The following is a 53,660-nucleotide window of genomic DNA, read 5'->3' on the forward strand; positions in this document are numbered from 1 at the left end:
CCGTGGATGTTCGACGTGACCAAGTGCGCCGTGCAGGAAGCTATCATCGACCTTGGCGCAGGCTTCCGGTCGTTCTTCGAGCAGCGGGGCCGCTATCCCCGGTTCAAGAAGAAGGGTGTCCGGGACAGCTTCTGCGCCGCCAACGAGGCCGGAACCTTCCGGGTGGATAGCCAGCGGATCAAGCTGCCGGTCGTGGGCTGGGTACGGATGCGCGAGGCCGTGCGCTTCACCGGCAAGCTCAAGCGTGTCACCGTCAGTCGGGAGGCTGACCGCTGGTTCGCCAGCATCATGGTCGAGACCAACGACATCAAGCCGGTCGAGCAACCGCATGACGCCGTTGGCGTCGATCTGGGCGTGACGACGCTGGCGACGTTGAGCCAGGGCGATCCGATCCCCGGTCCGAAGGCCCACACGGCATTGCTGGGGCGGTTGCGCCGGACAAGCCGGGCACTGTCCCGCAAGCGGAAAGGCTCTGCCAACCGGCGCAAGGCAAAGGCGAAGCTGGCGCGGCTGCACAGCCGCATCGCCGCCATCCGCCGTGACGCCACCCACAAGGCGACGACCCTGTTGGCGAAGACCTATCGCCTCATCGGCATCGAGGACCTGAACGTACGCGGAATGGCGCGCAATCGCCACCTCGCCCGGTCGATCATGGACGGCGGATTCTTCGAGTTCCGCCGCCAACTCGACTACAAGGCCCGGTTCTATGGCGCGACCGTCGTGGTCGCGGATCGCTGGTTTCCATCGAGCAAGACCTGTTCTTGCTGCGGTTCGGTCAAGGCCGAACTGGCGCTGTCGCAGCGGACCTATCATTGCGACACCTGTGGGCATGAGGTCGATCGCGACCGCAACGCTGCCCGTAATCTCGAACATCTGGCCGCAAGCTCTGCGGTGTCAGCCTGTGGAGAGGAACGCTCTGGCGTGGTGCGCAAGCCCCGCGTGAAACGGGCCTCGGCGAAGCAGGAACCGAACAGCAACCTCGCCGCATCGCTTTAATCAGCTACGGTTAGGTATGTGTAGGTTTCGGAGAGCGGCTCAAAGGCGCGTGACGCAGTGCCTCGCTTGACTTGGGGCTTGTTTCTCTCCAACAAACCACAACATGTTCGCACGGCGTCAACCGCCCGTCCCCGAGATCCGGAAAGCAAACTTGACCTCACCTCATTACGAAAGCCTGCTCTCGTCCATCTCCGCCTCGAGCGCCAGGGTCGGCGTCATCGGTCTTGGCTATGTCGGCCTGCCGCTTGCCATTGCCGCTGCTCGCGCGGGCTTTGCCGTTACCGGCTTCGATATCGACCCCACCAAGATCGTCGCGCTCGACGCGGGCAAGTCCTACATCGCCGCCGTATCGGACGCCGCGCTCGCGAAAGAGAGCGGTGCCGGCCGCTTCCGCTCGACGACGGACTTTCAAGAGCTGGCGGACTGCGACGTCATCATCATCTGCGTGCCGACGCCGCTTACCAAACACCGCGATCCGGATCTTTCTTTCGTCGAAAAGACGTCACGCGCGATCGCGGCGACCCTCAGGCCTGCACAACTTGTCGTCCTGGAATCGACCACCTATCCCGGGACGACCGACGGCGTCGTGCGCACCATCCTCGAGGAAACCGGGCTCAAGTCCGGCCGCGACTTCTTCGTCGGCTTTTCGCCGGAACGTGAGGATCCCGGCAATCCGACCTACGAAACGGTCAGCATTCCGAAGGTCGTTGCCGGCGATGGACCGCAGGCTTCGGCCTTGATGGAACGGTTCTATGCAGCCGTGGTGAAAACCGTCGTGCCGGTCTCCTCCAACGCCACAGCGGAGGCCGTGAAGCTCACCGAAAACATCTTCCGCTCCGTCAACATCGCCCTCGTCAACGAATTGAAGATCGTCTACGAGGCCATGGGCATCGACGTGTGGGAAGTGATCGAAGCGGCGAAGACCAAGCCGTTCGGCTACATGCCGTTCTACCCCGGACCGGGCCTCGGCGGCCACTGCATCCCGATCGACCCCTTCTACCTCACCTGGAAGTCGCGGGAATACGAGCTGCCGACGCGCTTCATCGAGCTTGCCGGCGAGATCAACTCGGCCATGCCGCGCCATGTGGTCAGCCGCCTGGCCGAGGCACTCGACCGCAAGGCTGGCAAGGCGCTCAGCCGTTCCAACGTCCTCGTCGTCGGCCTCGCCTACAAGAAGAATGTTCCGGATATTCGCGAGAGCCCGTCGCTGCGCCTGATCGAGTTGATCGAAGAGCGCGGCGGACGCACTTCCTATCACGACCCCTACGTCGCCGAGATCCCACCGACACGCGAATATGGTGCTTTGAAGGGCCGGCGTTCGGTCTCTCTCGACGCGCAAACAGTCGCGGCGTTCGATGCCGTGCTGATTGCCACCGATCACGACCAGGTGGATTACGCGGCCCTCGCCGCTTCCGCCTCGCTCGTCGTCGATACGCGCAATGTGTTCTACCGCAACGGGCTGACCGGCGAGCACATCGTCAAGGCCTAGCCCACCCGAACCCGCCAAGGGCTGCAAACCGGCGGCACTCGCGGCGTCTTGCTAGGCGGTGCTTACGCGCGCCAGCGCGGCCTTGAGCTTACTTGCCGCCACCGCGTAGCCGCCCGACGCGCCGTCGACGAAATGCATGTGGTCCCGTGTCATCGGCGTCGGCACGATGCAGGTCATCAGCGCCGAATCCTGTTGATGCAAGCCATAGTACCCGACACCCGCCGCCTCTGCCTGCCTTAACCTCGTCTCGATCCGTGCGAGCCGTTCGGCACTGATGTCGATCGTCATTTTCAGCCCGTCGTCGAACTTGCGGAAATCCGTGTTGTCGGCGAGGTCGCGGCGGTAGCGGTTCGTGTCGAACGACCCAAGATTCCAGCCCATCCTGAGGCAGACAAACAGAACCAGCGTCTGCACGGTGATGAAGCAACGGGGAAGAAAGCGCCGTCCTTTCGGTGCCACGGCCCGCGCCTCGGCTTCGATGCCCTTGAACGAGAAACGTGGCCTCGGCCCAAGTTCGGGAACAGGATGGCCGTTGCGTTCTTCCTCCTCCGCCAATGCGACAATGTCGGCGATCAACGCCCGAAACTCCGGTCCATTGCCCTTCGGCCCCGGCACGGCGATGATCGAGGCAATAGCGCCGTGCCGGGACTCGATCGGGTTCCAGCGACAGGAAAGCCCGGTGAGGTCAGGCCGGCTGCCAGCCGCCGCGGCACCGACGGGATAGCGTCCCGCCTTCATCGCCGCTTCGGCCCAACTGGCGCCGCCGCCCGCAAACATCGCGTAGGAAACCTCTTCGCTCGCCTTGAAGCGGGCGACGCGCATATCGAGGCCGTTGGCGCGGATATCGCTGACCGGCACCAGGGCGGCGCGCAATTCGAGCCCGAGTTCCTCAGCGACCCAGGTCTTCACGGCGGCGAGTGCGTCGCGTGCGCGGTCCGCCATCGGCGCCGACAGCACGGCGAGCGCGCCGTCCCCCCCGAAAACAAAGGGCATTGACTTTTCTTCGAGCGCGTTCATCAACGCCGAAATGACGCTGGCGCCCGCCATGTTCACGGTTTTGTAGCGGCCTTCAGCGATCGCACCGGTGGAGTTGACGATGTCGGCAACGGCGAGAAGCCAGCCGTCCGGCAGCGGGCGATAATTCGCCTCGTCCGCGACCCCTTCGAACGCATCGAAAAGAGGTACACTATCGTAGAACCGCCCGTCCGTTGCCTCAGCCATGGGTAACCTGTTCCCTACGTTACTGCGTTCGATAAATAATCCACGTAACAGCGCAAGGAAAAGTTTCATATGCTGCTGCTAAGGCCTCGCCATCGATCCGGCGCCCCCCGCTGAAATGCGGTTCCGTCGGACGATTTCCAACCGGGCGCTCTTGGCGACGCTAAGGTTACTTTCCAAATAATAGCCCATGGCATTGCAGGGGTGTGGCCATTGTGCTTGTTTAACAGTCACACAAGGATCAAAATGGTCCGAGCGTGCGTAGTGAAGCCGAAACTGAATGCGTGACGACAACTTTCGAGTGCGGTTCTGGGGCGTAAGAGGAAGTTTGCCGGTATCCGGCCAACAATACGTCGCCTATGGGGGAAATACATCCTGCATCGAGATTCGATGCGGCAAGGATGTATTGCTCTTCGATGCGGGGTCGGGGCTGCGCGAGGCCGGTTACTCGCTGATCGCCGAGGGCGTCGACCAATTCGACCTTTTCTTCACCCACAGCCACTATGACCACATCATCGGCCTTCCCTATTTCAAGCCGATCTACAAGTGTCAGAACTCGGTACGCTTCTGGTCCGGCCATCTGCACGGCACGATGACCACGAAGGAAATGATCCGCGACTTTATGCGCCCGCCGTGGTTCCCGGTGGACCCGGATATCTGTCAGGCAAGCCTCGACGGCCTGGATTTCAAACCCGGTGACGTGCTGACGCCACGGGCGGGGATCACGGTCCGCACGACAAGCCTCAGGCATCCGGGCGGCTGTGTCGGGTACCGCGTCGAATGGAACGGGCGTGCCGTCGCGCTCGTCTACGACACCGAGCACGAGCCCGGCATTCTCGATCCCGCGGTTCTCGATCTGATCGCCGGCTGTGATCTGATGGTCTACGACTGCACCTATCTCGAAAGCGAGATGGATCATTTTCAGGGCTTCGGGCACTCGACCGGCATGCATGGCGCGCGGCTGGCGATGGCCGCCGGTGTCAAGCATCTGGCCATGTTCCATCACGATCCGTCCCGCACCGACGAGGCGCTGGCAGCAATGGAACGCGACGTTCAGGCGACGTTCGCCGGCGCCTTTGCCGCCCGCGACGGACAGATCATCGAGCTGTAATCTCGCGGCCGGCAAGCCAACAGCAGGCCGGATGTCTGCTGGTCGCCGCAAAGAGCTTTTCGAGGAATGTCCAGACGCCCTCGTCGTGAACGAGGTGATGCGTCAGCACGCCGATCGTGCGGCCCTTCTGCTCCGCTCTCTCCTCGACGTCGCCGGTCACCTGCCGAAGCCTCGCAATGATGTCTGAGACGATCAGTGCATGGTCGCGGCAACCGCGCGTCCCGCGCCAATCCATGACATCGACATGCGTGTTGACGAGCTTGAACGTCGATGGTTTCTCCGGCCCGAAGACCGAGAGCACCTTGAAACCGATGTCGGGCAAGCCGTCGAGAAGCGTGTTGTCGATCCGGTTCCACGGGGGAACGAGCATCGGCACGAAGCCGCTCGGGAAGAGCGTCCGCAAGCGGTCATAGCCGAGCTCGAGTTCGTGGAGCACTGTGGCGCGCGGCCGGTGCGCGCCAAGCTCCTGCTTCTTTTCCGCAGGCGGCGCATGATTGCGATGCGCCCACCCGTGCACGGCAATGCTGACATCTGCGAGCCCGGCAAGGCGGCGTGCGAGCGCCTCGCCGGTCTGGGCTGGCGGAACGGCCAGAACGACCGGAAGAGCGTGTCGGTCGACCAGCGACAGCAACCGATCGAGCGCCCGCGTCGGCTCGGCTGCGTCGTCGTCACGCAGCCAGAAATCCACCGGCCGTCCCGACGCTTCAAGGCGATCGAGCTCCGCAGCAAGGCGCTGCCAATGGATTTCCTCGGTCATTTCTACGTCTCCAGAAATTCATCGAAAATCGAGCGAAGCCGTCGGGCGGCTGCCGGAAACGAGCGCTCCTCATGAACGAACCGTCGGGCGGCTGCGCCCAATCGCTTGCGGCCGGCCGGATCCTCGATCAGGTCGCGCATCGCCGCCGCATAGGCGCCGATATCCCCGCCCCGCGTCAGCAGCCCGGTCTCACCGTCTCTCACAACTTCCGGCACGCCGGCCGTTCGTTGCGCAACGACCGGCAGGCCTGCGGCCTGCGCTTCGAGATAGGCAAGCCCGTAAGCCTCGCCGCAGCCGGGCCACACGTAGAGATCAGTGCTGGCAAGAATATCCGGCAGGTCGGCTGCATCCTTTTCGCCAAGCCACATCAATCGCTCGGGAGGCAAAGTCGCAAAGGCCCCCATGACCTCGTCGCGGCAAGGTCCGTCGCCGACGATCGTCAAGGTCCAGGCGGCGTCGGCAACACGCGTCAGCGCCTGCGCCAGCATGCGGTAGCTATTCATCTTGTCGCCGCTGCGCATCATCGCGACCACGACCAGCCGGCAGGGGGCATCGGCTGATGGCTTGCTCTCAATGAACGGCGCAGCGTCGATGAACGGCGCAAGCATCGCGTGGCGGCATGAGGGAGCGGCTTCAAGAAGGCCGTCGCGGTCGCGGCGCGTCAGGCAGATGTTGACGGCAGCTTGCGAAATCCCCGCAAAAACATGGCGCTGGGCAACCGCGCCGACACCCTCATTCCGCCGCATCGAGTATGACGCTTCCGCCGTCGCATAGGGAATGGAAAATTCGTCCGAAAGCCTGGGCCCGAGAAGGTCGGGCGCCTTGTAATAGGGATGGTAGCAGAACCAGAGATCGGGAACGCCCTCGCTCTGCCAGAGTGCCCGAAGGCGCGCGGTCTCGGCTTCCGCCGCAAGCTCAAGTTCCCGGAAACCCTGATCCGACGGCTTAACCATGAAACTGCGCAGGTCCGATGCAATCGTAACCTCGTGCCCACCGATCCGCAGTGCCGCGATCAGCATGCGGGCCATCAGCCGGTCGCCTGACGGCACCGGGTGATCGGGGGATTTCAGCGGTGCATAAAAGGCGATCTTCATCCGCAGCGAGCTATCGTGCCTTCGCGCGAGACTGTCAACCAACGGGTTTCCGTGCGCACAACCGGTTCGTCAATCGATCGGCAAATCATAGTAGTCGCGTCGGATAAGCCTGAGCGTGCGATCCGGTTCAATGACATAGGTCTCCTGAACGAAACTGTTACCGCTCGTGAAGCGGTGCGGGACGATGCTGCCCACCGGCGCCTTCGTCAGCTTCGTGCGGGGCTGTCCACCATAGGTGATGCTGCCCGGGATCGGCTCGATATCCGGCGTGGTACAGCCGGCGAGCGTCAGAGCGAAAAGGCAAAGCAGGGCTGCCGACCGCCTCACAGGCGAGTTTCTTTTCATCGCGACCATTTCGAGACCTCCACATCTCGCGAGAACACGTGCGCCGCACGCCTATGGCGCGGTGGCCGCCGACCTGTTTTCGACTTTCGCCGCGGCCGCGTCAGCGTCATGGGCGTCCAGCAGGCTATAGGCCACATAGTACTTATAGATGTTGCTGACATATTGAACCGTCTCGCGCCCGACGATCGCGGCGGCGGCATTTTCGACATTGCCGAACCAGAGGTTCGGATCGAGCCCCATATCCTTGGCCTTTGCCCGGAACTTGCGCAGGTTCCCGGGCCCGGCATTGTAGGCCGCGAAGGCAAACAGCAACTGATCTCGCGGGGTCACGGCCGAGTCGTTGATGTAGGTATCGACGAGGAAGAGCAGATACTTCGACCCAGCTTCGACATTCAGATTCTCGTCCTTGTCGATGCCGTGGATGTTGACCGCCTTGTCCGCTGCGGTCGACGGCAGGAGCTGCATGATGCCGACAGCACCGCGATGGCTGCGCCTGGACTGATCGAGCTGTGATTCCTGGTATCCTTGCGCCATCAGCATCAGGCGATCGAAGGAATAGGTCTTTGCGTGCTTGCGGAAGATCTCGACCAGCACTTTGAAGCGTTCGACATCCGCCGGATCATAGGCACGCTTCAGCATCTTGTCGCCCTTGTAGTAGGTGTTCTTCAAAATGTTGCCGAAGGTGGTGCCGACCTTGTGGGTCTTGACGAAGTCGTCGAGCACGGCCTTGAGCTTCGGGCTGTCCTTGCGGATCGCCCAGGCGATTTCGCCGTGATCGGACACAGCAATATCCTCCCGCACCTTGAGGTCGGTGAAGACCTTCGACCAGATGTTCGCCTTGTACATGTCGACGACCGTCCACGGCAACAGGCCGGCATTGATCATCTCCAGGACGTCTTCGTCCTCCAGGTTCTCATCCATCTCCTTCAAGGCAATAGGCGGCCGGCCTGACTTTTCGAAACCGGCACTCAGGGCCGCCAGGTGCTCGTGGTAGCTGCTCGAGCGTCGCACATGGATTTCCTGTCCGCTCAGGTCATCAAGACTGGCGATTGCAGGCGCGGATGGGCCAGTGACGAGAACCTCCTTGGCTTCGTTGTAGAGCGGCGCCGTGAAATCCACCTCGGCAAGTCGTGTTTCCGAAATCGTCAGGTTTGCCATGACGATATCGCCAAGACCTTCTTCCAGCGCGGACAGAAGTCTCGCCCGCGGCATCGGTACGAAACCGACGCGGATCTTGTCGATCTGCTTCTTTCTGTCCTCGTTGAGCTCGTTTTCGAGCGCCGTCCCGAATTCGACGGCCGTACCCAACTGCTGGCCACGGTCGATGAAGTAGATCGTCTTGCTGAACGGCACGATGATGCGGATCACGCGTCGCTTTTCCATCCCCTCGAAGTCGTCCGTGTGCGGAACGAATTGCTCGTTCGATTGCGCCCAGCCGTTATCCCCCCCGAAAAATACGAGGAGCATTGCCACCAAAAGCAGGCGTTTCATGACCGGCCTCCCATGCCCCCGAGAAACCTAGATGATAAAGGCTATTCTTGTGGCGCACCGCCTTCGGCAAGGGCGGCCGCAGCTTTCTTCTTTTCGATGGCGTCGCGGGTTACCGCGGCCGCGGCGGCCGATTGCTGCGGCTCGTCGCCCGCCACCTGCACCGTCGGAGAGGCGAAGTTGATGCCGTTTTCCTTGAAGGCTTCCTTGATCATGACCTGAGCCCGACGCCTCACCTGGGTCTGGCTTCCCGGCTTCGTCTTCATGGCGAAACTCAAGGTCATACCGTAGTCGCCAAAATTCTCGACCCCCTTCATCTTCACCGTTTCCAAGATCAGAGGTCCGATATCCGGATCCTCGAGAAGCTTGGCTCCGATGCCCTTCACCACCTTCTTCACCTTGGCGACGTCGGCATCGAAGGAAACGTTGATCAGGAACTTGTCGATCACCCAGTCACGGCTCATGTTCTGGACTGCGCCGAGCGACCCGAAAGGCACGGTAAAGACCGGGCCACGGTGATGCCGGAGCTTGACGGAGCGAATGCTGAAGGATTCGACCGTGCCCTTGTAGCTGCCGCTCTGGATGTATTCGCCGATGCGGAAAGCGTCATCCATCATATAGAAGATACCGCTGATGACATCCTTGACGAGCGTTTGCGATCCGAAGCCGATCGCGACGCCAAAAACGCCGGCGCCGGCAATCAGCGGACCGATTTCCACTCCCAGGCCCGAGAGCACCATCAGCACCGCCACGATGGCGATGAACGCCGCGAGAAAATTGCGCAGGATCGGCAGCAATGTCATCAGACGGGTGTTGCGGGCGCGCTCGGCCGGGTCCTCGGTCGCATGATTGGCCTGCTTGACACGCAGATTGATGAAACCTTTCACCAGCTGCCAGATCAGATCGGCCGCCAGCAGGATGACGATGCCGGCCAATGCCCCTCGAACAACCCGATTGAAGGCGTCGTCGTGCATCATGGCAGTGGCGCTGACCTTGAAGACGAGTGCCAGCCAGCCGGCGGCCAGAGCGATGACCAGCAGCCTCGCGCCGCGCTCGATGAAGATGTTGCGCATGACACGCGTATCGTCTTCGGCGGAGGCATCCAGCAAGGTCTTGGTGAAGGCGCTGGTGAAGCGCAGCAGCGGCGGTATGCCGATCACGTAGAGGCCGATCCAGAACAGGACGTCCATGCCGGCGACCCAAAGCATCCACAGCACGATCAGGAAGGCGATCAACAGCACGTTACCGACGATGCGGCGCGAGCCGATGACCGCGCCGACTGGCCGGCGCACCACCGTCACGATCCCGAGCACCAGGACCACCAGGCCGAGAGCCGCGGCGATAAGATCGTGCACATCGGGGGGAATGGAAAGAGCGTGCATCGCATCGCCGACACCCCACACCAGGGCAGCAGCGCCGATCAGCCACAAGCAGTGCCGGTGCCAGAAGCGGGCCTCATCCGCCGTCAGCGACATATAGCCGGCCCGCCCATCTGCACTCCCCTCGCTTGCCGGTCCACCGGTCAGCACAGCCGAGGCGATGATCATCAGCAGGCGGGCGCCGATCCAGGCCCCGAGCAACGGCGCAATCGTGGTCTCCAGCCGCCTCGGCCAATCGGCAATGGCGAGCACCGACATACTGGCGGCCGCAAAAACGATGAGCGGCAGAACCCGTGTCAGGATTGTTCGGGCCGGCCCCGTCAGGACCGCACCCTTCAGGCTGCGCCCCAGCACCCAACGCAGCAGATACTCGGCACCGTAGCCGATCAGCAGGATGAAGAAGAACCCTTTGAGGATCGGAACGGCACCGTGGTTTTCCATGTCGCCGGCGAGGCGATCCCGCGCGGCTTGCATTTCGGGCATAACGCGCGGCACCGCATTGGTGATGCCTGTCAGATGGCGCCTGATCTGGGCCGTCGACCGGGCGACAATCCCCGTCGCAGGCGCCTCGGTCGCCGCCGCGGCAGGCGCCTGTTTTGTCGAAAGCCACTGCTTCACATCCGGATCGTCGAGGAGCTGGATCAGTTGCTGGACCTTGGCGGGCGGCGCGGCGGGCGCCGCCTCCTGCGCACCCCCCTTGGAAACAGGACCGAAGATAATTGAAAGAAACGCGAGAAGACCGAAGACCGGCCCCAGAAAACGACGCGACGACCCGACACAGCCCATTGTGACCACCCCCAGGGATCATGCCGGCCCCGACCGGCATGATTCTCAACTTTTACAAATGCTAACATACCTGTAGGCGGTTCTACCAACGCCCTTTCGCCGCGCCGCGGATCAACGACGACGGAAGCCGCCGCCGCCATGGAAACCGCCGCCTTGGAAGCCACCGCCACCGTGGAAGCCGCCACCACCGTGGAAACCGCCTCCCTCGAAGCCGCCGCCACCAAAGCCGCCCGGGCGATCAAAACCACCGCCTCCACTGCTCGGGAAGTTCAGCGGCCGCTGATCGAAGGACTGACGCTCGAAGGAACGCTGGTTGCCGAGCTGTCGGCCGATATTGTCGATGGCCAGATGATCGGGCGCGCGGTCCAGCGTTCGCGCTCCCTGGCCGGATTCGATCCGCTGGTTCAGGTTTTGGACAGCGTCCGGATGCTTGGCGGAAAACTGTTCGCCCGCCTTGGCCCTGTCCTGGATGGAAGGCTTGTCGACCGGCTGCCAGCCGTCAGGCGTGTGCGTCTGCCATTGCCCGTCGTCGCGGCGATAGACGTTTCCGTCGCGCCCGGCGTAGACGTCGTCACCCTTGCCACCGGCGACGAAACCATGGTTGCCGTCTGTCGTGCGCCAATGGGCCCCCGCTCCGGCCGCAGTCGAACCGCCGGAAATGCGCGCAAAGTCGGAACCGTGCTTGACGGATGCCGTTCCCCAGCTCCCGTAGACATTGTGTCCGCCACGTGCGATCGCCGCATTGCCGGTGCGCGGATTGTAGGCGGCGACAAAGCCCCGGTCGCCGTTCGGCCCGTAGCCAACAGCGCCTCGCATATAGGTACCGGTGCGCGGATTGTAGGCCGCACCGGCGGCGATGCCGCGATAGGGCCCATAGGCATAGCCGTAGCGGCCGAACGTTCCGACAGCCGGGTTGTAGAAGGCACCGACGCCATAGCTCACGGGACGCGGATAATAGGGCCAGTAGCCGCCGCCAGCCCAGCCATAGTCCCAATAATCGTCATAGTACCAGCCGGTGCCGTAGACGAAGGTATCCCAGGCGAGATAGGCACCGAGATAGCCCATCGTGTAGCCGAACCAGACCGCGTCGGGCTCGGTCTCGTAGATCCTTACATAGGTGGCGTTGTAGACGGGCGAGGATGGCGGGATCTTGTAGATCTCGTCGGGCACCGCATTGGCGACGCTGAAGGGTCCGGTCGGCGTATCGCCGACGAACCAGATGCCGCCGTTCACGGCAAAATACTTGTCACCGACCTTGATGACGGTCTCGTTGGTGTTGACGGCGTAGGTCAGCGAGGTGCCGTCGATCTTCTCGAATTTCGGATCGCCGCTATAGGTCACGTCCACCTTCACCGACCCGTCGAGCGCCACACGCGCCTTTTCGGGGATGCTTGCCTTGAGCCGCGCTTCGGCGTTTTCGGACGTGCCTGGAACGGACGAGCGCACCGTGTAATAGGCGGCGTCCTGCGGGATATTCTGGAAATCTTCGGGAAGCTTGGGCGTGGCGAAAGCCCACGGACCGTCGAGGGAAGAGCTCGCAAACCAGCGACCGGAGACGAGGATATACCAGTTGGAATCCACATCGCGGTAGAAGACGTCGCTCTCGCTGTTGGTCGCTACCTTGAGCCCGGTGCCCGGCACCTGCTCCAGCTTCGGCTCGCCGTCGAAGACGAGCAACTCGGAGGGCTTGTCCGAATAGATGACGTCAAGCACCACGGCCTTGTCCGCTTGCGGCGGGATAGCCGCCTTGGCATCCTTCCAGTTGTCGTCGTCCGGAAGCTTGCCGAGAATGTCCGGCAGCGACGCTGCAGCCTGCCACCCCGAGGCCAGATCCTTGGATTGCAGCCACGCTTTGTCGTTGCGCAGATAATAGGTGCTGTCCGCATCGACCTTGAACAGGTCCCAATTGGTGTTGACCGCGAAGGATAGGCCTTCGACACCCTTGACCGGCGCGAACACGGCCTTGCCGTCGGTCTGCAGCAGCACCGCCGGCGCCTTGCTGACGAAGATCGGCGGCGCGTCTGCCTTCAGTCCCTCGACATTGCCGAGCCGCTCGTAGTCCCCCAGGCTCGCCGTCAATTTGTCTTCCGAAACCGTGATGGTTCCGACCGGCATCAACTTCCCGACCTCGAGGGCGAGATCCGCCAGTTCCTTTCGGTCGAGGACGGAAAAATTGATCTCCGTCATCTTGATATCCGAAACGACGACCTGGCCGGATGCGCTGTCGGCGTCGGTCTTGCCGGTCACCCCGATGACACCATAGATCGGCTTGGCATCGTCGGACTGCTTGTATTCGGCGGCGATCAACGCATCGAGATCGGTGAAGTCCGTCCAAGCGTTGATCTGAGGCTGGTAGAGCGTAATGGTCGCGCCGCTGTCGGTCTTGAAGGCGCGCGGCCAGCCGAGCCCCTTGGGATCGGCATCATTCAGATACTTGCCGCTGACGAAGCCGTTCTGGCCATTGAAGCTCACCGCGCACCATGTGCCGCCATCGTCGCATTCCTTGACGTCGACTTCCGCGCCTTCCGCAATCGTGCCGAGGCTGTCGAAGCCGGTGCCCGGCCCTTCCCGGAAATTGACGGACGCGTTTGTCCTAGCCGGACCGGCCTCGGCCGGAACGGAGGCAATCGCGAAAAGGGTCAAGGCCAGGGTCAATCTGCGCATCACGGTTCTCCGGCGTCTAGCAGCAATCCGAACCGGCGGACATCGGACCGGTATGATCGCAGCATCTTCGGCATCGGGGGCAGCACAAGTACGTAACAGTAACGGCGACCGTAACAGGCCGTTGAAAAGGGATGATGAGGCCCGGCCATGAGCCTCCCTTCGGGCCGCCAAACGCAGATTGACGCAGGATCGATTCGCGCGGGCCGCCTTGCATTTTGGCGCGATCGAGACAACGTGACGCACGCGACCCGTCACAATTCGCGCGCTTGCGCCCCGATCACGGCAGCATCGCCCGGCCCATCCCCTGGAAAACCGGGACGGCGCCGCAAATCTCCGCGTTTTAGCCCGTGGTGATTGCATCAGGGGATTTATTCAAGCAAACTCATATGTATGATTTGACCATTCATACGTGCGGAGGAAATGCAAGTGAACACAAAAGCCCCCAGCCAGATTGATGTCTTTGTCGGTTCCCGCGTCAGGATGCGTCGGTTGATGGCCGGGTTGAGCCAGGAAAAGCTGGCCGACGGTCTCGGGATCACATTCCAGCAGGTTCAAAAGTACGAAAAAGGCACCAATCGCATCGGCGCCAGCCGCCTCCAGGCGATCGCCAATATCCTCGGCGTGCATCCAAGCTTCTTCTTCCAGGAAGGCGACGACGCCGCTGCCCGCAACGGCGACACGACGCGCGAGCCGAGCGAAATCTCCTCTTTCGTATCGTCGAAGGAAGGCATCGCTCTCAACCGCGCCTTCCTGAAGATCACCGATCCGGTGCTGCGCAAGAAGATCATCTCGCTCGTCGCCGCCGTCGCCCAGACGCCCGAGACGGAGAGCACCCGTACAGGGATGAGCCACGCCCAGGATCTGCACGGATAAGCGCCTGCACCCGACAGGAATGACCGGATGACATTCAGACTGCAGACCCTCGGGCGCTTGCGTCTCGTCGATAATGACGGGCGCGAAGTGACGTTCCCGGAGAAGGGTCTGCTTATCCTTTGCTATTTGATCGTCGGCGGATATCGCGAACAATCGAGAAACGACATCGCCAAGCTGTTGTGGGACGAAGTCGTTCCCAGTCAGGCCTTCGTCAATCTGCGCAAGACGATCTCCCGGATTGGTGCACGGCAGGACGAACTCGGCTGTCATTTCCTGCGCTTCTCTCCATCGTCGGTCGGACTCGACGTCGATCGACTGCAGAGCGACCTGGACGAAATCTGTCGTGATCCGGGCGATGCGCTCAACCGCTTCCAACTGGCAGCAACGACATTCCAGGAGGACTTCCTCAAGGACCTGAAATCCCAGGGGCAAGCGCTGCACGGCTGGATCGAACGGCAGCGCGGCGAACACATGACGCTTTTGCGCGAAAGGCTGATCGCAGCCGCGCCGGAAGCGGCGAAGAGTCATCGCAAGCTGGTCAAGGCCGCTGCAGCGCGGCTCCTCGAGCGCAATCCGCTCGACGAGGAGGTGCGCAAGATCCTGACCCAGGTGTTTCAGCTGGAAGGCAATCACCTGGAAGCGAGAGCACTTGCGCACAGCAATGCGCCGGCCGTTCCGGCGATCGCGGAATGGCGGCCAGCCTCGACGATCTTTGCGCCGGCCTCCGAGGCGGCCGCGGACTTGCGTCCGCCGCGCGTCGTGCTGCTACCCCCGAGCAACGGAGCGATCGACAGTCCCGCCACCCAGTTTGCTGGCGCCTTGATCGAGGACGTCACCATCGGGCTTTGCGCGCTTCGTTCGGTTTCGGTCATCGCCCCCTACACGGCCGCGCAGATCAGCCTCCAGGCCGACAAGGCAAACACCTACCAGAAGCACGCCATCAGCTACATCCTCGACACTCGCCTGACGGACGAGGGCAGCCGGCTGACTCTATTCACGCAGTTGATCTTCTTTGCCAATGACGAAGTGATCTGGGCTGACCGCTTCAATCTCGACGGCGACGGGCTGATGACCTCCAGGCGGGAGATCGCACGCCAGATCGCCTATGCCATCGCCAGCCAGGTGGAACGCAACGAGGCGCATCGCAAGACCTACGAAACCAATGTCGGCTCCTATCGCAGCTTCCTGCTTGGGCAGCGCTATCTCAAGCAGCTGAACCTTCCGGAAGTGCGGCGCGCTCGCAAGAGTTTCCGTGAATCGCTGTACGAGAATTCCGACTTTGCGCCGGCGATGAGCGGGCTGGCGCGCAGCTACTTCTTCGAGTGGCTGTTGACGGCGCGTGGTGACAGCGAGTTGCTGGCGCTTGCGGAAAGGCATGCGCGCGACGCGGTGGGGGCCGATGACACGCTGGCAACGGGCTATCGCGAGCTCGGTGTCGTCAAGCTCTATCTGAGACAATTCGATGAGAGCATGGAGTACCATGACAAGGCGGAGGCGCTCAGCCCACAGCATGCCAACGTGATCGCGAGCTATGCCGACACGCTGGTGCAGGCCTCGCGTCCGGAAGGTGGTCTACGCAAGATCCAGGCGGCACTCGACCTCAACCCGATCGCGCCGGACGAATATTTCTGGACTGCAGCCGGCGCCAGCTATTCGCTTGGCCAGTACGAGCAGGCGATCGCCTATATCGAGCGTATGGGCGATCCGACGCCTGCAGACCGGTTGTCGGCGGCGAGTTGGGGCATGCTTGGCAACAAGAAAAAGGCCCGCCAATTCGTCCGCAAGACATTCGACGTACATCCGGATTTTGATCTCGACAAATGGATGGCCATCGTTCCCTTCAGGGAAGAGTGGCAGCGAGTCCACTATTGCGAGGGCCTGCGCAAGGCAGGTTTCTGACGCCTTCATTCAACGAAAGCCAGGAGGGGTAAATGGCGAAAGTGGTGGTAATTGGCGTAGCGGGCGACGACAGGCTCTGGATGGCGGATCTGGACGCGGGAACGGTGACGCAAATTCCGACGCCGACGCAGGGGCCGCTGGCAGCGGCCAACGATCTGCGCGTCAACGGTGGCGCAACAGTGCACAAGGGCGTGAACCTCGCTGTGGTGGCGGCCTCGTCCGGTTCGGTTTCCGGCGGGTTCATGGACGGCTAGCGCCGACACGTGGCGCAAGTCACCGGAATTGACCGGCCGTCGGATGATTGTTTCGGTTATCCGACGGCCAATATGCTTTCATACAGCGATCGCGCCTGTTCGTCCGAAGAGACCCTTCGGCGCATCGAGCCGCTTTTGCCGACATTCGGCGTCAGCAGGCTTGCACGCCTGACCGGGCTCGATAAGATCGGGATCCCGGTCTGGAGCGCCATGTCCCCGAACGCGCGGTCGATCGTCATCAATCAAGGAAAAGGCATCACCGACAACGACGCCAAGGTTTCGGCCGCCATGGAGGCGATCGAACGCGCCGTTGCCTGCGCACCTGCCGTGCCGACCAGAATGGCGACCCGACGGACATTATGTGAGAGCGGCGATCGGGCGTTGACGCTTCCGGGATTGGTGGCCACCGGCCAGCCGGACCTCGGCGACGACGAAACGATCGCCTGGCTTCGCGGATTCGATCTGGCAGACGGAACCACCACATGGGCGCCGCTTCATGCGACCACCCTCGACAGAACTATCGAGGGCTGCCGATACTGGCAATCCTCCGATGGCCTCTCCTCCGGCAACACCGAGACCGAAGCCATCCTGCATGGTCTGCTCGAGCGGATCGAGCGCGACGCCGAAACGCTCTGGCGTCTGCTGCCGCTGAGCGGAAAGCTCAACAGTTGCATTGATCCAGCATCGTTCGAGGACCCGATCCTCGACCAGATGGCGCGGCAGATCGCGGCTTGTGGCCTGCAACTGCGCCTCTTCGACATGACCAGCGACATCGCCGTCCCCTGTTATGCGGCGACACTTGCCGATGCTGGCATTCTGACCGCGCGGCAACCTCGGTACCACGACGTGACAATCGGCCACGGCGCGCATCTGGTGGCGCGCAGAGCCGCCATCCGCGCCGTGACGGAGGCGGCCCAGTCAAGGCTCACCTATATCAGCGGCGCCCGCGACGACGTCTTTCCCGAGACTTTTGCGTGCCCCCTCCCCGGCGAAACACAGCGCCTGTTCGAGGCGGTCCCGCAAAGGAAAACGACGATCCCCGCAAGCGCTAAGGGCGGACCGCACGCGCTGCTGCGCTTCGCAATCCAGCGGCTCGAGGAGGCGCGTATCCGCTCAGTTGTGGTCGTACCGCTGGTGGAGGAGGAGGCCATGCCGTTCTCTGTCGTCAAGGTTCTCGTTCCGGGCCTGGAAAACCCCGATGGGCTGCGCAAGCGCCGTTTCGGAGAACGGGCGCTGGCACGCGCACTGGTGGTCGGATGAAGATCGTCTTCGTCGGGCCTACCCTTCCGGACGCGCGCCGCGTTGCGGGCGCCGCCATAACTCTCCAGCCACCTGCCATCCAGGGCGACATTCTCAGCGCGACCAAACGTGGTGCAACGGCTATCGGTCTGGTCGACGGCAACTTTGAACAGGTCGCGCCGGTCTGGCACAAGGAGATTCTCTACGCGCTGACGCAAGGCGTTCAGGTTTTCGGGGCGGCCAGCATGGGCGCGCTTCGCGCTGCCGAATGCGCTCCCTTCGGCATGACGGGCATCGGCGAGATCTATCGGCAATACGCGCAAGGCGAGCGAGTGGACGATGCCGATGTCGCCCTGATACATGGCCCGGCTGAGCTTGGATACCTGCCGCTGACCTTGCCGCTCGTCAATGTGAACGTGACCCTCAGACGCCTGGCGGATCGCCAGCTGCTTTCTCTTGAAGAGGTGGCGGCGGTCGGCGCCGCGGCAGCCGGCATCTTCTACAAGGAGCGGACCTGGGCCGCGGTTGTCGAGCGCGCGCCTCTTCCCGTCGGTACAGACCGGACGCGTCTCGCAGACCTGCTTGCCGCCGAATTCGTCGATCAGAAACGTATCGATGCGCTGCTTCTGCTCGACGCACTGCACAACGCGCCGAACCAACGAACGGTTGTGGCGCGAGACTGGAAATTCAATTCTACCAGCATGTGGAAGAGGTTGTCCGATCAACCTGACGCTTCATCTTAAGCGCGTGGTTTTCCCATACAACGTGTGTCACGCTCATGTCACGCGCACTGCCGCGCAGTCACGCTATGATTGGTCACGCTGAACTGGATCTGGCTGATCCATAGGGAGCAGGGGAAAATCATGCTGTCTTCATTTGCTGTACCGGTGGAACCGGAAGACAAGGAGAAGGAGCTTCTGGCATTGGCTCGCCTTGTCACCTATGCGCGAGACTCCGCCAAGACCCTCAATGTCGAAGGCGTGCAATACTGCCTCGAACTGGCGCTCGCATCGCTGCTCAAGGAGGCAGAGGAATGCGGAGACAAGCGCGCACATCTGACCAACGAACTGCTGACGCGGCCAAGCCTCGGCCGCTGCTGAGGCCAGCAAGTTCGGGGCGTTCTCCGTCCGGATTTGCGCAGTCGTGAGGATCGTCCTCCGTCTTCCGGGACGATGGAATGATCTGATCAACCCAATCGTTACAAAGCCCTGTTTTGCAGAAAAGCAAAACAGGGCTTTTCATTTTCCGTCTGCAAGCGAGTTCGCCTGCTGCGATGTGGACGGCGCGGCTTAAGGTGACGGCATTGCGGCTTCGCCGCTGCGTCACCGTGCAGTTGTCGGATATTTCAATTTCGACGCGAGGGCACGCTCGCCAAGGCGAGATGGAAGAGGACGGACGGAGTTTCCCCGGAACCTCGGCAAGTTCGAATGTTTGCTTCGCTTGGCGCTCGGAATTTAGTCTATAATTTCGATAGATAGTATTGAATAATTAGCGCCACCGGTTAGGCTTGACCCACTCGGCACAAGTGGGGATGCCATGAGCCAACGCCGTTCAACGACCAGCGTTTTGTCGCGCAGCACCCTCTTGCGGCCAATAGGCACTGCGGCGGCGGCCGCATCCGCCGGCCTCACCTGAAGTCCTTCGATGTGCCCCTGCTCGCTCCGCTTAATCCGCGGGTTTCGGCAGCCAGCGGCACGCCTAACGAAACAACGGAGACCATCTTGAGCCAGACCACCCCTACCCTACCCGTCCTCGACCTTTCGCGCTTTGCGGCGGGCCACCCCGAGCGGGCGACGGCGCTCGATGAATTGCGCAGCGTTGCCCGCTCGGTGGGCTTCTTCTATCTCGAAGGCCACGGGATTCCGCAGGAAGAGATCGACGGTATCCTTTCGCTTTCGCGGCGTTTCTTCGCACTGCCTGAGGATGACAAGCTGGCAATCGAGATGCGCAAGTCGCCGCATTTCCGCGGCTACAATCGCGCCGGGCTCGAATATACCCGCGGCACCCAGGACTGGCGCGAACAGGTCGATTTCGGCCCCGAGCGCCAGAGCCTTGAGGTCGAGCCGGAGGATGCGCCGTGGAAGCGGCTGGTCGGCCCCAACCAGTTCCCGCAAGCCCTGCCCGAGTTGAAGCCGGCGATCCTCGCCTACATAGACGCCGTCACCGGGCTCGGCATCCGCCTGATCGAGATTTTCTCCGAAGCGCTCGGCCAGCAGCCCGATGTCTTCGGGCCGATCTACCGCGACGGCCCCAACCAGCTCCTGAAGATCATCCGCTATCCCGGCCGCGACAAGACGGAAAGCGACCAGGGGGTGGGCGCCCACAAGGACGGCGGTTTCGTCACCATCCTGCTGCAGGACGTGGTCGGCGGTTTGCAGGTCGATGACGGCAAGGGCGGCTGGATCGACGCGCCGCCGAAGCGCGGTACCTTCGTCATCAATGTCGGCGAACTCCTGGAACTGGCGTCGAACGGCTATCTGCTCGCCAATATCCACCGGGTGGTCACGCCACCGGCAGGCGGCGACCGGCTTTCCGTCGCCTTCTTTCTCGGCGCCAACCTCGCCTCCACCATCCCGGTGCTCGACCTGCCGCCGGAGCTTGCGGCCGAGGTCCGCGGCGTCACCCAGGATTCGCAGAACCCGCTCTTCCACGAGGTCGGCCGCAACGTGCTGAAATCCCGGCTGCGCTCGCACCCCGATGTCGCCGCTGAGCACCATGCAGACCTGCTGGAACAGCAGAAGGCGGCCGTGCCCGCCTGATTGACCGGACGGCGCCGATCAACCTGAGAACCATGGAGAAATGGCATGACGATCCATCAGAAGCCGGAAGAACCAGCAGCCGAGATCAAGGCACCGACAGGGCTGCGCGAGCCCGGCGGACAGCTGCATCCGGAAACGCTGGCGCTCCATGGCGGCAGCTATCGCTTCGATCCCGTAAGCGGCGCCGTCGCCGTTCCGATCTACCAGACGACCTCCTATCAGCTGCCGGGCACGGATGGCGCCGACAAGCTCTTTGCGCTGGAGGCTCCCGGGCATCTCTACACCCGTGTCTCCAACCCGACGCAGGACGCCTTCGAGCAGCGGCTGGCGGAAATCGAAGGCGGGGCAGCAGCACTGGCACTCGGCTCGGGACAGGCGGCATCCGCCTTCGCCCTGCTGAACCTTGCGCGCGCCGGCGACAACGTCGTCAGCGCCGCCGGCCTCTATGGCGGAACCTGGGCGCTCTTTGCCGCGACGCTCAAAAGCTTCGGCATCGAGGTGCGTTTCGTCGATTCCACCGACGCGGAGGCCTTCGCCCGGGCGACGGACGATAGGACACGCGCCTACTATGCCGAGACCTTGCCGAACCCGAAACTTGACGTCTTCCCGATTGCCGAGGTCGCCGAGGTGGGCCGGCGCTTCGGCATTCCGCTGATCGTCGACAACACGGCCGCACCGCTGACGATCCGCCCCTTCGATCACGGCGCCGCAGTGGTCGTCTACTCCACGACGAAGTATATCGGCGGTCACGGCACGTCGATCGGCGGCGCGATCATCGACAGCGGCCGCTTCCCCTGGCACGACCATGAGGCGCGGCACCCGAACCTGCATGAGCCGGACCCGAGCTACCAGGGCAAGACCTGGCTCCAAAAGGCCGAGACGATCGCCTTCCATCCCTACATCCTGCGTGCCCGCGCGGTTCTCTTGCGCGACCTCGGCGCCGCCATCAGTCCGTTGAACGCCTTCCAGTTCATCCAGGGCCTGGAGACGCTGCCGCTCAGAATCCGCCAGCACAACGAGAATGCGATCAAGGTGGCCGAGTTCCTCCGCACCCACCCGAAAGTGGCGCGGGTAATCTTTCCAAAATTCCAGGAGGGCGAAGCGAAGGCTCGCGCCGAGAAGTATCTCCGGATTGGACACTTTGGAGCCCTGGTCGGCTTCGAACTGAAGGATGGACGAGAGGCCGGACGCCGTTTCATCGACGGGCTGAAGCTGCTCTACCATGTCGCCAATATCGGCGACGCGCGCTCGCTTGCCATCCACCCGGCGACGACGACGCATTCGCAGCTTACCGAGGAGGACCAGCTCAAGACCGGCGTAACACCGGGTTATGTCCGGCTTTCGATCGGCATCGAGCATCCGGACGATATTATCGCCGACATCAAGCAGGCGATTGACGCCGCCTGATCGAACGCTTTTGCAGGAGTTGCCGCGGGCTCGCCCTTTAGGGCCAGGCCCGCGGCGCCATTTTGGCGTCCGAACGCGCCGGTAGGCCTCCGTTCGGTTTCATGCCACAACATGCTCTAATCGAGCGTCCGTCGGATGGCACCCCGGCGCAGATCCGGCCATGCATAGGGAAGGAAAGACAATGAGCACGAACACCCAGGTTCTGCTGGCCGCCCGGCCATCGGGGCGACCGACGCCGAGCGACTTCCGCATCGTCGAGACGGCAATCCCGGAGCCGGCCGAAGGCGAGGTTCTGCTCAAAATCCTCTACCTCTCGCTCGATCCCTACATGCGCGGGCGCATGAACACCGGCCGGTCCTATGCCAAGCCGGTGGAGATCGGCGCGGTTATGGAGGGTGGCACGGTTGCCCGCGTCGTGCGCTCGCGCCACCCGGATTTCAGCGACGGTGATTTCGTGCTCTCCCATTCCGGCTGGCAGAGCTATGCGCTGTCGCGCGGTGCGGACCTGCGCAAGCTCGATCCGTCGGCGGCACCTCTGTCGACCGCGCTCGGCATTCTGGGCATGCCGGGCTTCACCGCCTATGCCGGACTGCTGACGATCGGCAAGCCGAAGCCGGGCGAAACGGTCGTGGTGGCAGCCGCAAGCGGTGCCGTCGGCTCGGCCGTCGGCCAGATCGCCCGCATCAAGGGCGCGCGCGCGGTCGGCATTGCGGGTGGTGCGGACAAGTGCGCTTTCGTTCGCGACGTGCTCGGCTTCGATGCGGTGATCGATCACCGCGCTCCGGATTTCGCCGAGCAACTCGCCGCCGCGTGCCCCAACGGCATCGACGTCTATTTCGAGAATGTCGGCGGCCATGTCTGGGACGCGGTGTTTCCGCTGTTGAACGACTTCGCCCGCGTGCCCGTTTGCGGCCTGATTGCGCACTACAACCAGGCTGGCGGTCCGCAAGCTGGTGGCGACAGGCTGCCAGGCGTCATGCGGGAAGTTCTGAGCAGGAGCCTGCTGATCAGGGGCTTCATCCAGCGCGAATTCGCCGATCAGCGTCCGGTTTTCTACCAGGAGATGGCAGGCTGGATCGCCAGCGGCGAGGTTCGGTACAAGGAGGACGTTGTCGAGGGCATCGAGAACGCCCCGAATGCCTTCATCGGGCTGCTCGAAGGCCGCAACTTCGGCAAGCTGGTCGTGCGGGTGGCCGCCGAGAACTGAAAACCACGCCTCGCGAGCGATCAGTGCAGGCTGGCGAGGCGGACGCCGGCCTTGCCAAGACCATCATCGAGAAGCGCGATCAGTTCGGGCGTGTAACCACGCGCGGCGAGTTCGCTCTCAATCGACCGCATCGAGCCAGCCTTGTTCCGCTGTAAGCCGTCAAGGGCACTCGTGGCCTCTCTCGTCAGGCCGAGCTGACCTGCCGCCGCCATCCGCAGGAGGTTGACGGCAGTGTCGGCGGGATTGGCGAGCTGGCGCGCACGCGTCAGTGCTTCGCGGTATTTGCCGTTTCGGTAGTCTTCGAGCGCCAGCGTGAGCGCCGCGTCGTGGTGCACATATTCGCAGCCCACTTCCGCCACCCGCGCAAGGTTCACGCCCTCCGAATATTGGCCGCTGACGAAGAGCAACAGGCCGAGCCGAGCGGGAATGGCATCATCGAGCGGATTGAGCGCAACGGCGCGGCGACCGGACAAGAACGCGGCCTCGGTGTCGCCGGTGGCGAAGCGCGCCTGCATCTGAGCGATGTAGCTCTGGCTCGATTGCGGTGCGAGAGCTACGGCCTTATCCGCGAGCTTCACCGCCCGCGCCGCCACCGTCGGCGAGGCGCTCGCCTCGCCGGTCGCCACCAGCACCGTGGCCAGGCTGGCAAGGACGTCAGGGTCTGTCGCCTGATAGGTTACCGATTGCTCCAGGCAGGCATGTGCCGAAGCCAATCCTTCCGGGTCGATCCGTGCCAGCGCGACATCGGCAAGAAGCACGCAACCGTAGCCGATCGACGGCGTCACGAGCTGCCGCGCCGCCTCCAGACTGACGATGACACCTTCCTCGCCGGCGAGAGATCGGGCGAGCCGAGCCAGCAGTTTTTCCTGAACTGCTCGTGCGTCACCGCTGTCGATGTCGGCTTTCGCCGTACCCGCTCGGAGCGCCTCGTTGCTTTGCGCATCGACAACCTGCCACGAGATCTGATGCTCCTTGACGTCAGCGCTGTAAGCGACCGAGAGCCGGTACTCCTTGCTCCCCTGCAGCTTCACCGGCGGTGCCGACGCGACCCAGCCGGTGACCGATGCAACATCGACGCCCGGCGCCGGCGCTTGCGCCAAAGTGCGCACCGCGGAGAACTGCGACAGCGCGTGGACCAGATAATTGCCCGCCCTCCTCTGCTCTTCGGCACCGGCTCCGCTGGCCGCCGGAACGTCGATGACGATCGTCGGCTTGGCGGAAAGCACCGGTTGCCACGGGAGGCGCTCGACGACGGAGAGATAGAAGGCTCCAGCCATTGCCGCCGTCCCTGCGATAGCGGCGGCGATCAGACCGAACGGCCGACGCTTCGGCTGGACGATGGCGGGAGTGACGTCGACCAGCTCTTCCGACTCGTTCGCCATCTGCGTGGGAGCCGCTGCGATTTCCGAACGGCCCGGTGAGTGGTCGCTTGTCACAAAATGCGGAACGTAGTTGCCCTTGGGAAGCTCGATGCGAAGCCCCGCCTTATCGCCGACGGTCTCGTAATATTGCGTCAGCGCGGCGCGCAGGCGCGAGGCTTCGACACGCACGATCGGATCGGTTGCCGGATCAAAGGAAGCCGGCCGACCGAAAACGTCGATCGCGATGGTATAGGCTTTGACCTGCCCCGAGCGGCCAGCGAAGAATTCATCGACCAGGTAGCGCAGGAGTTTCCGGTGGCGCTCAGTCGCATGAAACTGACTATCGGCAAGAATACGATCAAGTGCAGGGCGTGCGTCACATTCGGCAACGGCACAATGAGCTGCTTGACCCGCATTTCTGGCTTCCATGATGCGCTCCCAACTGCCCACAACCCCAAAGAGAGTGCAAACGCGAGACGAACTCTAGACGAGAGCCGCAGTGGCGAAAAGAAAAATATTGCGCCATCACAAAACATTTTCACGAAAGGAAATGAGTCATTTCAAAATAGAGCAAGAACCAACCGAAAATCCCACAGAATTTTCACGGGATTTACATGAAATGTATGAACCCAAGAAGGCTATTTGTTAATCACAATTGACTGGGTTCGCGACCTGAATCGATGATACAGATGGAAATTACCTCTTCTTCGATCTCGCGACAGATCAATTCATACTCCGAGATCATCGAATGATCCAGCGGATCGAGCTTACGTTGCCGGTCGAGCATGGAGCTCGCCTCTTCATAGGCCTCGCAGAGGCTGGAAAGAGAAAGGTTCTTGACGCTCAGCAGTTGCAGTTGACCGCGCAACGCCGGAAGCTTCAGCATGAGCTTCAGAAGTCCGCGCTGTACGGCTGCGTTGGGCATTGTTTTCTACCCGCCTGATCGACAATCGATGACCTTGCCGCCAGCCCGATTCGCTGGCGCACCATTCCTCAAGGATCATTTTCTCCGGGACCGTGACGACACATCAGCCAGCCGAGCGTTCAACCAAAACTGGCAGCCGGACCGGACCTCTCCCTCGATGGTTAACGTGACAACAGACGCTCCGTTTCGGAAGTACGTAACAGTAACTTTGCCCCGATAGTCTTGACGCCGACGATATGATCGTCCGAGTTCGTCCTTGGATACGACAAGCTTTATGCCTCAGCAGGTCCCGTATCGCCAAGGCGATCCCTATCGATGACAGATCGGTTGGGACGCCTTTGTCGAACCGTAGGTCATCGTCTCCGGAACTCCTCAAAGACTAGAATCCGTCGGCCGGAACGTCGTAGGCGAACTCGACGATGGGCGCGCAACCAAAGGGGCTAACTGTCCGCTCCTTACTTGTCGAAAGCATAGATCTTGCGCCAGTCCTGTTTCATGTCGACCAGCAGCCAGTTTCTCTGTTCGGCTTCGGTCAGCGCCTTGTCCAGCTTGCCGACGGGCGATTGCCGGTCATAGGCCCATTCGCGCTCGCCGTCCGTATGGTGCACGATCAGGCCGAAGCTTGGACCGGAGCCCGCTGTTACCCAGCGCAGCATCTCATAGTCGCCGTCGGAGTTGCCGGCCGCAAAGATCGGCCGCCGGCCGATGAACGTGTTGATGCCGACGGGTTTGCCCGGGCCGTCGTCGATGAAGTCGATCTTGGGCTCGCGTGTCAGCACCGGCGTATCGCCATCGAGGTCATACTTCGTCGTGATGCTGCTGCCGACGACCTGTTCGGGCGGGATACCGTACATCTGTTCCGTCATCGGCCGCATGAATTCGATGCCGCCGCCGGAGACGATGTAGGTCTTGAAACCGTTTGCCCGGAGATAATCGAGCAGCTCGCGCATCGGCAGATAGGTGATCTCGTTGTAGGGACGGTTGAAGCGCGGATGTTTGGCGGTCGCAAACCAGTCCTTGACCGTCTTGGTAAACGCATCCGTCGTCATGCCGGCATGGGTCGCCATCACGAGTTCGACGCTGCCTTTCTCGCCGGCAGCTGCAACACCCGCCATGTCGCCCTTGAGCAGCGATGCGAATGGCTCCTTGTCCTTCCACTCCGGATGTTCCGGCGCCATCGCCTTGACGCGATCCACAGCGAACATGCCCTGGAAATAGTTCGGCTGCTCGGTCCAGAGCGTGCCGTCATTGTCGAAGACGGCGATCCGTTCCTCCGGCGCCACGAAGTCCGCCCCGTTCTCGCTGGTCACGCGCGTGACGAAATCGACGATGGCTGACTTCGTCTCGCCCTCGTTCCAGGACGGAAGATTGTCGGCCGGCGCATCGGCCGCGACGACGGCGCCCGGAGCGGCGAACGCCGTGGAAAGCAGGAACAGGAAACCGACGAGCCGCGAACGGCGCCGGCTCGGCGTGGAATTGGATCGCATCGCAATTGCCGTCATCACGCATCCTCCTTGCGGGAACGATTTGAAACCCCTGGCAGGGTCAGGGCCGCCGAATACAGCGGAACCCGATATGGGTGGTCGCCGCGTTTTCCTCATGCGCATGGCGCGCCGCCGGCCGGTAGCGGCGGCAATAGTTGGGCGCGCAGAGATGCGAGCCGCCCTTCACCACCCGGCGGGCGATGTGGATCGTCGGTTGTCTCGGATCGAAGCTTGCTTCCCTATCGCCGCCGCGCGGATTGGAAGGGATACAGCAGCTCTTTTGCGCCGGCGCCGGATGGTTGGTCGACCAGAAGTCGCTCGTCCATTCCCAGACATTGCCGATCATATCGTAGAGGCCGTAGCCGTTCGGCGGGAAACTTGCGACCGGCGAGGTCAGTTCGAAGCCGTCGGGTCTGAGATTTTCCGTCGGGAACATGCCATGCCAGGTGTTCGCCATGAAACGCCCCTCCGGCACCAGCTCGTCGCCCCAGGCAAATTCCGCACCCTCAAGCCCGCCCTTTGCCGCGAACTCCCATTCTGCCTCCGTCGGCAAGTCCTTGCCCGCCCACTCCGCATAGGCCCTGGCATCCAGATAGGAGACCTGGACGACCGGATGATCTAGCTTGCCGCGGATATTGCTCTGCCGCCCATAGGGCCGCCGCCAATCGGCACCGAACTTGAAGTTCCACCATTGCGACGGGCTGTTGCTGGTAACCCGCTTCGGCGGATCGAAGATCACCGAGCCGGCGCGCATCATCTCCGGCAGCGCGCCGGGATAATCCTTGGGGTCCGGGGTCTTCTCCGCCTCGGTGACGTAGCCGGTCGCCTCGACGAAAGCGGCAAACTGCCGGTTGGTCACCGGCGCCACGTCGATCCAGAAGCCGTCCACCTTCACCGGATGCGCCGGCGCTTCCTCCGGATAGTGCTTGTCCGACCCCATGACGAAGGTGCCACCTTCGATCCAGATCGGCTCGCGCGCGCTGATTGCTGCCGGCGTTTCGTTGAGAAGCGGTATCTTCGGCGACACTTGCATGCGGCTTCCATCTCCCGAAGGTGGCGGGTTCGACCACCAAACCGGTCCAAGCTAACGCCATTCCTCGCCTGCCCAAAGTACGTAACCGTTACGATGGCAAACAAAACCTCGTGGCCACGATGAAAATCGGCCAAATGTGGTCCTTGCGGGGGTCTTCGTTACTGTTACGTTCTTTCCAATTGGCCTGATTTAACAATAAGCTCTGCCGAAATTTCATGATGACCGATGCTGCCGGAGAGGCAGAGGGAGCAGGAATTCATGGGTGCACGCGACGATATCGAGCAACTCGGCAAGCGCATCGGCGAAGCGATCATCGGCCAGGAAGGCATGATCGAGCGGTTGCTGCTGGGCTTGCTCAGCAACGGCCACTTGCTCGTCGAAGGCCTGCCGGGGCTCGCCAAGACCCGGGCCATCAAGAGCATGGCGAAGAACCTCGACGCGGAGCTGTCGCGCATCCAGTTCACCCCCGACCTCCTGCCCGCCGACATCACCGGGTCGGAGATCTATTTTTCCGACGGCGGCAAAGGCGAGTTTCGTTTTCAGGAAGGTCCCATCTTCGCCAACCTCATCCTCGCGGACGAGGTGAACCGTGCGCCGGCGAAGGTGCAATCGGCCCTGCTCGAAGCGATGGAGGAGCGCCAGGTCACCATCGGTGGCAAGAGCCACACGCTGCCGGACCTGTTTCTGGTGATGGCGACCCAGAACCCGATCGAGCAGGAAGGCACCTATCCCTTGCCAGAAGCGCAGCTCGACCGCTTCCTCATGCATATCCAGGTGGATTATCCCGACGCCACGTCGGAAGCCGACATCATGCGGCTCGTGCGTTCCGAGGAAATCCAGCCGAAATCCAACAATCACGCGACGGAAAAACTCGCCCAGGATGCTGTGTTTACCGCGCGCCAGGAGATTTCGGCGATCACCGTTTCAGAGGCAATCGAGAACTACATCGTCGCGCTCGTCATGGCGACCCGCTATCCCGACAAGGTCGACAAGGATCTCGCCAAATGGCTGCAGGTCGGCGTCAGCCCGCGCGGTGTCATCGGTCTCGACAAGGTTTCGCGGGCCCACGCCTGGCTGAACGGCCGCGACTTCGTGACCCCCGACGATGTGCAGGCCACCGTGCACGACGTCTTTCGGCACCGGCTGGTACTTTCCTACGAAGCGCATGCCGGCGGCACCACCGCCAACCAGGTGATCGACCGTATCGTCGAACTCGTCGCGGTCGCCTGAGGATGGAGGTTTGCCGATGGCCATATCCCTGCCGGCTCTCGCCCGTTCCCGCGGCATCGTAAAACCCCGCCAGGTCGATACGACGGGCGTCTACACCTCGGTCGACACGCTCGTCGGCCTCGAGGCCATGGCCCGAGACCTGACCTTCCTGCGCAAGGCGCCGGTGCAGCGCCTGCTCGCCGGGCGGCATGAATCGCGCATGCGCGGCCGCGGCCTCTCCTTCGAGGAGCTACGCAACTATCTCCCGGGCGACGACATCCGCGCGATCGACTGGAGGGTGACGGCACGCACCGGAAAGCCGGTCGTCCGTGTCTATGACGAAGAGAAGGACCGGCCGGCCCTGATCCTCGTCGACCAGCGCATCAACATGTTCTTCGGCAGCCGCCGGGCGATGAAGTCGGTCGCGGCGGCCGAAGTCGCCGCACTCTCGGCCTGGCGCGTGCTAGCGCTCGGCGATCGTGTCGGCGGCTTCGTCTTCGGCGACGAAGAGGTTACCGAGGTGCGCCCTTATCGCAGCCGCGAGGCCGTGGTCCGGCTTGCCGACAGCATCGTTCGCCACAATACGGCGCTGCAGGCCGGTTCGCAGGCGCCGCATGGCGCGGAGCAGCTTGACGTCGTCCTCACGACCGTCGCCAACATTGCCCGGCACGACCACCTGGTCATCGTCATCAGCGATTTCGATGGCTACAGCCTCGAAACCCGCGACATGCTCCTGAAGCTCTCGGCCCACAACGATGTGATCTCCGTTCTCATCTACGATCCCTTCCTGCTCGAGTTGCCGCGCAAGGGCGATATCGTCTTCAGCGGCGGATTGCTTCAGGCCGAAGTGCAGTTCGGCCATGGCAATGTCCGCGAGGCGATCGACAGTTTTGCCAGAAAGCGTGGGCGGGCGCTGCGCGCCTGGCAGGAGGAACTCGGCCTGCCGATGCTGCCGATTTCGGCCGCCGAAGAGGTCGCGCCGCAATTGCGCACCATGCTCGGCCGGCTCGCCAGCCGGCAACGGAGGCGATAGCGATGGCGACGGCCGCCCCTGCGAAAGACCCGTTGCTCGAGGCAACCCTTCGGCAGCTCGCGGACATCGCCATGCCTCAGCCCGTCTCGATGATGCCGCAGACCTGGGCATGGACGGTGCTCGGCTGCGTCATACTCCTGCTGATCGCCTTCGCATGCTGGCGCTGGTATCGACGCTGGGAGGCCAATCGTTACCGTCGCGAAGCGCTCGCCGACCTCAAGAAAATCGAGGGCCGGCTCGCCGCGTCCGCAACCCGCGGCGAGGCGCTCGTCGCTTTACCCGTCCTCCTGAAGCGCACCGCCTTGGTGCTCTGGCCGCGCGAAACCATAGCCGGGCTCCACGGCACGGGATGGACCGGCTTCCTCGATGCCCATTCCGGCGGCCCGGTGTTCCCGATCGCCTCGGCGCGTTTCTTTGAGGAAGCCGAATATCGCGGCAGCGCGGCGCTCTGCGCCGTCCCAGAACCCGAAGCGCGGACCTATGCCGCCGCGGCACGTCACTGGATCGAGGCGCACCATGTACGTGCTTGACCACGCCTGGGCGCTGATCTTTCTGCCTCTGCCCTTCGTCGTCTGGGGGCTGCTTCCGCCCTACCGCGAGCAATCGGCCGCCGTCAGAATACCTTTCTTCAAGGACATTACGGCCGCCGCCAATCTCGGGCCGACCGAGGGCTCCGTCGTCCCAAGGACCAATCTCGGCCAGAAGGTGATTGCGCCCATCTGCTGGGCCCTGATCGTAGTGGCGCTGGCGCGGCCGCAATACGTCGAGCCGCCGATCGAAAAGACCGAGCCGCAGCGCGACCTGATGCTGGCGATCGATCTTTCGCAGTCGATGGACACGCGGGATTTTCGCGATCCCTCCGGCAATCTGCAGACCCGTGTCGAGGCGGTGCATAAGGTAGTCGCCGACTTCATCGACCGGCGGCCGGACGATCGCCTCGGCTTGATCGCCTTCGGTGACGCGCCCTATCCGCTGGTGCCGTTCACGCTCGACCACAAGACGGTCAAGTTGATGCTGGCCGAGAGCCTGCCCGGCATGGCAGGCCCGCGCACTGCGGTCGGCGACGCGATCGGGCTGGCGATCAAGATGTTCGACGCCAGCACCGCGCCGGACAAGGTGATGATCCTTTTGACTGATGGCAACGATACCGCCAGCAAGATGCCGCCGGACAAGGCCGCCAGCATTGCCGCCGACCGGAACGTGGTGATCCACACCGTGGGGATTGGTGACCCCAGTGCGCAAGGCGAGCAGAAGCTCGATACGGCAACCCTTCAGGGTGTCGCCGAGGCGACGAAGGGCCGCTACTTCTTCGGCCAGGACCAGGCGGGCCTGCAGAACATCTATGAACTGCTCGATCAACTGACACCGGCGAACCAGAAGACACTCTCCTGGCGGCCGCGGATAGAACTGTTCCACTACCCGCTTGGCGCAGCACTGCTGATCGTCCTCGCCTACCACGCCATCATGTGGCTCCTCTCTTCGCTTGCCGAGCGCCGCCGGCGGCAGGAGGCAGCGCCATGATCTCGGACTTCCACTTCCTGAGACCGCTTTGGCTGCTGGCACTGCTCGCCGCCCCCCTGCTCGTCTACCTCGTCAGTTGGCGCGGCGATGTCCGCTCGCAATGGCAAGGCATGATCGCGCCGCATCTTCTCGATCACCTGTTGATCGAGAAGGGTGGCAAGCGGCGCCTCCAGCCCGTGCACATCACCGCAGCGCTGATCGCCGTTGCGGCCATCGCTGCCGCCGGTCCGACCTGGCAGCGCGAGCGCCCGCCCTTCGTCGAGGACACCGCGCCGCTGGCGATCGCCATCGACCTCAACCCGACCATGAATGCGACGGACATCTCGCCGACAAGGCTCGAACGCGCCAAGCTCAAGGTCCAGGATATTTTGGGCCTCAGAAAAGGTTCGCGCACGGCGCTCTTCGCCTATGCCGGCTCCGCCCATATGGTGCTGCCGCTGAGCGACGATGCGGCACTGGTCAAGACCTATCTCGCGGCACTCTCGCCTCAGATCATGCCGGTAGAAGGCAAGGATACGGCAAAGGCCCTGCAGGAGGTCGAGAAAGCCCTGGCCAATGAAAATGCGCCTGGCACGATCCTCTTCATAACCGACGGGGTCGAGCGCTCCGCCTTTCAGGCGTTCAGCCGGTATCAGGGCCGCAATGCGGTGATGGTACTCGGCATCGGCACGGTAGAAGGCGGCCCGGTGAAGACAGCCGACGGCGGATTCCTGACCGACGCGACCGGCAGTCATGTTCGCTCCAAGCTGGATGTCGACAGCCTCAAGGCGTTGCAGTCCGCATCTAAGGCCGAGGTTGCCACCGTGACAGCTGACGATGCCGACGTGCGCTGGATCGTCAGGCGCATCCAGACCAATTTTGCCGCAAAGACCGCCGAGGGGCTGACCCGCTGGCACGATGCCGGCTGGTGGCTGACGATCCCGATCGCCGTCTTCGGCCTGTTCTGGTTCCGGCGCGGCTGGACCGTGCGCTGGGCCGTCTATCTGCTCGCCATCAGCCTGCTCATGAGCAACGAGCGGGCGGAGGCGGCCGATAACCGCTTCCTCGATCTCTGGCTGACGCCGGACCAGCAGGGCCGTCGCGCCTTCGAGCAGGGCGACTTCCAGGGTGCCGCCGAAAAATTCGCCGATCCCGCCTGGCGCGGAGCGGCGCTCTACCGGGCCGGCCGTTTCCAGGATGCTATCGACGCCTTTGCCGAATCCGATACGGCCGAGAGCTACTACAACCAGGGCAACGCCCTGATGCACCTCGATAAGGCGGAGGAAGCGATTACCGTCTATAAGCAGGCATTGAAACGCCGCCCCGACTGGCCGGACGCGAAAAGGAACCTGGCGGCTGCCGAAAAATTCAAGGCCGACAAGGACAAGCAGGAACAGGACGCACAGCAGGAACAGGCGGGAATGGACCCCGACCAGGTCCAGTTCGACGAAAAGGGCAAGAAAGGCACGGAGGCGACGATCCAGGGTGGACCACAGACGGCGGACATGTGGATGCGCAACATCCAGGTCTCGCCCGCCGAGCTGCTCGCGCGAAAATTCGCGATCGAGGCAAAGGAGGCGACACCGTGAGTGCCTTGTCCCGAATGCCTCGGCTGCTGGTCTGGCTCGTTGGCCTGTCGCTCTGGCTAGCGGGCGATGCACTCGCCGCCAACCCCTTCGCGCGCGCCACGCTCGCGACCAAGGGCACGATCTATGCCGGGCAGCAGATCAAGATCGACATCGACGTGTTCGTGCCGAACTACTTCCTGACGCCGCCGCAGTTTCCGCTGTTCGATCTTCGGGGTGCGGTGGTCACCATGCCCGACGACCGCGGCTTGAACCTCAACGAGACTGTCGATGGCGAGGCCTTTTCCGGCATCCGCAAAACCTATGTGATTACACCACAGGCGGCAGGTAATTACGCCCTGCCGACAATCGTGATCCCCTTTGGCTATGCCGCCGTGCCGGGCCAAACGACGCAGGGTAAGGTAACCGTGCCGCGGCTCAAATTTACCGTGGAAGCTGTACCAGGAGGTGCCGGCGGCACGCCCGGCGTGACCGCTGGCGAAATCACCATCACGCAGACATTCGACCGCGACCCGGCCGGCCTGCATGCGGGCGATGCGCTGGTGCGCACGGTCACCACCCGGGCGGCGGGCCTCGCGCCGATGATGATCCCCGAGCCCAGCTTGAAGGCTCCAGAGGGCGTACAGATTTATCAGCACGATCCGGTACTCTCCGAGGAACGCACGCCGCGCGGCGAGATCGCCGCGGGACTGCGCAAGGACACCGCAACCTACGTCTTTTCCGAGCCGGGCACCTTCTCTCTGGCGGCAATCATATTGGAGTGGTTCAATCCTCAGACCGGAAAGACCGAAACCGCGGAGGCCGATGGCGCGGAAGTAGTCGTCGGTGCCGGGCCGGCAACGAAGGTTGCCATCGCGCCACCCGCTCCTCCGCAGACGAAGGACCCCTTCGATTGGCTCTGGTGGGGCATCGCGACGGCCACTGTCCTCGCCGTCGCCATTGTCATCCAGTTCGCCGCCAATCTGTTCGGACGGCTGGAAACCTGGATCGATGCGGCCATGACGCGCAAGGCGCAGTCGGAGGAGACCGCCTTCCGCCATGTTCTCGACGCCTGCCGCGACCACGACAGAGCGCGGCTGGACGTGGCACTCGATCGCTGGTCGCGCAAGACCGGCAATGTACCGCTTGCGAAATGGTTTGAGCGATTTGCCGACCCGGAGACGAGGGTCGCTTTCGCTCGGCACCGAATGAGCCGCTACGGCACTCCGCAATCCCATCACGAGCGGCCAGATTTCTCCCGGCTGCGAAGTGGATTGAAGTCGGCGCGGCGACGCTGGCTGGAAGAAATCTCCGACGACGGCGACGAAGCGGTTGATGAATTGCCCGAGCTCAACCCGGTGTTCGACAGCGCCTTGCGGCAGAACCGCTGAAGCCCTGTGAGGCGGCGCGTTACGCGTCCTGCGTGCCTTCGTAACTGTTACGTACTTACCTGAGGGCGCGTTTGCGCGGAGATTGCATCGGTAAATTCGAAACTTTGCCTGCATTCCGAGAGCGATTTGTTTGCGGCCTCAGGGAGACTTGAAATGAGTATCGATTTGAAGATCAGGCTTGGGCGGCTCGCGGCGTGCGCCGTCGAGCGGTCGATGAAGCCGAAGGCGCTGGCACTGGCCGGCACCGTGCTGATGTCGACCATCACCGCTTCGGCACCGTCGGCCATTGCGCAGGATGCCGCCAAGCCGAACATCCTCGTGATCTTCGGCGACGATATCGGCCAGACCAACATCAGCGCCTATTCCTTCGGCGTCGTCGGCTACAAGACGCCAAACATCGACCGGCTCGCCAGCGAAGGTGTGATGTTCACGGACTACTATGCCGAGAACAGCTGCACGGCCGGCCGTTCGACCTTCATCACCGGGCAGTCGGTGCTGCGCACCGGCATGTCCAAGGTTGGCGTTCCCGGTGCCCCCGTCGGCATCCAGGACCGTGACGTGACGATCGCCCAGGCGCTGAAGCCGCTCGGCTACGCCACCGGCCAATTCGGCAAGAACCACCTCGGCGACCAGGACCGCTTCCTGCCGACGGCGCACGGCTTCGACGAATTCTTCGGCAATCTCTATCACCTCAATGCCGAAGAAGAGCCAGAGCGCCCCTACTGGCCGAAAGATCCCAATGATCCCTTCGTCAAGGCAGCGACACCTCGCGGCGTGCTGCATTCTTTTGCCGATGGCAAAATTGAGGATACAGGCGCGCTTAACTCCAAGCGCATGGAAACCATCGATGACGAGACGACGGCGGCAGCCATCGGCTTCATGGAAAAGCAGGTCAAGGAGGGTAAGCCCTTCTTCACCTGGATGAACACCACGCGCATGCATCTTTTCACCCATATCCGGCCAGAGTACCAGGGCCAGAGCGGGATGCCGGGAAACGACTATGCCGACGGCATGGTCGAACATGACAATGACGTGGGCAAGCTCCTTAAGGCGATCGACGACCTGAAGATTGCCGACAACACCATCGTCATCTATGCGACCGACAACGGTCCCAACCAGTTCTCCTGGCCGGACGCCGCAACGACCCCGTTCCGCAGCGAGAAGGACTCCAACTGGGAAGGCGCCTTCCGTGTTCCCGCCATCATTCGCTGGCCGGGCAAGATCAAGCCGGGCGTTTCCAACGAAATGGTCTCCGGCCTCGACTGGTTCCCGACCCTGCTTGCTGCAGCCGGCGACAAAGATATCAAGGATCGGCTGCTGAAGGGTACCAAGCTTGGCGACAAGGACTTCAAGGTGCACCTCGACGGCTACAACCAGCTTCCCTATCTGCTCGGCGAGCAGCCGAAGGGCGCGCGCAACGAGTTCTACTACTTCAACGACGATGCCAAGCTCGTCGGCATGCGCTTTGACAACTGGAAGGCGGTCTTCTGCGAGATGCGCAAGCCCGGTGGCTTCGACGTTTGGCAGGACCCCTTCGTCTGCTTGCGCGTGCCGAAGATGTTCAACCTGCGCATGGATCCCTATGAGCGGGCGGATATCGTCTCTGATCAGTACAACGACTGGAGAACGAAGAATGTCTATCTTGTCGGGATCGCCACCATGAAGTCCGCAGCCTTCCTCGAAACGTTCATCGAGTACCCGCCGAGCCAGAAGCCCGCCAGCTTCTCGGTCGACCAGGTGGAAGAAGGCGTGCACCAGAAGATCGACGAGATTCTGGCGAAGACCCAGCCGGCACAATAACGCTCTCGAGAAGGCGGCGCCCCGCGCCGCCTTCTCTTTCACTTTTGCTAAAAATGGCGTGCCGCGATGACGAAGAACATTCAGCCCGCTCGAACGGTCTCCTTCGACGAGTCGATTGAAGACCCTTTGGCGAGACCGCGGGCACACGTCGCGCCGGCAATCGCCGCCTTCATGCTCTTCCTCTCCGGCATCGCGGCGCTGGTTTTCCAGGTTCTCTGGATCAAGCAGCTCTCGCTCGTCACCGGCATCGACGTCTATGCGGTCAGCACCGGGGTCAGCGCCTTCTTTCTCGGCCTGGCGCTCGGCAGCTTCGCCCTCGGGCGGATTGGCGACCGCTCCCGACAGCCGCTCCGCCTCTATGCCCTGCTCGAAACCGGTGTGGCCGTGCTCGGCGCCGGCGTCACCCTCATCCTTTCCCAGATTGCGCCGCTCTTCGTCGCAATCGAAGGTACCAATGCTCTCGCCGCCTGGGCCTTGCTGGTCCTGATCGTCGCGACCCCCGCCTTCCTGATGGGCGGCACCCTTCCCTTGCTATTACGAGCGCTCAAAGGGGCGCCGGGAGGCGTCGGCGCAAAGGGCGGCCGGCTCTATGCCGCCAACACGCTCGGCGCCATCCTCGGCTGCCTTGCGGTCTCTTTCGTCCTCATCCCCACTCTCGGCGTGCAGGCGACGGGATTTTTCGCCGCCGGCCTCGGGCTTGGCGCCGCGGCAATCGCACTTTCGCTGAGCACGGCCGGGATCCGCGAAGACGCGCAAGCTGATATGCCGATACCGGCGCAGGGCACCGGTGGTTCAAGGTTGGCGCTGCTCCTCTACGCGATCGCCGGCGGCGTCGCCCTCGGCTATGAAGTCGCCTGGTCGCAGGCGATCGTGCAATTCATCTCCACCCGTTCCTTTGCCTTTTCCGTGGTGCTTGCCACCTATCTCGCCGGGCTGGCGCTCGGCGCCGCACTCTTTGCGCGCCGGACCGACCGCCTGTCGGATCCCTGGAGCGCCTTCGGCCTGCTCATCACGCTAGCCGGCCTCGTGGCGCTGGCCGAGCTTGCCCTGCTCGGCCCCTGGCTGACGGCGTTGCAGGCCAGCGCGGAAGCAGCCATCGCCGGTATCACTGGCAGCATCTTCGCCGGCATGTGCGCACGCTTCCTCATCGCGGCGCTCACGATTGTCTTCGTCCCGACGCTGCTCCTCGGCGCCGCCTTCCCGGTCGCCCTGCGGCTCGCGGTCGATCCTCATCATGTCGGTCGCGACACCGGGCGCGTTCTGGCACTCAACACACTCGGCGGCATTGCCGGCACGCTTCTGACCGGCTTTGTGCTGATTCCGTCGTTCGGTATCATCCGAAGCTTCGCCGTTCTCGCCGTCGCTGCAGGCATCATCGGCGTCATCGCAGCCAGCCGCGGGGCGACCGGCTGGAAGGGTTGGCGCCTTGCGGCGCCAGCGCTCGGTGTCGTCACCGTGCTGATCGCCGTGATGGTGCCATCGGATCGGCTGGCCACCTTGCTCAATCTCTCACGCGGCAATGGCACGATCGTCTCCTATGAGGAGGGCCTCGGTGCGACGGTCGCCGTCATCGAACAGGGCCAACCGGATCGCCGTTTCCGCCGCCTGTATATCCAGGGCGTCTCCAACACCGGCGACGCCATGCCGTCGCTGCGCTACATGCGGCTGCAGGCGCTCTTGCCGCTCATGATCCACAAAGGCGAGCCGAAATCGGCGCTCGTCATCGGGCTTGGCACCGGCATTACCGCCGGCTCATTGCTCGCCTATCCCGGCCTCGACCGACGCGTCGCCGCCGAACTGCTGCCGTCGGTCGTCCGCGCCTCGACATTGTTTGCCGGCAATTTCAACGCGGCAAAGGATAGCCGCCTCGAAGTGCGCGTTGCAGACGGTCGCCGCGAGCTGATGCGCAGCGCGGAGCGCTACGATCTCATCACGCTGGAACCGCCGCCGCCGTCGGCCGCTGGCGTGGTCAATCTCTATTCGTCCGATTTCTACCGGCTGGCCCGCGAACGCCTCGCTCCAAACGGTCTTGTTGCGCAATGGCTGCCGATCGCCACCCAGAACGACGAGGACACGCGCGCGCTCGTGCGCAGTTTCCTCGTCAGTTTCCCGCATGCCTCGCTCTGGTCGACCGAGCTGCACGAGATGCTGCTCATCGGCTCCGTCGAACCGCAGGAACTTGACGCTGGCCGCATCACCAAGCGCATGGCCGACCCGTCCGTCGCCGCGACGTTCGGGGAAGTAGGCATAGGTGGTGCAGCCGACCTGCTCGCGACCTGGATGACCGACCGCGCCGGACTTGAACGTTACGCCGGATCGGCCCAGCCTGTCACCGACGACCAGCCGCGGATCGAATATGCAAGCTGGGTTCGTCCCGACGAGTTGCAGCGCACACTCCCAGCGCTCGTCGGCCTGCGCAGCAAGGCACCGCTCGTCGGAGCGGACTCGGTGTTCGAGAAATCCATAGCGGACGCCCACAACCGGCTAATGCTGTTCTATCAGGCTTCGCTCAACGCCTATGCCGGCTATCGCGACGAATGGGCGCGTGACATGGAACTGCTGATGCGCGTGGAGCCGGACAATCCCTATTATCGCTGGTTCGTTTCGAGCAGCGAGCGCTGATCGCGCACAGCCGGATCCCGGGCCCCACGCGACTGCAACTCGCGTCGCGTTGGTCGGGCTAAGATTGATTCCTGCATAATCGCGCTATAGCGCAAAATTTTTGCACGACGCGAAATCCCTCCGGCACAGATTTGCAACACAGAGGCATTGCCTACGTAGTATCCTGCCGCCGTTGTTCTGCCCTGTGGCAGAGGGAGGCACTCCATGGAAAAGACGGACAAAGAAAACACCGAAACTACGTCGCGGGCGGCAATGGATGGCGAGATCGGCATTCTCGCGCGCCGCCGCATTGAGGCCGGCATCATCGCGCCGATCTATGAGGCGATGCGCGAGGAGATCGGCGAGGAGCGCGCGCAAGCAATCCTCGACAAGGCGATCACCAAGGCCGCGATCGAAGCCGGCAGGACCTTTGCCGCAAAGACGCCTGGCGGCACCAACCTGCGCACCTTCCAGGAACTGCAGGACCTCTGGACCCAGGACGACGCGCTTGTCATCGAAGTGACCAAGGCGACGGATGAGGAATTCCACTACAATGTGAAGCGCTGTCGCTACGCCGAGACCTATCGCGACATGGGGCTCGGCCATATCGGGCACCTGCTTTCCTGCAACCGCGACGGCGTCTTCTGCACGGGCTACGATCCGCGCATCACGCTTGAACGCACCCAGACGGTAATGCAGGGCGCTACCCATTGCGACTTCCGCTACAAGCTCAACAAAGACGCACCGGAGCAGCCGAAATGAGCGCCGAAGCCTTGCGCACTGAGCCCAAGCGCATCAACACGCCGGCAACAAACGGCGACCGGCTGTGGAACGACATCGTCGCGACCGCACGCTTCGGCGCCGCCGATAATGGCGGGGTCACCCGCCTGACGCTGACAGAGGAGGACCGTGAGGTCCGCGATTGGTTCGTCGCCGCGTGCCGGGCGCTCGGCTGCACTATCGAGATCGACGGCATCGGCAACATCTTCGCGACCTATCCCGGCGAAGACATGTCGTTGCCGGCGATCGCCGTCGGCAGCCATCTCGATACCCAGCCGCAGGGCGGCCGGTTCGATGGCATCCTCGGCGTGCTTGCCGGCCTTGAGGTGCTGCGCACGCTCAAGGAAACATCCACCCTGCTGCGCCACCCGCTGACGGTCGTCAACTGGACGAACGAGGAGGGGTCGCGCTTCTCGCCGGCGATGATGGGGTCAGGCGTCTTTGCCGGCGCGCTTTCGCTTGATGCGGCGCACGCGCTCACCGACCGAGTAGGCGTCACGGTCGGGGCGGCGCTCGACGCCATCGGCTATCGCGGCGAAGCGCGGGTCGAGCCGGCCGCCTTCGCGGCTTACGTCGAGCTCCATATCGAGCAGGGACCGCTGCTGGAAGCGTCCGCAACCGAGATCGGCGTCGTCACCGGCATCCAGGGGCTGCGCTGGTTCGATATCACTGTCACCGGCACCGAGGCGCATGCCGGCAGCACGCCAATGGCGCAGCGCGACGATGCGCTCGTCGCCGCCGCCGAAATCGTGCTCGCCGTGCGCGACATCGCACGGGAGAATCCGCCCGGTGTCGGCACCGTCGGCTTCGTCGAAGTCGGCCCCAATTCGCGCAATGTCGTTCCCGGCACCGTCCGGCTTCAGATCGACATGCGTCACCCGTCCGAGGCCGGGCTTGATCGGATGCAGGCGGCGTTGGAGCATACCGTCCGCAGTGTTGGGCCGGGCGCAGAACTGAAGCGCATCTGGTCGAAAGCGCCGGTCGTCTTCGATCCATCGATCGTGGACGCCGTGCGCAACAGCACAGAAGCGCTCGGCTATTCGGCCACGGCCGTCGTTTCCGGTGCCGGGCATGATGCGGCGCACATCGCGACGATCATGCCGACCGCGATGATCTTCGTACCGTCCAAGGACGGGCTGTCGCACAACGAGGCGGAATATACCGCACCCGAAGAATGCGCCCGTGGCGCGGAGGTTCTGTTCCAGACCATCCTGGAACTCGACCGGCGCTGACCGACAAAGCCAAGCACCCACGGCAGACAGTCTGCCGTGGGTGCTTGCAAACCGGTTTCACGATTTCGCTGCGTTCTTAGCCGCGCTGCGAGTCGAGCTGCTCCTGGTCCTTTTCGACCTGCTGCGCCTTCAGGTAGCTCTCGATCAGCAACTGATATTCCGGAAAGATCTTGGTGTAGATCTCCGCCCACTGCTGGGCGTCGTCGCGGTGCCAGGTGCGCTGCAGTTCGGAGGCAACCGCTGCGGTATCCATCGGCACCACGCCAGCCTGGACGACACGGGCAAGGGTGATTTCCTCAGCCATCTTCGAATAGGTGCCCGAGGCGTCGACGACCACGAAGACCTTGTAGCCGTCATGGACGGCGCTGATTGCCGGGAAGGCCATGCAGACGCTGGTGATCGTGCCGGCGATGATCAGGGTCTTGCGGCCGGTTTCCTTCACCGCGGCGACGAAATCCGGGTTGTCCCAGGCATTGATCTCGCCGCGACGGGCAACGTACTTGGCATGCGGCGCATTGGCATGGATTTCCGGGATCAGCGGCCCGTTCGGGCCCTGCGGCACGGACGCCGTGGTGATGACGGGCATCTTCGCCAGCGTCGCCATGCTGGCAAGTGCCGCCGCATGGGCGCGCAGCTTCGGCATCGGCATGTCGTTGACGGTCTGAAACAGGCCGCTCTGGTGGTCGATCAGAAGCATCACGGCGTCATCGGGATCGATGACCGGGCGCTGTCCGTTGAAGTTTGCAGGTGTCATGGTCTTGCTCCTTGCTGGTTGAGCAACCACCCCATCCATGGTGGTTGGCGTTGAGGAGAAGATATCCCTGCACCAAACCTGGCAGTAGACGGCCATATCGAGCTATAATGTCCTGAAAATAGGACAATTACTCTTGCAAGACCTGAACGATCTCAAGCTATTCGTCGACGTGGTAGAGCAGAACGGTTTTGCCGCTGCCGCCCGCAAGCTCAACATGCCACGCTCACGTTTGAGCCGCCGCGTCGGCTTGCTGGAAGAGCGGCTCGGGGTACGGCTGGTGCAGCGCTCGACACGTCATTTCGTCATCACCGAGATCGGAAGGGAATACTACCGCCATTGCATCGCCATGCTGGTGGAGGCCGAAGCGGCACAGGAGATGATCGAGCGCATGCGATCCGAGCCACAGGGCGTGGTCCATGTCAGTTGCCCCTCTTCTGTGGTCTATTTCCAGGTCGCAGAAATGATCGCCCGGTTCATGGCAGAATGCCCGAAGGTCGAGGTCGTGCTCGAAAGCACCAACCGGCGAGCCGACGTGCTACGCGAAGGCATCGACATCGCCGTCCGCGTCCGCTTTCCGCCACTCGAAGAAAGCGATCTTGTCGTCAAACGTTTTGCCGAGAGCCGGCAGCGGCTGGTCGCCAGCCCGGGGCTGCTCGCGTCCATCGGCAAGCCGTTGATGGCGGCCGACCTCGCCGCCTTCCCAAGCCTTGCCTGGAACCCCGATCGCCCCGAACACGACTGGCGGCTGGAGGGCCCCGGCGGCGCAACCGCAATCGTGCGCCATCGGCCGCGGCTCGTCACCGAAGACATGGTGACGTTGCGGCTTGCCGCGCTGCGCGGTGTCGGCATCTGCCAACTGCCGGAGATGGTGATACGGCAAGACCTGAAGGATGGCACGCTTGTCGATGTGCTGCCCGACTGGGCGCCGAGGGCCGGCATCATTCACGCGGTCTTTCCCTCACGCCGGGGTTTGCTTCCTTCGGTGCGCGCCCTGCTCGATTTTCTGGCCGCCGGATATGCTGAACTTGCCCGTCTGGACGAGCCCAGAACCTGACGGTCGCGCAACTACACCGCGGCGTGCTCTCGTGTTTTCAAGATCGCGGAGAAGCGCGGATCGAACGTGCGGCTGATCGGCTCTGCGGCCGCACCGATCGCCACCGCCCAGGGGTCGGTGAAACCGATCTGCAATCGCGGGAGACTGCGGTCGCGCCGATCGGCGATCGAGGGGAGCAGCGGCATCATCGCCTCGACCAACAGGCGCGCGAGCCCCGGCGGAAGCCCACCGCACAGGATCACCGTCTGCGGGTCGAAGATCGTTTCGAGCGCCTGAACGGCGGCGCGCAGTTCAAAGACCGCCGCATCGAGCCAGCGCCGCACCCGCTCGTCCGGGCCGGCGGCGATCGCATCGATATGGGCGTAAAGCTCAGGATCGGCGGGATCGAGGTCGAGCAGCCTGCAGAGCGAGGCGATCGAAGCGCGATGTTCGAGCGGCGTGCGCTCATCCAGCGATGCGCCACGCGGCAGGCTAAGGATCATGCCGATCTCGCCAGCATTGCCATTGGCGCCGCGGTAGAGCTCGCCGTTGAGGATCAGCCCGGCGCCAAGGCCATAGCCGAGATAGATGCAGATGGCATGGTCGACACCGTGCGCAGCGCCAACCATGCGTTCGGCAGTAGCGGCCGCGGCTGCGTCGTTCTGCAAGCCGACATCGAGCCCCGTGCCGGTCGCAAGCGTCTCCAGCAACGGAAAATTCTGCCACGCCGCCATCATCCAGGTATCGTCGTCATCGGCTTCGATACCGAAGGGGCCGGGCATCGCCGCCCCAAGGCCGACGAGGCGATCTTCCGATTGCGGTGCGATCTCCGTGAGATCACGGCGGGTCTTCTCGATCAGTTCGAGGATCGTCCGGACGCCTGTCGCCGGCCCACCGACCGGCAGGTTGGCCTCGCCACGGGCGAGCACCCGGCCGACGAGATCGACAGCGATGGTCCGCGTCACATGCCTATCAATTTGCAGGCCGATCGCGAAAGCACCCTCCGGCACCAGGCGATAGGGCGTCGAAGGTTGCCCGCGGCCGTTGCGCACCGCCTCAAGCGACTCGACCAGGCCGTCCCGCTCCAGGTCCTCGATGATGTTGGAGACCGTCTGCTTCGTGAGCGCCGTCGCGCGGGCAAGGTCCGCCCGGGACAATTGGCCGTTCAGCCGCAACGCGTCGATCATGACGCGCCGGTTGTGTGCGCTCGTCCCCTCCTGGTTGGTGCCGCTCTTCGCCCGGATCAGGCGCATATCGTTCATCCAAAAAACCCCTCTTGACACTGTTAGAATATTGAACAAAAAATAAGTCAAGACAATTGACTTAATAGGAGCCCAAAAGAGCTCCGGGGGAACGAAAGCAGCGGCAAGCACCGCTGCGGGCGCTCCGATGGATATGTCGACGGCCGCTCGGAAACGGACGGACTTCTCGCATACGGCGCACCGTAGAGGCGCGCCGAAGAAAGCTGAAACGCTCAAGTTACTGGAGGAAATCATGTTGAAATCGATAAGAACCACCTTGCTTTGCGCGACCCTCGCCGGCGTCTCCTTCGTCGGCCACGCGCATGCGGAAACGACGCTCAACGCCCTCTTCATGGCCCAGGCCGCCTATAGCGAGGCGGATGTGCGCGCCATGACCGAGGCCTTCACCAAGGCCAACCCGGACGTGAAGGTCAATCTCGAATTCGTGCCCTATGAGGGCCTGCACGACAAGACCGTGCTGGCGCAGGGTTCCGGCGGCGGCTACGACGTCGTGCTCTTCGACGTGATCTGGCCGGCCGAATATGCAAGCAACAAGGTGCTCGTGGATGTGACCGACCGCATCACAGGCGAGATGAAATCCGGCGTGCTGCCGGGCGCCTGGACGACCGTCGAATATGACGGCAAGCGCTATGGCATGCCCTGGATCCTCGACACCAAATACCTGTTCTACAACAAGGAAATCCTGGAGAAGGCCGGCATCAAGGCGCCGCCGAAGACCTGGGACGAGCTTGCCGAACAGGCCAAGGTGATCAAGGACAAGGGTCTGCTCGCAACCCCGATCGCCTGGAGCTGGTCGCAGGCCGAAGCCGCGATCTGCGACTACACCACCCTCGTCAGCGCCTATGGTGGCAAATTCATCGACGGCGGCAAGCCGGCCTTCACCTCGGGCGGCGGCCTCGACGCGCTCAACTACATGGTGACGAGCTATTCTTCTGGCCTCACCAATCCGAACTCCAAGGAGTTTCTGGAGGAGGACGTCCGCAAGGTGTTCCAGAACGGCGAAGCCGCGTTCGCTCTCAACTGGACCTATATGTACAACCTCGCCAACGATCCGAAGGAAAGCAAGGTTGCCGGCAAGGTCGGCGTCGTGCCGGCGCCGGGCGTTGCGGGCAAGAGCAAAGTCTCCGCCGTCAACGGTTCGATGGGTCTTGGCATCACCTCGACCAGCAAGAACCCGGACGAGGCCTGGAAGTACATCGTCTACATGACCTCGCAGCAGACGCAGAACGCCTACGCCAAGCTCAGCCTGCCGATCTGGGCTTCTTCCTACGAAGATGCCAGCGTCACCAAGGGCCAGGAAGAGCTGATCGGCGCTGCCAAGCTCGGCCTCGCGGCCATGTATCCGCGTCCGACGACACCGAAGTACCAGGAACTTTCGAGTGCCCTTCAGCAGGCGATCCAGGAAGCACTGCTCGGCCAGGCTTCGCCCGAGGACGCCTTGAAGACGGCGGCCGAAAACAGCGGCCTCTGAGCCGTCCTCCCAAGCCCCGGGCGGACAACCGCCCGGGGACCGCGGGAATATGCGGTGGCGCTGGCATCCAGGCGCTTTAACACTTTGATTTGGTGCATCATTCGCTTGGGTCGATGACGATCCGGGGCAATATGCGATAGCATGACGGGGCTCCCTAGGCCCGAGAAGGTTTCCATCCTATGTCCGGCACCTGGATAACAACGCGCGCATGGCTGCTCATGCTGCCGCTGCTGGTGGTCATGATCGCCGTTATCGGCTGGCCGTTGATCGATACGGTCAGGCTTTCCTTCACCGACGCCAGGCTCGTCGGCACGGAAGGCACGTTCGTCGGCCTCGCCAACTATGCCAAGATGCTCGGCGGCTCGAACTTCCTGCGCGCCTTCGTGACGACGACCTGGTTCGCGGTCGTCTCGGTCACCGCTGAAATGGTGCTCGGGGTGCTCGCAGCACTGCTACTCAATCAACAATTTCGCGGGCGCACGGCTCTCAGAGCCTTGATGATCCTGCCCTGGGCTTTGCCGACCGTGGTCAACGCCACGCTCTGGCGGCTGATCTACAATCCCGAATATGGCGCGCTCAACGCCGCCTTGACGCAAATCGGCTTGATCGACAGCTACCGCTCCTGGCTCGGCGAACCCGGCTCGGCGCTGACGGCGTTGATCATCGCCGACTGCTGGAAGAACTTTCCGCTGGTTGCGCTGATCGCGCTCGCGGCACTCCAGGCCGTGCCGCGCGACATCACCGCCGCCTCGCTCGTCGATGGCGCGGGTCCGCTCAATCGCTTTCGCTATGTCATCATGCCCTATCTCGCGGGTCCCCTGCTGGTGGCACTGGTGCTGCGCACGATCGAGGCCTTCAAGGTGTTCGACCTCATCTGGGTCATGACCCGCGGCGGGCCGGCAAACAGCACGCGCACGCTGTCGATCCTCGTCTACCAGGAAGCGTTCTCCTTCCAGCGTGCCGGATCGGGCGCCTCGCTGGCGCTGATCGTCACGCTGCTCGTAACCGTACTCGCCGTCGCCTATGCAGCAATGGTGCGCAAAGCCGCAGGAGCATCCTGATGGAACGCCAGAACCCGGTTTTCACCGCCTTCGTCTATGCTGCGGCTCTGCTGCTGGCAGCCATCATCCTGGCCCCCATTCTCTGGCTCTTCGTCATGAGCATCTCCTCGGCCGCCGACCTCTCGACAAAGCCGCTCAACTGGTGGCCCAACGAGATCGATCTGTCGCGCTACCGCCTGCTGTTGTCGACGATCGAAAACAGCACCGGCGCTGCCTTTACTGCCTCGCTCTTCAACAGCCTGAAGGTCGCCGGGATGGCAACGCTGGCGGCGATCGCGGTCGCCATTCCCGCCGCCTGGGCGGTCTCGCGCACATCCAACGTTTCCTGGTCGCTCTATGCGGTGATCGCCACCTATATGCTTCCGCCAGTAGCGCTTGCCGTGCCGCTCTATATGGGACTTGCCTATCTCGGGCTTCTGAACTCGGTGTTCGGCCTCGCGCTTGTTTATCTCACCATTCTGGCGCCCTTCACAACCTGGCTGCTGAAATCCGGCTTCGATTCCATCCCGAAGGAAATCGAGAGTGCCGCGATGATCGACGGCGCCCGTCTCGACCAGATCCTCCGGCTCATCACACTGCCGCTCGCGGCACCCGTCATGGCGACGTCGGCGCTCTTTGCCTTCCTGCTCGCTTGGGACGAATTCTTCTACGCGCTGCTGTTCACCTCGGATCTGCGCGCCAAGACCCTTACGGTTGCCATTTCCGATCTCGCCGGCGGCCGTGTCTCCGATTACGGGCTGATCGCCACAGCCGGGGTGCTGGCCGCCCTGCCCCCGGTGCTGATCGGTCTCGTCATGCAGCGTGCCCTCATTTCCGGGCTCACCAGCGGCGGCGTCAAAGGATGACGGCTATGACCAATTCGGAACGCCCCGCCGGGCTCGTCGCGATCGATCGCGAAATGGCGCGTCAGGCCTCCGACGCCATCGCCTCCGTGCACCAGGCGACAGCGATGGCGGCCAGTGTCGCTGCCTCACTGAAGTCTACCGGCAAGCTGCTGCTGCTCGGCATGGGCGGCTCGCATGCCGTCGGTCGCGCCGTCGAGCCGCTCTACCGCGCCCATGGCATCGATGCCATTGCCCTGCCGCTCTCGGAACAACTCGGCCAGCCGCTTGTCATCGAAGGCAAGACGATCCTCATCACCTCGCAGTCCGGCGAAAGCGCCGAGGTGCTGCGCTGGTTCGGCGAAACCAAAGGCACAACGCCGCACACCTTCGGCCTGACGCTTGAAGGCGGTTCCTTCCTCGCCAGCAATGCGCCGTCTCTGGTCGGCGTCGGCGGCACCGAAAAGGCCTTTGCCGCCACCCGCAGCCTGACCATCAGCTTCGCCCTGCACCTCGCCATTCTCGCCGCCCTCGGCGATGATCCGGCCGATGCCCTTTACGTATTGGAAAACCCGCAATCACCCGATACCGCTGAGGCCCTCGCGGCCTTGAGCGACGTCCGGTCCGTCGTCACCTCGGGCCGCCGGCTGCAGGGCCTCGCCGAAGCGATCGGCCTCGGCCTGACCGAGCTTTCCCGCCTGCCCTGCTTCTCGCTTGAAGGCGGCCAACTTCGCCACGGCCCGATGGAAATGCTCGGTCCATCCGTCGGTGTTGTGCTCTTCCGCGCGGCAGATCCGACCGCCGGCCTTGTAGAAGCCATGGCGCTTTCCGCCGCCGAAGCCGGCTCGCCGGTCATCGTCTTCGATGCTTCCCGCCGGGCGCCAGTCGAAGGCGTCAGCACCATTCCCTTTGCGCCGGCCGCGGGCATGGCGGCGATCTTCGCCATGCTGCCCGTCGCCCAGTCCTTCATGATCGCCTTTGCGGCGTCGCGTGTCGAGAATGCCGGCACCCCCGTGCGCTCGACCAAGATCACCCGGAGCGAATAAACGATGCGTCCTCTTGCCGTGGTCGGCAATGCCAATGTCGATCTCATCCTCGGGCCGGCGGCCCCCTGGCCCAAAGCCGGCACCGAAATCATCGTCGACCACGACGAGCTGCGTGTCGGCGGCTGCGCCGGCAACAGCGCGCTCGCCTGGGATTCGCTCGGCGTCGACTATGCGATCGCCGCCAATGTCGGCAACGATCAGTTCGGCACTTGGTTGAAGGAGGCTTTTCCCGAGCGGTCCAAGTCCTGGCCGGTCGAGAATGTCGGGACCACGCTTTCCGTCGGCATCACCCATCCCGACGGCGAGCGTACCTTCTTCACCACGCGTGGGCATCTGCCGCTGCTCAGCTTCGACGAAGTCCGCACCATGCTCGACGGCGAGAAGCTCCGCGGTGGTTATGCGCTGTTGACCGGTGCCTTCCTGACCGATGCGCTGACATCGGACTATGACCGCTTCTTCGACTGGGCCGACGCCCACGGCATCACCGTCGCGCTCGACACCGGCTGGCCGCTCGACGGCTGGACGCAAACAAACTGCGCGGCGACCATCGGTTGGCTGAAGCGTTGCCGGCTGGCACTCTTCAACGAGGTCGAAACGACCACGCTGACGGGCCTCTCCGACCCGACCGAGGCAGCGCACGAGCTCAGGAAACATATGCCCGAAGGCGCGATCGTCGTCGTCAAGCGCGGTCCGCATGGCGCGATCGCCATCGACGCGGATGGCCGCTTTTCATCAGCCGCAGCACCCGTCGTTTCCGTCGTCGATACCATCGGCGCCGGCGATGTCTTCAATGCCGGGTTCCTGGCGGCACTTGCGGCCGAGATGCCTTTGGGGGCCTGTCTTCGCACCGGCGTCGCCATCGCCTCGGAGGCGATTTCCACCCTGCCGCGCAGCTACGGCAACCCACTTTCGTCCTACCTTCAGGAGACCGGCGCATGAGCGCTCTCGCCATTCAGAACATTCACAAGCGCTATGGCGAGGTCGAGACGCTGAAGGGCATCGACATCGATCTCGAGAGCGGCGAGTTCCTGGTGCTGCTCGGCTCATCCGGCTGCGGCAAGTCGACCCTGCTCAACATCATCGCCGGGCTTGCGGAGCCGAGCGGCGGCGACATCCGCATCGGCGACCGCTCCATTCTCGGCGCCCACCCGAAGGACCGCGACATCGCCATGGTGTTCCAGTCCTATGCGCTCTACCCGAACATGAGCGTTGCAAGGAACATCGGCTTCGGTCTTGAAATGCGAAAGGTCCCCGCGGCCGAGCGCGAAAAGGCGGTGGCGGAGACGGCAAAGCTGTTGCAAATCGAGAACCTGCTCGCCCGCAAGCCGAGCCAGCTCTCGGGCGGCCAGCGCCAGCGCGTCGCCATCGGCCGGGCGCTGGTGCGCAATCCGCAGGTGTTCCTCTTCGACGAGCCGCTCTCGAACCTCGACGCCAAGCTGCGCATGGAGATGCGCACCGAGCTCAAGCGCCTGCACCAGATGCTGAAGACCACGATCGTCTACGTCACCCACGACCAGATCGAGGCGATGACGCTCGCGACCCGCATCGCGGTGATGCGTGACGGGCGGATCGAGCAACTCGGCACGCCGGAAGAGATCTACGACCGCCCGGCCACGCTCTATGTCGCCGGCTTCGTCGGCTCGCCCCCGATGAACATCTTGGATGCGACCGTTGTGGAAGGTCGGTTGAAAATCGCCGGCGACGGCCAGGCGATCGCCCTGCCGGCACGCCTCCGCAACGTTGTCTCCGACGGCCAGCGCGTAAAGGCTGGTATTCGCCCGGAAGCGCTGCAACTTGCCGCTGGTGACGAGCCGGTGCCGCAGTTCAAGGCACGCGTCGAGGTGGTCGAATTGACCGGCCCCGAACTCGTCACCACTGCGCGGATCGGCGACCAGCGCATCACCGCCTGCCTGCCACCGCGCAGTTCGGTCCTGTCGGGCGAAGAGCGTGCCTTCACGATCGAGGCGGATGCCCTTCATCTCTTCGATCCCGACACCGGCCGGTCGCTGGCGAAAGACTGAGGGTGCCTGCGGGCGACGACCGGGATTGCTTTGGCAACGCCTTTTCCTTCTTGTGAGAATCGTTCATCACACGTTGTCCCGCGCGAGAAGAGGAAGTGACCGCGATGCCCCTGCCGATCGAAACGCCGGCCGTTCTCGTCGACCTCGAAATTGCCAAGCGCAATATCGAGCGCTTCCAGGCCTATGCCGATGAACATGGCATTCGCGTGCGCCCGCACATCAAGACGCACAAGCTGCCGCAGATGGCCGAGCTTCAGCTTGAGGCCGGCGCCGTTGGCATCACCTGCCAAAAGGTGACCGAAGCCGAAGCAATGGTCGAGGGCAGCGACCGGATCAAGGATGTGCTGATCACCTACAACATTCTCGGCGAGGCCAAGATGGCGCGGCTGGAGCGGCTCAATGGCCGCGTCGCGCTTGCCGTCGTCGCCGACAGCGACACCGTCATCGACGGACTTGCGGGCCATTTCGCCGGCAAGGACAAGCCGATTCGTGTGCTTGTCGAATGCAACACCGGTGCCGATCGTTGCGGCGTCGCTAGCCCGGCTGAGGCGGCGAGACTTGCCAGCCAGATCGAGGATGCGAAGGGGCTCGTGTTCGGCGGCCTGATGACCTATCCCCCCGTCAACGGCGAGGCAAAGGTCCAGGCCTTCATGAGCGAAGCAAAGAGGCTGATCGAAGCCGACGGCATCGCGGTGCCGGTGATCACCTCAGGCGGCACGCCGAGCATGATGCACGCCGCCGGTGCGCCGGTTGCCAGCGAATATCGCCCCGGCACCTATATCTACAACGACCGTTCGTTGGTGTCTCGCGGCGTGGCAAGCTGGGATGAATGCGCGCTGACGGTGGTTGCGACCGTCGTCTCCGTCCCATCCGAAACCCGCGCGATCATCGATGCCGGCAGTAAGGTGTTGACCTCGGATCTGCTGGGACTGACAGGCTACGGTCACGTACTCGGCCGCGACGATATCCGCATCGACCAACTCTCGGAGGAACACGGTCGCCTCGTCACCGATGGGCCGATCAACCTCAAGGTCGGTGATCAGCTCCGCATCGTGCCCAACCACGCCTGCGTCGTGACCAACATGGTCGATGCGGTCCACATCGTCGAAGGCGACACGCTCAAGGACACCTGGCCGATCGTCGCCCGCGGCCGCGTGCTCTAGTTTCGCACCCTAGGGACCCAGAAATCTGTGCCCGCCTGTGATCCCCGTATTTGCCACGAAATGCAGGGCTGAAGGCTCTTCGACGGACCGTTCCGGCAGACGCTCGAAAGGAGAAACGACGCGCGCCCACTGGACACCGGCATCACGCCCTCCATCTAATGGTCTTGGCGGGCCGGCACGGCCATCTTGGGCGGTTGCAGGCAAACCGTTCCCGAAAAGGCGGCGAGAACGATAGGACATTTCCCGATTGCCGCCCCCGGTGTCATCTGTTTGCGTTGTAGCAGTCGATAAAATTGATAGTTTTATCTGGTAACCGATGGAGGTCGAAATGGTCTTTGGACGAATTACCGGAATGGTGGGACTGGCAATTGTGCTCGGGGGCCTGCAGCTGGGAGCTGCGAGTGTTGCGTTTGCCGACACGACGATCTTGAACGTGTCCTACGATCCGACTCGTGAACTCTATAAGGACTTCAATGCTGCCTTCGCTGAGAAGTGGAAGGCCGACACTGGCGAAACCGTGGCGATCCAGACGTCGCACGGCGGCTCCGGCAAGCAGGCCCGCTCGGTCATCGACGGCCTGCAGGCAGATGTCGTAACGCTGGCGCTCGAAGCCGATATCGACGCGATCGCCAAGGAAACCGGCAAAATCCCGGCGGACTGGAAGACGAAGTTCGAGAACAACAGCGCGCCCTACACATCGACGATCGTGTTCCTGGTGCGCAAGGGCAACCCCAAGGGCGTCAAGGACTGGGGCGATCTGGTAAAGCCGGACATCCAGGTGATCACGCCGAACCCGAAGACTTCGGGCGGCGCGCGCTGGAACTTCCTGGCTGCCTGGGCCTATGGTCGGGCTGCCAATGGCGGAGATGACGCCAAGGCACAGGAATATGTGGCGGAACTCTTCAAGCATGTTCCGGTGCTCGATACCGGCGCGCGCGGAGCGACGACGACCTTCGTGCAGCGTGGCCTTGGCGACGTGCTTCTCGCCTGGGAAAACGAAGCCTATCTGTCGCTCGAGGAACTCGGCCCCGACAAGTTCGAGATCGTCACGCCGTCAATCTCGATCAAGGCCGAACCGCCGGTGGCGCTCGTTGACGGCAACGTCGACGCCAAGGGCACCCGCAAGGTAGCGGAAGCCTATCTCGGCTACCTCTACAGCGATGCCGGCCAGAAGATCGCCGCCAAGCATTACTACCGGCCGTTCAAGCCGGCAGTAGCCGATCCGGCCGATGTCGCCCGCTTCGGCGAACTGAAGCTCGTCACCATCGAAGACTTCGGCGGCTGGAAGGAAGCCCAGCCGAAATTCTTCGGCGATGGCGGCGTCTTCGACCAGCTTTACAAGCCAGGCCAATAAGACCGACCTTAGACGCGCGGCTGGACAATCCGGCCGCGCGTCTTGCTTTGCCGCGCCGGGCCATTGGCACGAAGCGCGGTTCAATACGTCTCGCGAGCTTTGTAAAGGTAGTGTCATTGACGGAAGCGACGAAGACTGCGCCCTGGCGATTTCGCCAGCCGAGTGTTTTGCCTGGCTTTGGGCTGTCGCTCGGGATCACGCTGAGCTGGCTGGTGCTGATCGTGTTGATCCCGCTGTCGGGGCTGGTGTGGCGGGCCAGCGGGCTCGGCTGGGCCAAGTTCTTTGAGCTGGCGCTCGATCCGCGCACGCTCAATGCGCTGAAGATCTCGTTCGGCACGGCGTTTCTCGCCGCCGTCATCAACCTCGTCTTCGGCGTCATCCTCGCCTGGGTGCTGGTGCGCTATCGTTTCCCCGGCAAACGGGTGATCGATGCCATGGTCGACCTGCCGTTCGCGCTGCCGACCGCGGTTGCCGGCATTGCCTTGACGACGCTTTATGCCGGCAACGGCTGGATCGGCCAGTTCATCGAGCCGCTCGGCCTCAAGATCGCCTTTACGCCATCCGGCATCGTCGTCGCGCTGATCTTCGTCGGCCTGCCGTTTGTCGTCAGGACCGTGCAGCCGATCATGGAGGAGATCGACAAGGAGGTGGAAGAAGCCGCCGCCACGCTTGGCGCCAGCCGCTTCCAGACGATCAGCCGGGTGCTGTTGCCGGGACTGCTGCCGGCCGGCCTGACCGGCTTTGCCCTCGCCTTTGCCCGCGGCGTCGGCGAATACGGCTCGGTGATCTTCATCG

45 protein-coding genes are annotated in these 53,660 nt (G+C 63.1%); 32 read left to right on the forward strand and 13 right to left on the reverse strand.

All coding sequences use genetic code 11. The features are described 5' to 3' along the window. Together BLU35_RS30430 and BLU35_RS30435 are read left to right on the forward strand one after the other, a co-directional pair. A partial coding sequence (locus BLU35_RS30430) for an RNA-guided endonuclease InsQ/TnpB family protein (RefSeq protein WP_093235904.1) occupies positions 1 to 996 on the forward strand: 996 nt, incomplete at its 5' end. A gap of 151 nt (positions 997 to 1,147) precedes the next feature. Next, the gene (locus BLU35_RS30435; RefSeq protein WP_286161673.1) at positions 1,148 to 2,485 is read left to right on the forward strand and encodes a nucleotide sugar dehydrogenase; all 1,338 of its coding nucleotides are present in this window, start codon (positions 1,148 to 1,150) and stop codon (positions 2,483 to 2,485) included. Between the two features lie 51 nt (positions 2,486 to 2,536). Here the strand turns inward: BLU35_RS30435 and BLU35_RS30440 are convergent, their stop codons facing one another. After that, positions 2,537 to 3,706, reverse strand: a complete 1,170-nt coding sequence (locus tag BLU35_RS30440) for a DUF3095 domain-containing protein (protein ID WP_093235872.1) — start codon at positions 3,704 to 3,706, stop codon at positions 2,537 to 2,539. 277 nt (positions 3,707 to 3,983) lie between these two features. On the opposite strand from BLU35_RS30440, the gene BLU35_RS30445 reads away from it, so the two are divergent. After that, positions 3,984 to 4,814 (forward strand): MBL fold metallo-hydrolase, encoded by an 831-nt coding sequence (locus tag BLU35_RS30445; protein WP_058323949.1) that lies wholly within the window; start codon positions 3,984 to 3,986, stop codon positions 4,812 to 4,814. Here the strand turns inward: BLU35_RS30445 and BLU35_RS30450 are convergent. The 6 genes from BLU35_RS30450 to BLU35_RS30475 form a co-directional block, all read right to left on the reverse strand. Next, positions 4,801 to 5,571, reverse strand: a complete 771-nt coding sequence (locus BLU35_RS30450) for a polysaccharide deacetylase family protein (RefSeq protein WP_093235873.1) — start codon at positions 5,569 to 5,571, stop codon at positions 4,801 to 4,803. The genes BLU35_RS30445 and BLU35_RS30450 overlap by 14 nt on opposite strands. Before the next feature lie 2 nt (positions 5,572 to 5,573). Continuing rightward, positions 5,574 to 6,665, reverse strand: a complete 1,092-nt coding sequence (locus BLU35_RS30455; protein WP_093235874.1) for a glycosyltransferase family 4 protein — start codon at positions 6,663 to 6,665, stop codon at positions 5,574 to 5,576. Between the two features lie 69 nt (positions 6,666 to 6,734). Beyond that, entirely contained in the window at positions 6,735 to 7,010 is a 276-nt protein-coding gene (locus tag BLU35_RS30460; RefSeq protein ID WP_093235905.1) for a hypothetical protein, read from the reverse strand. Positions 7,011 to 7,061: 51 nt separating this feature from the next. Next, complete coding sequence (locus BLU35_RS30465; RefSeq protein WP_093235875.1) at positions 7,062 to 8,501, reverse strand: MltF family protein; 1,440 nt, start codon at positions 8,499 to 8,501, stop codon at positions 7,062 to 7,064. A 41-nt stretch (positions 8,502 to 8,542) separates the two neighbouring features. Continuing rightward, positions 8,543 to 10,663, reverse strand: a complete 2,121-nt coding sequence (locus BLU35_RS30470) for a mechanosensitive ion channel domain-containing protein (RefSeq protein ID WP_093235907.1) — start codon at positions 10,661 to 10,663, stop codon at positions 8,543 to 8,545. A gap of 111 nt (positions 10,664 to 10,774) precedes the next feature. Continuing rightward, complete coding sequence (locus BLU35_RS30475) at positions 10,775 to 13,327, reverse strand: SH3 domain-containing protein (protein ID WP_093235876.1); 2,553 nt, start codon at positions 13,325 to 13,327, stop codon at positions 10,775 to 10,777. Between the two features lie 426 nt (positions 13,328 to 13,753). On the opposite strand from BLU35_RS30475, the gene BLU35_RS30480 reads away from it, so the two are divergent. From BLU35_RS30480 to curA, 9 genes are all read left to right on the forward strand, one after another. Continuing rightward, positions 13,754 to 14,200, forward strand: a complete 447-nt coding sequence (locus tag BLU35_RS30480; RefSeq protein WP_093235908.1) for a helix-turn-helix domain-containing protein — start codon at positions 13,754 to 13,756, stop codon at positions 14,198 to 14,200. 27 nt (positions 14,201 to 14,227) lie between these two features. Continuing rightward, on the forward strand, positions 14,228 to 16,099 hold the full coding sequence (locus tag BLU35_RS30485) for an AfsR/SARP family transcriptional regulator (RefSeq protein ID WP_093235878.1): 1,872 nt from the start codon (positions 14,228 to 14,230) through the stop codon (positions 16,097 to 16,099). 32 nt (positions 16,100 to 16,131) lie between these two features. After that, complete coding sequence (locus tag BLU35_RS30490; RefSeq protein WP_057251314.1) at positions 16,132 to 16,353, forward strand: hypothetical protein; 222 nt, start codon at positions 16,132 to 16,134, stop codon at positions 16,351 to 16,353. Between the two features lie 72 nt (positions 16,354 to 16,425). Next, on the forward strand, positions 16,426 to 17,613 hold the full coding sequence (locus tag BLU35_RS30495; protein WP_093235879.1) for a YcaO-like family protein: 1,188 nt from the start codon (positions 16,426 to 16,428) through the stop codon (positions 17,611 to 17,613). Beyond that, positions 17,610 to 18,335 (forward strand): TfuA-like protein, encoded by a 726-nt coding sequence (locus BLU35_RS30500; RefSeq protein ID WP_093235880.1) that lies wholly within the window; start codon positions 17,610 to 17,612, stop codon positions 18,333 to 18,335. Before BLU35_RS30495 ends, BLU35_RS30500 begins: the two co-directional genes overlap by 4 nt. 120 nt (positions 18,336 to 18,455) lie before the next feature. Then, complete coding sequence (locus tag BLU35_RS30505) at positions 18,456 to 18,692, forward strand: hypothetical protein (RefSeq protein WP_058328064.1); 237 nt, start codon at positions 18,456 to 18,458, stop codon at positions 18,690 to 18,692. 621 nt (positions 18,693 to 19,313) lie between these two features. Next, entirely contained in the window at positions 19,314 to 20,351 is a 1,038-nt protein-coding gene (locus tag BLU35_RS30510) for an isopenicillin N synthase family dioxygenase (protein WP_502688193.1), read from the forward strand. Between the two features lie 45 nt (positions 20,352 to 20,396). Next, positions 20,397 to 21,758, forward strand: a complete 1,362-nt coding sequence (locus tag BLU35_RS30515) for an O-acetylhomoserine aminocarboxypropyltransferase/cysteine synthase family protein (RefSeq protein ID WP_093235881.1) — start codon at positions 20,397 to 20,399, stop codon at positions 21,756 to 21,758. A 181-nt stretch (positions 21,759 to 21,939) separates the two neighbouring features. Then, positions 21,940 to 22,965: an NADPH-dependent curcumin/dihydrocurcumin reductase gene (gene curA, locus BLU35_RS30520; RefSeq protein WP_093235882.1), complete on the forward strand. Its 1,026-nt coding sequence runs from the start codon at positions 21,940 to 21,942 to the stop codon at positions 22,963 to 22,965. A gap of 20 nt (positions 22,966 to 22,985) precedes the next feature. On the opposite strand, the gene BLU35_RS30525 is transcribed toward curA, so the two are convergent. The 4 genes from BLU35_RS30525 to BLU35_RS30540 form a co-directional block, all read right to left on the reverse strand. Further along, positions 22,986 to 24,755, reverse strand: a complete 1,770-nt coding sequence (locus tag BLU35_RS30525) for a tetratricopeptide repeat protein (RefSeq protein WP_093235883.1) — start codon at positions 24,753 to 24,755, stop codon at positions 22,986 to 22,988. 220 nt (positions 24,756 to 24,975) lie between these two features. After that, on the reverse strand, positions 24,976 to 25,251 hold the full coding sequence (locus BLU35_RS30530) for a hypothetical protein (protein WP_093235884.1): 276 nt from the start codon (positions 25,249 to 25,251) through the stop codon (positions 24,976 to 24,978). 455 nt (positions 25,252 to 25,706) lie between these two features. Then, on the reverse strand, positions 25,707 to 26,753 hold the full coding sequence (locus tag BLU35_RS30535) for an HAD family hydrolase (protein ID WP_286161675.1): 1,047 nt from the start codon (positions 26,751 to 26,753) through the stop codon (positions 25,707 to 25,709). A 43-nt stretch (positions 26,754 to 26,796) separates the two neighbouring features. Further along, positions 26,797 to 27,768, reverse strand: a complete 972-nt coding sequence (locus BLU35_RS30540; RefSeq protein WP_093235885.1) for a formylglycine-generating enzyme family protein — start codon at positions 27,766 to 27,768, stop codon at positions 26,797 to 26,799. Between the two features lie 258 nt (positions 27,769 to 28,026). On the opposite strand from BLU35_RS30540, the gene BLU35_RS30545 reads away from it, so the two are divergent. From BLU35_RS30545 to BLU35_RS30590, 10 genes are all read left to right on the forward strand, one after another. Further along, entirely contained in the window at positions 28,027 to 28,998 is a 972-nt protein-coding gene (locus BLU35_RS30545) for an AAA family ATPase (RefSeq protein WP_093235886.1), read from the forward strand. Positions 28,999 to 29,014: 16 nt separating this feature from the next. Further along, positions 29,015 to 30,010, forward strand: coding sequence for a DUF58 domain-containing protein (locus BLU35_RS30550; RefSeq protein WP_093235887.1), 996 nt, complete (start codon positions 29,015 to 29,017; stop codon positions 30,008 to 30,010). Between the two features lie 2 nt (positions 30,011 to 30,012). After that, positions 30,013 to 30,540, forward strand: coding sequence for a DUF4381 domain-containing protein (locus BLU35_RS30555; protein ID WP_093235888.1), 528 nt, complete (start codon positions 30,013 to 30,015; stop codon positions 30,538 to 30,540). Further along, positions 30,527 to 31,531: a vWA domain-containing protein gene (locus BLU35_RS30560; protein WP_093235890.1), complete on the forward strand. Its 1,005-nt coding sequence runs from the start codon at positions 30,527 to 30,529 to the stop codon at positions 31,529 to 31,531. Before BLU35_RS30555 ends, BLU35_RS30560 begins: the two co-directional genes overlap by 14 nt. Further along, positions 31,528 to 33,099 carry a vWA domain-containing protein gene (locus BLU35_RS30565; protein WP_093235891.1) on the forward strand — a complete coding sequence of 524 codons (1,572 nt, stop codon included), beginning with the start codon at positions 31,528 to 31,530 and terminating at the stop codon, positions 33,097 to 33,099. The genes BLU35_RS30560 and BLU35_RS30565 overlap by 4 nt, the downstream gene beginning before the upstream one ends. Continuing rightward, positions 33,096 to 34,466, forward strand: coding sequence for a BatD family protein (locus BLU35_RS30570; RefSeq protein WP_143033024.1), 1,371 nt, complete (start codon positions 33,096 to 33,098; stop codon positions 34,464 to 34,466). The genes BLU35_RS30565 and BLU35_RS30570 overlap by 4 nt, the downstream gene beginning before the upstream one ends. 153 nt (positions 34,467 to 34,619) lie before the next feature. Next, positions 34,620 to 36,266, forward strand: coding sequence for an arylsulfatase (locus BLU35_RS30575; RefSeq protein WP_502688194.1), 1,647 nt, complete (start codon positions 34,620 to 34,622; stop codon positions 36,264 to 36,266). Between the two features lie 66 nt (positions 36,267 to 36,332). Beyond that, positions 36,333 to 38,888, forward strand: a complete 2,556-nt coding sequence (locus BLU35_RS30580; protein ID WP_143033025.1) for a spermine/spermidine synthase domain-containing protein — start codon at positions 36,333 to 36,335, stop codon at positions 38,886 to 38,888. A 204-nt stretch (positions 38,889 to 39,092) separates the two neighbouring features. After that, a complete protein-coding gene (locus BLU35_RS30585) occupies positions 39,093 to 39,629 on the forward strand; it encodes an L-2-amino-thiazoline-4-carboxylic acid hydrolase (RefSeq protein ID WP_093235894.1) in 537 nt (178 codons plus the stop codon). Beyond that, positions 39,626 to 40,879: a Zn-dependent hydrolase gene (locus BLU35_RS30590; RefSeq protein WP_093235895.1), complete on the forward strand. Its 1,254-nt coding sequence runs from the start codon at positions 39,626 to 39,628 to the stop codon at positions 40,877 to 40,879. The genes BLU35_RS30585 and BLU35_RS30590 overlap by 4 nt, the downstream gene beginning before the upstream one ends. 76 nt (positions 40,880 to 40,955) lie before the next feature. Here BLU35_RS30590 and BLU35_RS30595 read toward each other — a convergent pair whose 3' ends face one another. Further along, entirely contained in the window at positions 40,956 to 41,633 is a 678-nt protein-coding gene (locus BLU35_RS30595; RefSeq protein ID WP_065375505.1) for an isochorismatase family protein, read from the reverse strand. A 133-nt stretch (positions 41,634 to 41,766) separates the two neighbouring features. On the opposite strand from BLU35_RS30595, the gene BLU35_RS30600 reads away from it, so the two are divergent. Beyond that, complete coding sequence (locus tag BLU35_RS30600) at positions 41,767 to 42,687, forward strand: LysR substrate-binding domain-containing protein (RefSeq protein WP_093235897.1); 921 nt, start codon at positions 41,767 to 41,769, stop codon at positions 42,685 to 42,687. An 11-nt stretch (positions 42,688 to 42,698) separates the two neighbouring features. Here the strand turns inward: BLU35_RS30600 and BLU35_RS30605 are convergent, their stop codons facing one another. Next, on the reverse strand, positions 42,699 to 43,928 hold the full coding sequence (locus BLU35_RS30605) for an ROK family transcriptional regulator (RefSeq protein WP_162730689.1): 1,230 nt from the start codon (positions 43,926 to 43,928) through the stop codon (positions 42,699 to 42,701). A 232-nt stretch (positions 43,929 to 44,160) separates the two neighbouring features. Between BLU35_RS30605 and BLU35_RS30610 the strand changes: the two genes are divergently transcribed. From BLU35_RS30610 to cysT, 9 genes are all read left to right on the forward strand, one after another. After that, positions 44,161 to 45,399: an extracellular solute-binding protein gene (locus BLU35_RS30610; protein ID WP_093235899.1), complete on the forward strand. Its 1,239-nt coding sequence runs from the start codon at positions 44,161 to 44,163 to the stop codon at positions 45,397 to 45,399. A gap of 179 nt (positions 45,400 to 45,578) precedes the next feature. Then, positions 45,579 to 46,460: a carbohydrate ABC transporter permease gene (locus BLU35_RS30615; protein WP_057251333.1), complete on the forward strand. Its 882-nt coding sequence runs from the start codon at positions 45,579 to 45,581 to the stop codon at positions 46,458 to 46,460. Next, on the forward strand, positions 46,460 to 47,305 hold the full coding sequence (locus tag BLU35_RS30620) for a carbohydrate ABC transporter permease (protein WP_058324649.1): 846 nt from the start codon (positions 46,460 to 46,462) through the stop codon (positions 47,303 to 47,305). The genes BLU35_RS30615 and BLU35_RS30620 overlap by 1 nt, the downstream gene beginning before the upstream one ends. Before the next feature lie 5 nt (positions 47,306 to 47,310). After that, the gene (locus tag BLU35_RS30625) at positions 47,311 to 48,327 is read left to right on the forward strand and encodes an SIS domain-containing protein (RefSeq protein ID WP_093235900.1); all 1,017 of its coding nucleotides are present in this window, start codon (positions 47,311 to 47,313) and stop codon (positions 48,325 to 48,327) included. 3 nt (positions 48,328 to 48,330) lie between these two features. After that, positions 48,331 to 49,266: a PfkB family carbohydrate kinase gene (locus BLU35_RS30630; RefSeq protein ID WP_093235901.1), complete on the forward strand. Its 936-nt coding sequence runs from the start codon at positions 48,331 to 48,333 to the stop codon at positions 49,264 to 49,266. Continuing rightward, a complete protein-coding gene (locus BLU35_RS30635) occupies positions 49,263 to 50,348 on the forward strand; it encodes an ABC transporter ATP-binding protein (protein WP_093235902.1) in 1,086 nt (361 codons plus the stop codon). The genes BLU35_RS30630 and BLU35_RS30635 overlap by 4 nt, the downstream gene beginning before the upstream one ends. 104 nt (positions 50,349 to 50,452) lie before the next feature. Continuing rightward, on the forward strand, positions 50,453 to 51,511 hold the full coding sequence (locus tag BLU35_RS30640; RefSeq protein ID WP_093235903.1) for a D-TA family PLP-dependent enzyme: 1,059 nt from the start codon (positions 50,453 to 50,455) through the stop codon (positions 51,509 to 51,511). Positions 51,512 to 51,827: 316 nt separating this feature from the next. After that, complete coding sequence (locus tag BLU35_RS30645; RefSeq protein WP_440639090.1) at positions 51,828 to 52,865, forward strand: sulfate ABC transporter substrate-binding protein; 1,038 nt, start codon at positions 51,828 to 51,830, stop codon at positions 52,863 to 52,865. A 116-nt stretch (positions 52,866 to 52,981) separates the two neighbouring features. Beyond that, positions 52,982 to 53,660 (forward strand): sulfate ABC transporter permease subunit CysT (cysT, locus tag BLU35_RS30650; protein ID WP_502688195.1); only part of this gene is annotated, 679 nt, incomplete at its 3' end.

Origin of the sequence: Sinorhizobium sp. NFACC03, from assembly GCF_900103435.1 — a bacterium.
Lineage (GTDB): Bacteria > Pseudomonadota > Alphaproteobacteria > Rhizobiales > Rhizobiaceae > Ensifer.

Coding starts and splice junctions, on each gene's coding strand:
- BLU35_RS30505 (WP_058328064.1), top strand. CDS start 18,456: ATGCTGTCTTCATTTGCTGTACCGGTGGAACCGGAAGACAAGGAGAAG.
- BLU35_RS30590 (WP_093235895.1), top strand. CDS start 39,626: ATGAGCGCCGAAGCCTTGCGCACTGAGCCCAAGCGCATCAACACGCCG.
- BLU35_RS30470 (WP_093235907.1), bottom strand. CDS start 10,663: ATGGGCTGTGTCGGGTCGTCGCGTCGTTTTCTGGGGCCGGTCTTCGGT.
- BLU35_RS30620 (WP_058324649.1), top strand. CDS start 46,460: ATGGAACGCCAGAACCCGGTTTTCACCGCCTTCGTCTATGCTGCGGCT.
- BLU35_RS30455 (WP_093235874.1), bottom strand. CDS start 6,665: ATGAAGATCGCCTTTTATGCACCGCTGAAATCCCCCGATCACCCGGTG.
- BLU35_RS30555 (WP_093235888.1), top strand. CDS start 30,013: ATGGCGACGGCCGCCCCTGCGAAAGACCCGTTGCTCGAGGCAACCCTT.
- BLU35_RS30630 (WP_093235901.1), top strand. CDS start 48,331: ATGCGTCCTCTTGCCGTGGTCGGCAATGCCAATGTCGATCTCATCCTC.
- BLU35_RS30565 (WP_093235891.1), top strand. CDS start 31,528: ATGATCTCGGACTTCCACTTCCTGAGACCGCTTTGGCTGCTGGCACTG.
- BLU35_RS30525 (WP_093235883.1), bottom strand. CDS start 24,755: ATGGAAGCCAGAAATGCGGGTCAAGCAGCTCATTGTGCCGTTGCCGAA.
- BLU35_RS30580 (WP_143033025.1), top strand. CDS start 36,333: ATGACGAAGAACATTCAGCCCGCTCGAACGGTCTCCTTCGACGAGTCG.
- BLU35_RS30500 (WP_093235880.1), top strand. CDS start 17,610: ATGAAGATCGTCTTCGTCGGGCCTACCCTTCCGGACGCGCGCCGCGTT.
- BLU35_RS30550 (WP_093235887.1), top strand. CDS start 29,015: ATGGCCATATCCCTGCCGGCTCTCGCCCGTTCCCGCGGCATCGTAAAA.
- BLU35_RS30490 (WP_057251314.1), top strand. CDS start 16,132: ATGGCGAAAGTGGTGGTAATTGGCGTAGCGGGCGACGACAGGCTCTGG.
- BLU35_RS30545 (WP_093235886.1), top strand. CDS start 28,027: ATGGGTGCACGCGACGATATCGAGCAACTCGGCAAGCGCATCGGCGAA.
- BLU35_RS30465 (WP_093235875.1), bottom strand. CDS start 8,501: ATGAAACGCCTGCTTTTGGTGGCAATGCTCCTCGTATTTTTCGGGGGG.
- BLU35_RS30595 (WP_065375505.1), bottom strand. CDS start 41,633: ATGACACCTGCAAACTTCAACGGACAGCGCCCGGTCATCGATCCCGAT.
- BLU35_RS30445 (WP_058323949.1), top strand. CDS start 3,984: ATGCGTGACGACAACTTTCGAGTGCGGTTCTGGGGCGTAAGAGGAAGT.
- BLU35_RS30615 (WP_057251333.1), top strand. CDS start 45,579: ATGTCCGGCACCTGGATAACAACGCGCGCATGGCTGCTCATGCTGCCG.
- BLU35_RS30450 (WP_093235873.1), bottom strand. CDS start 5,571: ATGACCGAGGAAATCCATTGGCAGCGCCTTGCTGCGGAGCTCGATCGC.
- BLU35_RS30440 (WP_093235872.1), bottom strand. CDS start 3,706: ATGGCTGAGGCAACGGACGGGCGGTTCTACGATAGTGTACCTCTTTTC.
- BLU35_RS30535 (WP_286161675.1), bottom strand. CDS start 26,753: ATGACGGCAATTGCGATGCGATCCAATTCCACGCCGAGCCGGCGCCGT.
- BLU35_RS30575 (WP_502688194.1), top strand. CDS start 34,620: ATGAGTATCGATTTGAAGATCAGGCTTGGGCGGCTCGCGGCGTGCGCC.
- BLU35_RS30540 (WP_093235885.1), bottom strand. CDS start 27,768: ATGCAAGTGTCGCCGAAGATACCGCTTCTCAACGAAACGCCGGCAGCA.
- BLU35_RS30610 (WP_093235899.1), top strand. CDS start 44,161: ATGTTGAAATCGATAAGAACCACCTTGCTTTGCGCGACCCTCGCCGGC.
- BLU35_RS30515 (WP_093235881.1), top strand. CDS start 20,397: ATGACGATCCATCAGAAGCCGGAAGAACCAGCAGCCGAGATCAAGGCA.
- BLU35_RS30635 (WP_093235902.1), top strand. CDS start 49,263: ATGAGCGCTCTCGCCATTCAGAACATTCACAAGCGCTATGGCGAGGTC.
- BLU35_RS30640 (WP_093235903.1), top strand. CDS start 50,453: ATGCCCCTGCCGATCGAAACGCCGGCCGTTCTCGTCGACCTCGAAATT.
- BLU35_RS30605 (WP_162730689.1), bottom strand. CDS start 43,928: ATGAACGATATGCGCCTGATCCGGGCGAAGAGCGGCACCAACCAGGAG.
- BLU35_RS30645 (WP_440639090.1), top strand. CDS start 51,828: ATGGAGGTCGAAATGGTCTTTGGACGAATTACCGGAATGGTGGGACTG.
- BLU35_RS30485 (WP_093235878.1), top strand. CDS start 14,228: ATGACATTCAGACTGCAGACCCTCGGGCGCTTGCGTCTCGTCGATAAT.
- BLU35_RS30460 (WP_093235905.1), bottom strand. CDS start 7,010: ATGAAAAGAAACTCGCCTGTGAGGCGGTCGGCAGCCCTGCTTTGCCTT.
- BLU35_RS30475 (WP_093235876.1), bottom strand. CDS start 13,327: ATGCGCAGATTGACCCTGGCCTTGACCCTTTTCGCGATTGCCTCCGTT.
- BLU35_RS30625 (WP_093235900.1), top strand. CDS start 47,311: ATGACCAATTCGGAACGCCCCGCCGGGCTCGTCGCGATCGATCGCGAA.
- BLU35_RS30495 (WP_093235879.1), top strand. CDS start 16,426: ATGCTTTCATACAGCGATCGCGCCTGTTCGTCCGAAGAGACCCTTCGG.
- curA (WP_093235882.1), top strand. CDS start 21,940: ATGAGCACGAACACCCAGGTTCTGCTGGCCGCCCGGCCATCGGGGCGA.
- BLU35_RS30530 (WP_093235884.1), bottom strand. CDS start 25,251: ATGCCCAACGCAGCCGTACAGCGCGGACTTCTGAAGCTCATGCTGAAG.
- BLU35_RS30585 (WP_093235894.1), top strand. CDS start 39,093: ATGGAAAAGACGGACAAAGAAAACACCGAAACTACGTCGCGGGCGGCA.
- BLU35_RS30560 (WP_093235890.1), top strand. CDS start 30,527: ATGTACGTGCTTGACCACGCCTGGGCGCTGATCTTTCTGCCTCTGCCC.